At 60.3% G+C, this 57,671-nt stretch carries 32 protein-coding genes and 2 pseudogenes (1 of these 34 running past the window's edge); 18 read left to right on the top strand and 16 right to left on the bottom strand.

The genetic code is table 11. The annotated features are described in order from the left end of the window. The 3 genes and pseudogenes from CQ13_RS26895 to CQ13_RS26905 all read left to right on the top strand — a co-directional run. Positions 1 to 1,247, top strand: a pseudogene (locus CQ13_RS26895) (Ig-like domain-containing protein); the annotation flags it as partial. A 78-nt stretch (positions 1,248 to 1,325) separates the two neighbouring features. Further along, positions 1,326 to 3,278: a type I secretion system permease/ATPase gene (locus CQ13_RS26900; protein ID WP_156433933.1), complete on the top strand. Its 1,953-nt coding sequence runs from the start codon at positions 1,326 to 1,328 to the stop codon at positions 3,276 to 3,278. Next, on the top strand, positions 3,263 to 4,576 hold the full coding sequence (locus CQ13_RS26905; protein WP_057845858.1) for an HlyD family type I secretion periplasmic adaptor subunit: 1,314 nt from the start codon (positions 3,263 to 3,265) through the stop codon (positions 4,574 to 4,576). Before CQ13_RS26900 ends, CQ13_RS26905 begins: the two co-directional genes overlap by 16 nt. Here the strand turns inward: CQ13_RS26905 and CQ13_RS40220 are convergent. Then, positions 4,530 to 5,720 (bottom strand): metallophosphoesterase family protein, encoded by a 1,191-nt coding sequence (locus CQ13_RS40220; protein WP_063800154.1) that lies wholly within the window; start codon positions 5,718 to 5,720, stop codon positions 4,530 to 4,532. The two genes, CQ13_RS26905 and CQ13_RS40220, sit on opposite strands and share 47 nt — an antisense overlap. 570 nt (positions 5,721 to 6,290) lie before the next feature. On the opposite strand from CQ13_RS40220, the gene CQ13_RS26915 reads away from it, so the two are divergent. After that, positions 6,291 to 6,878: an acyltransferase gene (locus tag CQ13_RS26915; protein ID WP_057845859.1), complete on the top strand. Its 588-nt coding sequence runs from the start codon at positions 6,291 to 6,293 to the stop codon at positions 6,876 to 6,878. Positions 6,879 to 7,012: 134 nt separating this feature from the next. Here CQ13_RS26915 and CQ13_RS26920 read toward each other — a convergent pair whose 3' ends face one another. Together CQ13_RS26920 and CQ13_RS26925 are read right to left on the bottom strand one after the other, a co-directional pair. Further along, complete coding sequence (locus CQ13_RS26920; RefSeq protein ID WP_245309338.1) at positions 7,013 to 12,295, bottom strand: DUF4082 domain-containing protein; 5,283 nt, start codon at positions 12,293 to 12,295, stop codon at positions 7,013 to 7,015. A gap of 1,239 nt (positions 12,296 to 13,534) precedes the next feature. Continuing rightward, the gene (locus CQ13_RS26925; RefSeq protein ID WP_057845860.1) at positions 13,535 to 14,785 is read right to left on the bottom strand and encodes a GTP-binding protein; all 1,251 of its coding nucleotides are present in this window, start codon (positions 14,783 to 14,785) and stop codon (positions 13,535 to 13,537) included. 364 nt (positions 14,786 to 15,149) lie between these two features. Between CQ13_RS26925 and CQ13_RS43485 the strand changes: the two genes are divergently transcribed. After that, positions 15,150 to 15,359, top strand: a complete 210-nt coding sequence (locus CQ13_RS43485; RefSeq protein ID WP_156433935.1) for a hypothetical protein — start codon at positions 15,150 to 15,152, stop codon at positions 15,357 to 15,359. 616 nt (positions 15,360 to 15,975) lie between these two features. On the opposite strand, the gene CQ13_RS26940 is transcribed toward CQ13_RS43485, so the two are convergent. After that, on the bottom strand, positions 15,976 to 16,359 hold the full coding sequence (locus CQ13_RS26940; protein WP_057845862.1) for a lysophospholipid acyltransferase family protein: 384 nt from the start codon (positions 16,357 to 16,359) through the stop codon (positions 15,976 to 15,978). A gap of 218 nt (positions 16,360 to 16,577) precedes the next feature. Continuing rightward, the gene (locus CQ13_RS26945; RefSeq protein ID WP_057845863.1) at positions 16,578 to 16,997 is read right to left on the bottom strand and encodes a hypothetical protein; all 420 of its coding nucleotides are present in this window, start codon (positions 16,995 to 16,997) and stop codon (positions 16,578 to 16,580) included. 237 nt (positions 16,998 to 17,234) lie between these two features. Here CQ13_RS26945 and CQ13_RS26950 point away from each other — a divergent pair, with 237 nt between their 5' ends. After that, positions 17,235 to 31,715, top strand: a complete 14,481-nt coding sequence (locus CQ13_RS26950) for a T1SS-143 repeat domain-containing protein (RefSeq protein WP_057845864.1) — start codon at positions 17,235 to 17,237, stop codon at positions 31,713 to 31,715. Between the two features lie 84 nt (positions 31,716 to 31,799). Here the strand turns inward: CQ13_RS26950 and CQ13_RS26955 are convergent, their stop codons facing one another. From CQ13_RS26955 to CQ13_RS26975, 5 genes are all read right to left on the bottom strand, one after another. Continuing rightward, positions 31,800 to 32,813, bottom strand: coding sequence for a transglutaminase-like cysteine peptidase (locus CQ13_RS26955; protein WP_063800156.1), 1,014 nt, complete (start codon positions 32,811 to 32,813; stop codon positions 31,800 to 31,802). Between the two features lie 222 nt (positions 32,814 to 33,035). Then, positions 33,036 to 34,289: an HlyD family type I secretion periplasmic adaptor subunit gene (locus CQ13_RS26960; protein WP_057845866.1), complete on the bottom strand. Its 1,254-nt coding sequence runs from the start codon at positions 34,287 to 34,289 to the stop codon at positions 33,036 to 33,038. Beyond that, positions 34,276 to 36,492 carry a type I secretion system permease/ATPase gene (locus CQ13_RS26965; RefSeq protein WP_245309340.1) on the bottom strand — a complete coding sequence of 739 codons (2,217 nt, stop codon included), beginning with the start codon at positions 36,490 to 36,492 and terminating at the stop codon, positions 34,276 to 34,278. Before CQ13_RS26965 ends, CQ13_RS26960 begins: the two co-directional genes overlap by 14 nt. 255 nt (positions 36,493 to 36,747) lie before the next feature. Continuing rightward, entirely contained in the window at positions 36,748 to 38,442 is a 1,695-nt protein-coding gene (locus CQ13_RS26970; protein ID WP_057845867.1) for a TolC family outer membrane protein, read from the bottom strand. 480 nt (positions 38,443 to 38,922) lie between these two features. Continuing rightward, positions 38,923 to 39,129 carry a hypothetical protein gene (locus tag CQ13_RS26975; RefSeq protein WP_057845868.1) on the bottom strand — a complete coding sequence of 69 codons (207 nt, stop codon included), beginning with the start codon at positions 39,127 to 39,129 and terminating at the stop codon, positions 38,923 to 38,925. Positions 39,130 to 39,582: 453 nt separating this feature from the next. Here CQ13_RS26975 and CQ13_RS40225 point away from each other — a divergent pair. Further along, positions 39,583 to 40,325: pseudogene (locus CQ13_RS40225) on the top strand (epoxide hydrolase family protein). 115 nt (positions 40,326 to 40,440) lie between these two features. Here the strand turns inward: CQ13_RS40225 and CQ13_RS26990 are convergent. From CQ13_RS26990 to CQ13_RS27010, 5 genes are all read right to left on the bottom strand, one after another. Further along, complete coding sequence (locus CQ13_RS26990) at positions 40,441 to 41,070, bottom strand: 2-hydroxychromene-2-carboxylate isomerase (protein WP_057845871.1); 630 nt, start codon at positions 41,068 to 41,070, stop codon at positions 40,441 to 40,443. A 528-nt stretch (positions 41,071 to 41,598) separates the two neighbouring features. Next, positions 41,599 to 43,509, bottom strand: coding sequence for a flavin-containing monooxygenase (locus CQ13_RS26995; RefSeq protein ID WP_057845872.1), 1,911 nt, complete (start codon positions 43,507 to 43,509; stop codon positions 41,599 to 41,601). A 14-nt stretch (positions 43,510 to 43,523) separates the two neighbouring features. Beyond that, on the bottom strand, positions 43,524 to 44,297 hold the full coding sequence (locus tag CQ13_RS27000) for an SDR family NAD(P)-dependent oxidoreductase (RefSeq protein WP_057845873.1): 774 nt from the start codon (positions 44,295 to 44,297) through the stop codon (positions 43,524 to 43,526). Then, positions 44,287 to 44,943, bottom strand: a complete 657-nt coding sequence (locus CQ13_RS27005; protein ID WP_057845874.1) for a TetR/AcrR family transcriptional regulator — start codon at positions 44,941 to 44,943, stop codon at positions 44,287 to 44,289. The genes CQ13_RS27000 and CQ13_RS27005 overlap by 11 nt, the downstream gene beginning before the upstream one ends. Then, positions 44,940 to 46,436: an AMP-binding protein gene (locus CQ13_RS27010; protein WP_057845875.1), complete on the bottom strand. Its 1,497-nt coding sequence runs from the start codon at positions 46,434 to 46,436 to the stop codon at positions 44,940 to 44,942. The genes CQ13_RS27005 and CQ13_RS27010 overlap by 4 nt, the downstream gene beginning before the upstream one ends. A 169-nt stretch (positions 46,437 to 46,605) precedes the next feature. On the opposite strand from CQ13_RS27010, the gene CQ13_RS27015 reads away from it, so the two are divergent. From CQ13_RS27015 to CQ13_RS27060, 10 genes are all read left to right on the top strand, one after another. Next, complete coding sequence (locus CQ13_RS27015) at positions 46,606 to 47,865, top strand: ABC transporter substrate-binding protein (protein ID WP_057845876.1); 1,260 nt, start codon at positions 46,606 to 46,608, stop codon at positions 47,863 to 47,865. A 95-nt stretch (positions 47,866 to 47,960) separates the two neighbouring features. Then, positions 47,961 to 48,863 (top strand): branched-chain amino acid ABC transporter permease, encoded by a 903-nt coding sequence (locus tag CQ13_RS27020; protein ID WP_057845877.1) that lies wholly within the window; start codon positions 47,961 to 47,963, stop codon positions 48,861 to 48,863. Beyond that, positions 48,860 to 49,882 (top strand): branched-chain amino acid ABC transporter permease, encoded by a 1,023-nt coding sequence (locus CQ13_RS27025; RefSeq protein ID WP_057845878.1) that lies wholly within the window; start codon positions 48,860 to 48,862, stop codon positions 49,880 to 49,882. Before CQ13_RS27020 ends, CQ13_RS27025 begins: the two co-directional genes overlap by 4 nt. Before the next feature lie 2 nt (positions 49,883 to 49,884). Further along, entirely contained in the window at positions 49,885 to 50,643 is a 759-nt protein-coding gene (locus tag CQ13_RS27030) for an ABC transporter ATP-binding protein (RefSeq protein WP_057845879.1), read from the top strand. Continuing rightward, entirely contained in the window at positions 50,640 to 51,356 is a 717-nt protein-coding gene (locus tag CQ13_RS27035) for an ABC transporter ATP-binding protein (RefSeq protein WP_057845880.1), read from the top strand. The genes CQ13_RS27030 and CQ13_RS27035 overlap by 4 nt, the downstream gene beginning before the upstream one ends. A gap of 74 nt (positions 51,357 to 51,430) precedes the next feature. Continuing rightward, positions 51,431 to 52,207 (top strand): enoyl-CoA hydratase/isomerase family protein, encoded by a 777-nt coding sequence (locus tag CQ13_RS27040; protein ID WP_057845881.1) that lies wholly within the window; start codon positions 51,431 to 51,433, stop codon positions 52,205 to 52,207. Next, positions 52,207 to 52,662, top strand: coding sequence for a MaoC family dehydratase (locus CQ13_RS27045; protein WP_028350125.1), 456 nt, complete (start codon positions 52,207 to 52,209; stop codon positions 52,660 to 52,662). Before CQ13_RS27040 ends, CQ13_RS27045 begins: the two co-directional genes overlap by 1 nt. 4 nt (positions 52,663 to 52,666) lie before the next feature. Then, positions 52,667 to 53,524 (top strand): HpcH/HpaI aldolase/citrate lyase family protein, encoded by an 858-nt coding sequence (locus tag CQ13_RS27050; RefSeq protein WP_057845882.1) that lies wholly within the window; start codon positions 52,667 to 52,669, stop codon positions 53,522 to 53,524. A 194-nt stretch (positions 53,525 to 53,718) separates the two neighbouring features. After that, positions 53,719 to 54,663, top strand: a complete 945-nt coding sequence (locus CQ13_RS27055) for a DMT family transporter (RefSeq protein WP_057845889.1) — start codon at positions 53,719 to 53,721, stop codon at positions 54,661 to 54,663. A gap of 110 nt (positions 54,664 to 54,773) precedes the next feature. Next, positions 54,774 to 55,856 (top strand): zinc-binding dehydrogenase, encoded by a 1,083-nt coding sequence (locus CQ13_RS27060; RefSeq protein WP_057845883.1) that lies wholly within the window; start codon positions 54,774 to 54,776, stop codon positions 55,854 to 55,856. Between the two features lie 134 nt (positions 55,857 to 55,990). Here CQ13_RS27060 and CQ13_RS27065 read toward each other — a convergent pair whose 3' ends face one another. Continuing rightward, positions 55,991 to 57,139 (bottom strand): DJ-1/PfpI family protein, encoded by a 1,149-nt coding sequence (locus tag CQ13_RS27065; protein ID WP_057845884.1) that lies wholly within the window; start codon positions 57,137 to 57,139, stop codon positions 55,991 to 55,993. A 360-nt stretch (positions 57,140 to 57,499) separates the two neighbouring features. Between CQ13_RS27065 and CQ13_RS27070 the strand changes: the two genes are divergently transcribed. Next, a protein-coding gene (locus CQ13_RS27070) for an FAD-binding protein (RefSeq protein ID WP_057845890.1) crosses the window boundary here: on the top strand, positions 57,500 to 57,671 show its start. 1,268 nt of this gene lie beyond the right edge of the window; the window shows 172 of its 1,440 coding nt (coding positions 1-172); the start codon lies at positions 57,500 to 57,502; its stop codon lies off the right edge, out of view.

Consider the following 57,671-nt stretch of genomic DNA (forward strand, 5'->3'; position numbering starts at 1 on the left):
GCGGTGCGGATTTTGTGGACGGGCAAGATGGCACCTGGACGCCGATCGGTGCGGAGAAGACGGCGACGGGCTATCAGGTTGCCTGGAAGGAGGCGAGCACCGGTCAGTACACGGCCTGGAACACCGACAACAACGGCAACTACGTTTCCCATGTCAACGCCCTGACCGGCTCCATGTCGGGCGGCCAGGTGTCGGGTACGAACTCTGCGCTTAAGTTGTTCGAGACGAGCTTCCGTCAGGATCTCAACGGTGACGGGCAGATCGGCGCTTCCAGTGCACCGACGTCGCCAACGCCAACTCCGAGCAAGCAAATCGAGTCGGCTGGTGCGACAAGGCTCGTGGAGAGCGGCGACAAATATTACCTCAACAGCAGCAGCGGATCGGGCCCCTCGCTGAAGTATCGCGGTGCGGATTTTGTGGACGGGCAAGATGGCACCTGGACGCCGATCGGTGCGGAGAAGACGGCGACGGGCTATCAGGTTGCCTGGAAGGAGGCGAGCACCGGTCAGTACACGGCCTGGAACACCGACAACAACGGCAACTACGTTTCCCATGTCAGCGCCCTGACCGGTTCCGTGTCGGGCGGCTCCGTGTCGGGTACGAACTCTGCCCTTAAATTGCTCGAGACGAGCTTCCATCAGGATCTCAACGGTGACGGGCAGATCGGTGCTTCCAGTGCAGCTGCACCGACTTCGTCTGTCGCTTTGACCACCATGCACAAGGACTCGAGCGACATCGTCACCATCAAAGGCATCGCCGATGCCAACAGTCAGATCAAGCTGTACGATGGCAACACGTCGATTGGAAATGTTACCGCGGCAGCCGATGGTACCTGGTCCTTCAAGACATCCTCGGCCGTGTCCGACGCGGTTCACACCTATATCGCCAAGCAGATTGATGGTACCGGCCAAATCGTTGGTACTTCAGGCGGCGCGATTCTTGGCTCGACGGGCAACAATACGCTGAAGAGCACTTCGGGTAATGACATCCTGGTTGGCGGCGGTCAGCACGATACTTTCGTGTTTGCCGCAAACTTCGGCCGTGACGTCATCAAGGATTTCGCGGCGAGCGGAACTGCGCAAGACACGATCCAGTTCAGCAAGACAGTATTCGACAGCTTTGCGAACGTTCTCTCGCACGCGAGCCAAGTTGGTCAGGATGTCGTCATTTCCACCGGAAGCGATACGCTTACGTTGAAGAACACCAAACTGAGCGCGCTTAATAGCGGCGACTTCCACTTTGCGTGAGCTGGGGGTTTGTAAAAGGAGTTGGTAACATCTGCCTTGGGGACACTCCCAAAGGGCATGGTTCAAGGGGCGAATGCCATGACTGATTTCGGAAGACGGGGAGGGGAGATCCCCCCGCCTAAGAGGCTTGACGAGATCGAGGTCTCAAGATGGGCGGTGTTTGTCGCCGCCTTGGGGATTCTGGCGCAACGAGCTCGCTCGCGGTTGCGCATTCCTGAAGTGAGTGAGTGCGCGGAGCGTTCGGTCGAAGCCATTCGACAGCGCCTTTTCTCGCGCTGGCGCTCGGCGCGAGAGTACGATGAGCCGCGATCTGAAATATCGGCCTTCTTGGTGTCGTGCCGCCGAATATTCTGGGCTTTGGCAGCGTTCAGTGGCCTGAGCAACCTTCTTATGCTCACCGGCTCATTCTTCATGCTTCAGGTTTACGATCGGGTGCTGCCGGGCCGTAGCATACCGACACTGGTCGCGCTCTTGTTGCTCGCAACTGTGCTCTACGCATTTCAGGGCGGCCTGGATCTGATCCGAAACAGAATAAGCGCGCGGATTGGACGCTACTTCGACGAAAGGCTCGGGTTGCGCGTATTCGATTCACTGGTTCGTCTTCCGCTGAAAACACGCGGCGATGGTGACGGTATGCAGCCGCTGCGGGATCTTGATCTGGTCCGCAGCTTTCTTTCGGGAGGCGGGCCGATAGCGCTGTTTGACCTGCCGTGGATGCCAATTTATCTCGGCATTTGCTTTCTTTTTCATTTCTGGATCGGCGTGACCGCACTAATAGGCGGACTGCTGCTGGTCGCCATAACGGTTGCGACTGAGATGCGAACGCGCGGGCCGGCGAAAGCATCTTCGCGATTTGCGATTTCACGCAGCGCGCTCGCTGCGGAGGGGCGACGAAACGCCGAAGTTCTCCAGGCCATGGGCATGAGGCGGCAAGCTGCGCAACGCTGGCAGTCCATCAATACAAAATACCTTGCGGCGCACGAGAGCGCGAGTGATGTGGCGAGCGGACTCGGCGGGCTTTCCAAGATCCTTCGTTCATTTCTCCAGTCTCTGGTCCTCGCCGTTGGCGCGGTCCTTGTCATCAATCAGGAATCTACGGCCGGCATCATCATTGCTGGATCGATCCTGACGGCCAGGGCACTTGCTCCGGTAGAGACGGCGATCGCCAACTGGAAAGGATTCGTCGCCGCACGTCAGTCCGGACAACGGCTGGATCAGTTGCTTGAACTCCTGCCCAAGGAGAAGGAGCCGCTCGCGCTGCCGGCGCCGACCGAGGCGTTCGTCGTGGAGCAGCTCTATGTCGCGGCGCCGGATTCAGAGAAGCTGATCCTTAGTGATGTCTCGTTCCTATTGCGAAAGGGCGAGGCCGTTGGAATCATCGGGCCGAGCGGTGCCGGCAAGTCGACGTTGGCCCGTGCGCTTGTTGGTGTCTGGCCACGGCTTCGTGGCAGGATCAAGCTTGACAACGCTGCACTGGATCAGTGGTCCTCGGAAGCATTAGGTAGGCATATCGGCTATCTGCCGCAGGATATCGAACTGTTCGAGGGCAGCATCGCTGTCAATATTGCGCGATTTGATCTAAAGGCCACCCCGGACGCCGTCCTGGAAGCGGCACGGATCGCCGGTGTGCACGATCTCATCCTTTCATTCCCGGATGGCTATAGTACCCAGGTTGGTGAGGGCGGAATGACGTTGTCCGCTGGTCAGCGCCAACGGATTGGACTTGCGCGCGCCTTCTACGGCAACCCCTTCCTGGTGGTGCTTGACGAGCCGACCTCAAATCTCGATGCAGAGGGGGAAGCAGCTCTCACCGAGGCAATCGTTAGCGTGCGTAACCGCGGTGGCATTGTCGTAGTGGTTGCCCATCGTCCAAAAGCGCTTGAAGCCGTCGATCACGTATTAGTAGTGGGCGATGGAAGAGTGCAGTCGTTTGGCCCGAAAGAGGAGGTTCTCAGGACCGTGCTGCGGACACCCGTCCCGCTCAAGGTGGTGGCGGATAGCCAGGGAGGCGGCAGATGGACAGTGCGGTGACTCCGGCGCTGCACTCGATTCAGCGGTACATGGTCGTCGGGATCATCATGACGGCGTTCGTGACATTTGGAATCGGCGGCTGGGCGGCGACTTCGCAGTTGTCAGGCGCCGTGATCGGACAAGGCGTCGTCGTCGTCGATTCGAGCGTGAAGAAAGTTCAGCACGGCACCGGCGGTATTGTCGGCGAACTGCGGGTGCGGGACGGAGACAAAGTTAGTGCGGGTGACATACTAATTCGTCTCGATGAAACACAGACGCTGGCTAGCGCGACGATCGTCACCAAGAGCCTCGACGAACTGCTCGCTCGCCAGGCTCGCCTTGAAGCGGAACGGGACAGCGTCGACGAGATCGCATTTCCGAAGGCGCTGCTGGAAAGAATGAAAGACAGCCGTTCCGAAGCCGGGCGCGCCATCGCTGCCGAACGGGCGTTATTTGACCTTCGCGGCCAGGCCCGGAACGGGCAGAAGTCGCAGCTCAAGGAGCGACGAGCGCAGTTGCAGGATGAGATCAAGGGCTATACAGGACAAGCCGAGGCCAAGCAGAAAGAAGTCAATTTCATCCTCGGGGAACTGGAGGGAGTTCGCGGCCTCTGGCAGAAGAATCTCGTGCCGATCGCCCGCCTCAACGCGCTGGAGCGCGACAGCGCTCGTCTGGAGGGCGAGCGTAGTCAACTGGCCGGGATGATCGCGCAGGCAAAGGGAAAAATCGCCGAGGTCGAGCTTCAGATCATTCAAATCGATCAGGATTTGCGAACCGAGGTCGGCAAGGATTTGATCGAAACCCGCTCAAAGCTGTCCGAACTTGCTGAACGAAAGATCGCGGCGGTGGACCAGCTCAATCGCATCGACATTCGAGCACCCCAGTCCGGCCGAGTTCATCAGCTTGCGGTCCATACTGTCGGAGGCGTGATCGCCCCGGGCGAGCAGATCATGCTCATCGTGCCGGATGCCGACGCCCTCGCAGTTGAGGTCAAGATTGCTCCCCGAGAAATTGATCAGGTCTATGTTGGTCAATCGGCAACGCTTCGGTTTGCGGCCTTCAATCAGAAGACAACCCCCGAGATAGACGGGGAAGTCGCCGTGGTCTCCGCAGACCTCACACAGGAACAGCGGACCGGCGCGAGCTATTACACGGCTCGTGTTCTGCTCAAGCCCGAGGAATTGGCAAAGCTCGGATCGGCCAAGGTGGTGCCAGGCATGCCGGTCGAGGTCTTTATCAAGACACCGTCGAGAACCGCGCTGTCCTATCTGCTCAAGCCCTTGCAGGATCAGGCGCAGCACGCGTTGAAGGAACGCTGAACGTTCCGTCCAACTGAATCTCGTCACTGGCTAACTGGGTAACAGCAGTGTTCTCGATGACGACGCAGGTAAGCCGTCCTGTTGCGTAGGCTCCCGTGTCGATATTGATCCGGTTCAGCCGCAGATCGGGCTCGTTCACCGGTGTATGGCCGTGCACCACGAAGCGTTCGAACGGCTGCTCCCAGTTGAGAAAATCGTCACGGATCCAGAGCAGATCATCCTCGGTCTGCTCGTGGATTGGAACGCCGGGGCGAACACCAGCATGGACGAAGAGAAAGCCGCCACAGCTAAACGTCAATTCGAGCGCTTGCAGAAAATCGAGATGCTCTCTCGGAAGAGTTTCCGCGAACTCGGTCGCTAGCATGGTCTGTTCGTTCCGGTCAGGATTGATGCTCGGTTTAAGACCGTAAGACAGCAGGGTTTCGAGACCGCCGTACTGTCGCCATTCGTCCAAGCTTCGTGGATCGGTAAGGAAACGCGGCAAGAATGTTTCATGGTTTCCGCGAAGGAAGATTGCTTCGTGGGACTGCTGCCATCGTAGCAGCAGATCGAGCACATTTCGCGAGTCGGGTCCCCTGTCGATATAGTCACCGACGAAGACCGTAATTGGACGGGGGACCGGACGTTCTTTGCAATCGGCAGCGACTGCGGCCAACAGCCTCTGCAGAAGATCGGAGCGGCCGTGCACGTCGCCCACTGCATATATTCGGATACCTTCGGGGAGTGCCGCATGCGTTTGGCTGCCCTGGCCAAGCGTGCGGGTCGAGAGGTTAGCCTTCGACATGGATTGCGCGCGTCGCGAACCCCAAGCTCGATCCGTCGACGCCGAGACGTGGGCGGCTGTAAGGCGGCGAATGTAAGAGCGCCGCAACTCCCACCTCCGAATACGTGTCGGTTCGGAGCTACGGGGTAGAGGCGGTTTTGACCTCTCGTCGAGCGGAGCGGTCAGCACGTCTTTCTGTCGTGCCGTTTGCTCGCATGCGAGCTGCTCGATACCCAAATCAGGCGTCACGTGATCGCTTTGGTCGTTTGCAAAGTAGCGTCCACTAAGCACATCCATTCGCCTATGATGGAACGTCATCGCTGCGATTGAAACGAGTAGAACCACTTCCAAGCCAATAATGACAAGGAGGTCTTCGAGCATAAAATAGACTAGCTCTTTGTTTTAAATACAAGATAATATATTGAAATGTAGCTTGCCAAGAAAATGGTTGCGATACAAGATCTTACATCAAATTGGAGGTATTTAACGTGGTTCGCTGGTTGTTCGACCAGGTCACTTGGGATGGGCAAACCCTCCTGGTGCAACAACAGGGTCCGGCCAAGTAGTGTACAAGGTGCCGCGTAACACGATCCATATGCTACGTCTGTATGCCGAGGCGATCGGCCGCGAGATACATGTTGAACGCCAAAGGATCGCCGAGAAGCTCGCCCCGTTTTTGGCTGCGAAGTTGTCGCAATCCACTAACGTCGAGGCCATAGAACTATTTCCTTGGGAAGTCCGGGATTGACGAAAGGCTTCCCTGGGAAGGCTGCCGCGCGTTCGGAAAACTTTGGCCGGTTAAGGCTTCGCAGGCAGACGGATTCTTCTGACGGTCCAGGGCCATGACGCCGAGTGCAACGACCGGCAACTTCGCCATTCCCATGACATGCCAGAGCGCGTAGTGTCAGGTCGAGATCCTATTCACGCGTTGGTGGAGAGCGCAGAAGCCCAATGGACTCAAGGTTTGATCATCGAATAACCGAAGAACAGGCTGACGAATGGTTGGCGCTCTGCCGGCGCTTTTTCCAACTTCTTGCAGTTCGCAAGAAGCGACAGTTCAATCGAAGAGTGTCGATCGCGGACCTGCTTTCCGAACGCCATGACAACGCTGCTGCTTGTGGGTTCGGAGAGGGCACGACAATGTATGATAATGTGCTCGTCCTGAGTGAGGTTACCGTTGGACGAAATACTTGGATCGGCCCGGGCTGCATTCTGGATGGATCGGGTGGGAGTCTCGAGATCGGCGATTGGTGCTCCATTTCCGCCGGTGTTCAGATCTACACACACAACACCGTGAATCGCTCTACCTCGCTTGGAGCGAAGCCGGTCGACTACGCGCCGACAAAGATCGGTCACGGGGTCTACATTGGCCCAAATGCCGTCATTCAGATGGGGGTCACGGTAGGTGACAGAGCGGTGATTGGCGCAAACTCGCTCGTCAATCGGGATATCCCACCAGGAGCTAAGGCCTTCGGCTCTCCCGCGCGACTTTACGGCATTGAAGCAGCTCGGCCGAAATCCGGACGGTCCGACGAGTGATTAACTCCTCAATGCTTAGCAGCAATCAGTTGATCTGACATGCTGTTCCGCAGCGAGGCGTCCATCGGAGCCGGGCGGTTCGAGGACTTAGTCCAAGTCGCCGAAGCTCCGGTGAAGCAAGCAAATTCTCCTTGTCAGGCTGCAAGTTGCGGACGGAATAGAACGTCGACGCCATAACTCGTGGAGTTGTAGCTGTCCGTCGGAAAAAGGGCGCCTGATCCATAAGCGTAAACGCCGTTGCCTCCGCTCGTAGCAGATGATGGTGCAGTCAGCGGTCCGTTGGTAACCGCCGAGCTAAACAGGCCGGGATCGGCGGCGTAGTTTCCTGACGTGTGATAGGACGCAACATACGTTGTCCCTGCCGTGATCGTCACCGGTGTGGCGAAGTCCACCTGCTGCCAGCCGCTCGCCGTCTCGTTGGTGAAGGTGGCGGTGGCGAGCAGGGTGCCGGTACTGGTCCAGAGATGCGCAACGTGCGTACCGGTGTTCGACGGGCCCTTGTAAAAGCGCAGCCCTGTGACGTCTCCGGTAGTAGACGCCTGGAATTTGAGGCCAAGCTCCACGGAGCTTGGATCGTTGACTGACACGATGCTTGGTGTCGGATTGGAGCTGAACAGGCTTACGATGCTGGCTGATGGCGCATTAACAGTCAGAGAGGCGGATGCGCTCGCCGTTCCGCCCCGGCCGTCAGAGATGGCATAGGTGAACGACGCCGGGCCTGTATAGCCGGCGTTGGGTGTGAAGGTGACGGTGTTGGTCTGGGCGTTGAAGCTCGCGGTGCCGTTGGAGTTGGCTCCAGTACTTACGCCCGTGATCGTCAGATTATCGCCGTCCGGATCGGTGTCGTTGGCGAGCAACACTGACGCTGCGATCGTGATCGTGGAGTCTTGACTGACGCTGAAGCCGGAGTCGTTCGCTGCGACCGGCGTTTGGTTGGCACCGCTGTTCGCGGGGCTGAAGAGCACGTCAACCCAGTAGTTGGTGGCGCCGAAGGTGCTTGTCGGGAAAAGGTTGCCAGTGCCGTAGGTGTAGACGCCATTGTCGCTGGCGGGCGCCGTGAGCGGTCCATTGACGCGCGGAGTGGTGAAGTAGTTGCTTGTGTACGCGTAGCGGCCATTGCTGTGGTAGCTTGCCACGTAGGTGGTTCCGGCGGTGATTGATACCGGGTTGCTGAATGTCACCGTCTGCCAGCCGCTCGCTGTTTCGTTGGTGAAGGTCGCAGTCGCCAGCAGGGTACCGGTGCTACTCCACAATGAGCCGGTGTGGGTGCCGGTGTCATTTAATCCCTTATAGTACTTGATGCCGGTAATGCTGCCGGCGGAGGAGGATGTGAACCGCATGCCGAGATTAACCTGGGCGGTGTCGGGGTCCGAGAGAACCGCCGGCGTGTCCGAACTCGAGAACAAGCTCACCGTCGGCGTGTTCACTGTCAAATTTGCCGTTGCCGTCGCGGTGCCACCACGTCCATCCGAGATGGCATAGTTGAAGGACGCCGCGCCGGTGTAGCCGGTAGTCGGCGTGAAGGTGACGACGTTGGTCTGGGCGTCGAAGCTGACGGAGCCGTTGACGGCGGCGCTCACGCCCGTGATGATCAGTGGATCGCCATTTGGATCGGTATCGTTGGAGAGCAGGGCCGATCCGGTAATGGTCAGAGCCGTATTCTGTGTGGTGCTGTAGCCACTGTCGTTGTTTGCAACTGGCGGCTGGTTGGGTGCCGCGTCGACGGTCAGGCTGACCGTTGCAGTGGCGGTGCCGCCCTGTCCGTCGGCGATCGCGTAGCTGAAGGACGCGGCGCCGGTGTAGCCGGTAGTCGGCGTGAAGGTGACGACGTTGGTCTGGGCGTTGAAGCTGACGGTACCGTTGACGGCGCCGCTCGCGCCCGTGACCGTCAGCGTACCGCCGTCCGGATCGGTGTCGTTAGCGAGCAGCGCCGCGGCCGCAATCGCCAGCGCGGTGTTCTGCGTGGTGGTGTAACCGCTATCGTTGTTGGCAACCGGCGGCTGGTTGATACTGGTCGGCGTGAACACGACATCGACCCAATAATTTGCGGCGCCATAGGTGTTGGTCGGGAAGATGCCGGTCGTGCTGGTGCCGCCATAGGCATACACCCCGTTGCCGCCGGCGATCGTCGTGGTGGAGGGCGCGGTCAAGGGGCCGTTTGTGACGGCCGTTGTGAAGTAATTGTTGGTCGCCACATAGGCGCCGGTCGTGTGATAGGAAGCAATGTAGGTGGTGTTGGCAGCGATTGAGACCGTGGACGGCAGGGTCACCGTCTGCCAGCCGCTGGCTGCCGTATTGGTAAAAGTCGCGCTGCCGAGAAGGGTGCCCGTTGCAGTCCAGAGATTTAGGACGTCGGTGCCAGTGTCGCCGGCGCTGCGATAGAATTTGAGAGCCGTAATCTGGCCGGCCACAGAGGACGTGAACTTCATCCCGACTTCGAGCTGGGCTCCGTCATTAAGGTTGGTCTGCGCGGGTGTATCCGACGCGCTAAACAGGCTGACCGGAGCCGCTCCGGGCGGCACTACCGTCAAGCTGACGTTGGCCGTCGCCGTCCCGCCACGTCCGTCCGAGACCGTGTAGCTGAAGCTCGCCGGACCGGTATAGCCGGCGGTGGGCGTGAACGTGATGGTGTTGTTCTGCGGATTGGGCTGGGTGTTGAGGACGACGGTGCCGTTCGTCGGCGCGCTCACTCCTATGATGCTTAACGCATCGCCATCGGGATCGCTGTCATTAGCAGTCAAGGACGACGCCGCGATTGTCGAGGCCAAATTTTGGGTCAGAATTGGCCCGGTATCGTTCGTTGCCACCGGCTGGCTGTTGGCGGTGGAAGGATTGAACATGACGTCAACCCAGAAATTCGTTGACTGAAACGTGCTTGTCGGGAACGCGACGTTACTGCTGTAGGTATAGACGCCATTTCCATTGGCGAGAGCGGTCAGTGGACCGCTCGTCACATTGCTGGTGAAGTAGTTCACGCTGGAGGAGTAGTGGCCTACATTCGTGTGGTAGGAGGCAACGTAGGTGGCACCCGCCGTCAGTGTGACCGGGTTGGAAAAGGTCACGCTCTGCCAACCGGACGCCGTTTCGTTCGTGAAGGTGGCGGTTGCCAGCAAGGTACCGGTGCTCGACCAGAGCTGGCCGGTGTGTGTGCCTATATCCTGGCTGCTCTTGTAGAAGCGGATTCCGCTTACCGTGCCGGCCACCGAGGTTTGAAACCTCACACCCAAATTAACCGCGCTTGCGTCCACAGTATTGACGGTGGCGGGAGTTGACGAGCCCGAGAAGAGCGAAATGTAAGACGGAGCGGTCACGACCACAGTGCGACCTGCCGAAGGCGTTTCCAGATTAATGGAATCGTCTACCGCGCGGCTCATGATGGTGTAGGTGCCGGCAACCTGAGGCGACCAGGTATACGTCCAGTTCTCGTCGCCGGTTGCATTATACCAGTTCACGCCGCCATCTGTTGATACCTCCACGGCGCCGATCACGCCGCCACCCAAGTCCGATGCCGTGCCGGAAATCGCGACCACACTTCCCGCACTGAAGCTTGCTATCGGATTGATGGTGGAGGTTGGAGCGGTGGAGTCAGTAGAGGCGGTAGCGGCGACCAGCCCCGACTGAAGCGTTGCCGGCTGAATACCCATGTCAGCCAGAAGATTGACCATCGCCTGTTGCACGCGTGGGTCGCTGGGAGTTGGTACCAGGTCGTGGTTGTCGCTCAGGCCCCACGACCAGTAGACCGTGCCGGCCCCGAATACCAATGCGCCACTCGGCGCGCGATAGAGCGTCAGGTTATGGGTCGAGACGCCGGCCCCGGTTGTGTTACCGTAGTCAAGTAGATAGGTGTTGACTGGAAGCGTCGTCGAGGACAGCCGGACCAGTCCGGCGGGATCGAATCCGTTGTCGGGCGCTTCATCCCACTCATAGCCGAGATAGTTATCGGTCAGCGTCGCAGTCTGTCCAGGCTGAAGATTTGCAACGCTGGTGTTGCGCCAGAAGCGCAGGTTGGCGTCGTCGTAGGGAATTGTGATTGCCTGCAAGGCGTCGCCATTGCTGGCGCCGACATCATCGACCTGGAACATCTGTCCGATCAAGGCATTTTCCGGCATGCCACCGCCGACCGCCGGCGGGCTGAGGCGCGGATCACGGAACGTCCCGGTCCACTCGTTGCTTGGATCGATCGACGCTGACGGCGACCAGGTCTCCTTGTAGGAGATCAAGGTGCGGTAGGCCGTGGCGTCGCTGCTGATGCTGTTGCCCCAGCGCGTGCGCCAATACATCTCGTTGCCGCTCCAGAACGCCAGGTTCACGCCGGCATCGCGGGCCGCCTGGACATTGGCGCGTTGCTGCCCCGACCAATATTCGTCGTGACCAACGTCGAGATACATTTTGTGGTTAAGGAGCAGACTGCCGTAACGATCTGCATCCACGCCCGCCATGTAGGAGACGTCGTAGCCGTTCTGCTCCAACCAGTAGATCGCTGCGTATTCAGCTCCGAACAAGAAGTCTTGCGCGCCGGAGGCCACACCGACGCCGCCCCGGGTAGCAATTGGGCGGTTGTAACTCACCGCGTAGGCGCGTCCTGCACCTTGACCCGTCGCAGGACCGTTTCCGCCATAGAAGTTTGCTCCGCCCCACCCATTATAGGCCTGCCACGTTGTGTCCGACGTCTGGAAGATGATGTCGCTGGTGCTGCTGTCATCCCTCACGATGAATGGGATATGATTTGCGCCTTCGACTCCGTCCTGGCGCACGAGCTTCGCAATGTAAACGCCGGACACTGCATCCGCCGGAACGTCCCAGGATGCGGAAACAGACCAATTGCCGGCATCGACGAGGCCGGTGGTCGCGTCGCGCAGCGGCGCAGGCTGATTTTGTACGCCCGTGTGCTGGATGGTCGTGACCAATCGAGCACCCATGCCGCCGTAGTATCCGAGGCGATATATCTCGATCCGGTAGTTTGACGAGTCCGTATTGATCTTGAAGTCAATTCTGTTGCCATTATCGACGCTGATGTCGGTAGCAAAACCTTCGATATTCGAGCTGCCGGCGCCTTCGATATCCCACACGCTTTGTGGGGTGCCCTGCTTCTGATTCTCGAGCACGATCGGGTTTGTAGATGTCGCGGCGGCCGTGGGGAGGTTGGACGATTCCGTGGTGGCGGCTCGCGAAACCGTTGTGGTCGTAACCGAACCCGACAGAACACCGATTTCGCCGGTCTCAGTGCCGGTACCGGTCTGGGTACCTCCTACCAACGCCCAATCTTTAATTGGCGCAACATTCTGTAGAGACATCTCCGCGCTGACCGAGGCTCCCATGATCCCGGCTTTGCCCGTCAACAGGAAATCCGCTCCGCCTGAAACTCGGGTATCATTCACCTGGCCGCTCAAATGCACATGCGCTGCATTGGCCGCCATCTGGTCGAGCACCCGTGTTGGAGCAAGGAAGTAGCCGCAGCCACAAATGGCGGCAACCGCCGGAGGGGGCGCAGATGACCCAATGATCGTTGGCGCCAAGGCCACGGAAGGGGCCCTGCCTAGGAGCACAACGGGATCTGACATTACTGGCTCGGCTGCCGCAGGCGCTGGCGCTCGAACTACCGCTGTCAACCCTGCGAAACGAGCCTCGGCGATTTCAGTGAATGTCGACGCGACGGCACCTAAGCCGATCATGCCCGGACCTTCCCACCATTTCCGCGGGGCGAGAAGCGACTCGCTATCAGTGTCCAAATCGGATGCGCGGGCATTTCCTCGCAGGACAGTGCGTGGCCAAGTCCGCAGTCCGAGAGCAATACGGCCCAAACCGGAATTTTCGTAGAAGGACCTCATGATATCCTCGCGCGAGAAAGGGGAATACGTATGAGAGGCTGCAGCCGTGATGACTGGGCGGATACAGAAGCGACAGCTTCAATGGACGGCCCACCCGTGGATCGCTGGACCGCGATGCTGCGCTGGGTAGTGACCTCAAGCGAGCACGCATGCTGGTTCGACAAGTCACAGCGTTCGATCTGCCGCTCGGCCATGGTCGCGTCCCTATCCGCAATAGTTGCTAAGACCATGGCCGCACCGGCAACGTTTAATTTCCATTGAATTTAAATGAAAAATTAATCCTTTAAGGATATTTAATATCAAATTTTCTCCCGTGTCGAGCAGCAAAGTTTTGGTGATGATCAAATGTCGATCTAAACCGACCCAATCGGCAAATAGCCTTGGTTTTCCAGCAGATTGGTCCGGGGAAGGACGTCTGGCCTGTTATAACCATTCTGATTGTTTTTCATTGAGGTGATCAACCTGAGATTTAATATGGGGAGCTCACCCACATGCCTCTTTAGTGCGGAGGTTTCGACAACGCTCCGCAGACGCTTTGCCGAGGTCATTTTTGCGTCGGGTCTGCTCGCGACGGCTTCCTTCGGCAACTAAGCAAGGGCCTTTCACTGGGAAAGGGGATGATGGTTGAGCAGGACTGCGTCCTGCGAGCCAAGTTGAATACCTTGCTGAGAAAATGGTCGCAGTGTGATCCCAGGCGCCCCCTCGAGATCTAGGCGCTTGGACGGTGACAATAGAGATTGCAGCCGTCGCCATTGCGGTGGAGGTGCCAGTTAAGCCGGGCCATCCTCGCCGCAGGCGTCTCGCGCGCCAGCAAGCATTGAGCTCAAGCTAACGAAGCGACACGCCGATATTGTTGGTGTGATCAGGATAATGCCACGGTGGAAAAGGGTCGCTCAGATTACGCCAGCTCTGCGGATCGAACCCGTTCTCCGAATGGAGAAGGCAGGCATCCAGCGAGGCTCGGATTTGCGCTTCGTCCATGTCTGAACCGATGAACACGAGTTCCTGACGGCGGTCACCCCAAGCGCCATCCCATCGGCTGTTGAGTTGTTCTTGAAACTGAGGGTTGCTTGGCCAACTTGGCTTCGGGATTGTCGCCCACCAATAGCCCATGGGCTCGCAGCGACGCTGCATGCCAGCAACGGAGAGAAGACCCACCCAATCCGGACGCGTGGCGAGCCAGAAGTGCCCTTTGGCGCGTATCACACCCGGCCATGGCTTGTTGAGCAACGACAACAGCTTAACGGGATCGAAGGGACGTCTTTCCCTGTAAACGAAGCTGGATATGCCGTACTCCTCGGTCTCCGGCACGTGGGAATCGGGGCTGTATAGCTCTTTATACCAGAGTGGGTGAGTCGCAGCCTTCGCTTCGTCGAAAAGGCCGGTGTCAAGAATCGCCTTGAGAGGAATTTCTCCGAAGTCAGTCTCGAATCGGCGCGCCTGGGGATTGAGTGCGGCAATTACCTTACGAATTTCCGCACGCGTCGCGCCTGTCGCTTCTGACACTTTGTTGATTACCACCACATCAGCAAACTCGATCTGCTCAACCAAAAGATCGACAAGCGTCCGCTGGTCGTACGTATCGCGCAACTCGCCGCGATCGCGCAGCAGATCGCGACTGCTGTAGTTGGCGAGCAGGCTCAAGGCATCCACGACGGTGACCATCGTGTCGAGTCTCGCAACATCGGAAAGGGAGGCGCCGGCCTCGTCGCGAAACGAGAACGTTGCCGCAATGGGAAGGGGTTCAGCAATGCCAGTTCCTTCGATCAGAAGATAATCGAATCGCCGTTGCTCGGCCAATCGCCTGACCTCCGACAGGAGGTCGTCGCGCAATGTGCAGCATATGCAGCCATTGCTGAGCTCCACGAGCGACTCGGTCGTGTGTGAAAGGTTGGCGCCACCGTTGCGGACAAGGTCTGCGTCTATGTTCAACTGACTCATGTCATTGACGATGACTGCAACGCGCAGGCCTTCGCGATTCATCAGTACGCGATTAAGCAATGTTGTTTTGCCTGCGCCCAGAAATCCACTGAGCACCGTGACTGGCAGCCGATCTATCTCGCTCGATCTCTCCTTCATAAGTATTCCTAGCCTATGACCTTCGGACGGAACAGAACCTCGGGCGGGATGCAGTTCAAATACATTCGCAGCTCGCTCTGCGATTAAATATCGGCATTCATTTAATACGGCCCCCTGGATCGTGTAAAGTTTAGTCGTTTCTCACAAATTAAATGACGAGCCGACGTTGGGGTCAGGAGTGTCTCGCCCCGGGCCAGCGGGCGGTGGCAATTGCAAGCAAACGTCTGTGGCTATGCATGTTTCCATGCACATGAGCGTAGCGCAAAGCAGAAAGGCGACGGTTGCCTCCGTCCTCTCCAACTCTTGCCAAGATTGCTGGTCAGCAGAGCAGATCATTAGAGCGAAGGAGCATCGAGGACTGGCCGTGACCATCAAGAATATCGTGATCCCGTTGGAAGTTGAATATCTCCAGGAGGCTGCAAAGCAGCGCGGTATCTCGCGTACGCGACTTGTGCGGGCAGTGATGGAGAAAATCGTTAAGGATGAACTGGTCGCAGATATTCTGGGAGAAAACGGTGTGCCGGCCGAACCGCTGCAAACTAGGTATCGACGCTTTCGAGATCGAGCTACTTAGTAAGTCCTATCCCTTTTCATGGGCATGAATGCGTGCGCTGCCAGCAAGCTGGTTCTCTGCTATCGCGGTTGAAGTCGAGCCGCAGCGAAAGTTGCAGCACCGACGACCGATTGATCCCGCAACGCTACTGACCGCGTGTGAAATCGAAATCCTGCAGTTGGCCGAAGATGATAGGCGGGGGCGACATCAATCAGGCAGAACAAGAGTTGCGTCGGACCGGCGGCAAACCGCGGTCAAACCACTGCTTGTCGCTTGATAAGCTTGAAGCCATTTGGCACTCTTCGGCGTGTGCGCTCCAGACCGGGGTTCTTATGAAGAAAACACTCTTTGCAATTGTTGGCGCTTCCATTTCGCTCGTTATCGTTTCAAGCAGCCGCGCTTACAGCGGTCCTTATCCATTCGGGGATGAGCCTTATCGGCTGGATTGGGGATATGATTCTGCGGTGGAATCCGGATGCTTGAAGTGGAATTGGCAGTTGCAGCAGTGGAACGATCACTGTGCGCGCTATGTCCAGCCCAAAGCCTACATGCGCCCCCGCGCTTCGCACGTCGTAGTTCGCACAAAGGGGTAGCGGCTGCCCATTTGGTCCTGACTTTACGTGTGGTCAGCGTGTGATCAGGAGCGCTCGATCGTGCATGCGACCTGGCTGTGCTTTCCGAAGTTGAGCAGTGCGTTGTCGCGGAAGCCGTCCAGCCATACCCCGCGCCCGGCATATCGGTAGCCGACGCCCATCGGGACCAACCGAACGTGAATGCCCCCGCGGTGGCCGGTGTGCAGCGATGCAGTAACGACTTCACCGACGACGCTCGTTGCAATCGGGCAGAGCGGATACTGCCTGCCATTCTCGCAACTGAAAACGATTTCGGAGCAATTGCCAATTGAGCCGGGCCCCGCGGTCATCAAACCGAGGTCGGCTGCGCCAGCAGGATACGCGCTTGCCCATGCAGTGAATCCCAACGAAGCTGCGATCAAAACGAATTTGCCCAATGCGAACCGCATGGCTGCCCCCAAATCGAAAAAGAGAATGCAGTCAACAGAGCAAGAATCAGCCGTACCGTCAAACTAATAGTCCGTTGTGCACCGATAGGACCGTGTCTTTGGCGGTTGTTACGGCTGGTCAACCTGGATCGAGCCCGGCCCCTCGCGATTTCCTATTGAGGATATTCTCCCGACGAATCCGCCATCAGGGTCGGTGCTGACCAATCAAATCGCGGCGATTAGATTTTTTGCTCCCCGCCCGCCCTCATCACGTTCACAGTAATCTTCTGGATTTCCGTACGGCCGCCCACATATTTGACCTCGATCGTCAACACGTCATTACCGAGGAAATCCGCAGGCGACTTGTAGAACGCGACATAAGCCGGCACCTCCAGCGCAAGGCAGGCCTTGTAGTTGGTAGCCTTGACCTTCGCGTTCTTGACTACAACCTTGCCGGAGGCGGGCGGGCTGACCAGTCGAATCGTTGGCAGTGGCCCGGATGTGCAATCGGGTTGCACGTTGAGGTAGACGCCGATCCGGGCGTCCCTGTTCGGCACGCTTTTGACCGTTCGCTCGACCGTCCGGGACTGCTCCTGGGCCGAGGCGCAGCCTGCCAGGCCGGCGAAAAACAGGGCACCGGTGAGCAATAAAACCTTCATCTGATGTCCTCGCTCGGCCGCCAATGTTGGTCAGTTCGAGGCAAGCCGCTCATTTCAAAGCCATTTTCAAGGCGATGGCCGGCATTTCAAGTTTACCACAGCGAGGCAAAAAGCGGAGGTTAACCAATTGATTTTGTTGACCCTACAAACGGTTAACAATAGCTTAATACGTCAAAAGTTTGGAATATTTTTTGCAAACTTGAATTAAACGCATTTTTTGGCGGAGTACTTAGACTAATGAACGCGCAATTTCAGGTCGCTCAGCTTTCCGGTTCCACTCCCGCCAACAGTTCCGCACCTCCCCGAATTTTCAAGCTGACGAAGCCGATGGGCGACCAGGCGGTGGTCGTCAATCTCGGATACGACCAGAAGGTCAAGGTCGATTTTTCAGGGATCGCGAATGAGAAGATCACGCTCGTCCATGTCGGCGATAGGTTGATCATCCTGTTCGACAACAAGTCGACCGTGACAGTCGAGCCGTTTTTCGATTCAAGGCATGATGCCCTGAAGAACCTGACTATCGAAGTGGCGCCGGGGCGCGACGTTTCGGTCAGCGAATTCGCAAGCCTGTTTCCGATCACCACGGACCAGTCGATTTTGCCGGCGGCCGGCGAGGGCGGCGGCAATGCCCAAGCCAGCGGCGCGAACTTCAGCAATAGCTCCGTCGATCCGCTGGCAACGCGCAGTCCGCTCGACCTGCTCGGACAGGAGTCGCTCGGCACTGTTGCCCTTACTCCCGAGACTTTCAACGGCACCCCGAACGTCGCGCCCTCGGGTAGCTTCACGCTCGCGGGCGTCTTGACGGTTCATGACGAGACGCTCGGTGTACAACTCACCGCAGATGATCAAGCCAATCCACTCTTGCCGGCCGTCTTCCAGCAGGCCGGACTGATTGGGTGGGCGCAGAGCGCCGTGTCCGAAATCGGCGCGGCGAACGTCAACTTCGGCACCAATGGTCCCGGTACGGTGGCCTATGTGCTGACCACGTCGACCGGCGCCGCATTTGCCGGAGTCGATACCGGATTGAAAGCGACCGCAACCGGGAATGGGGTCTTCCTGTTCTCGGAAGGAAATCTCATTGTTGCGCGTGAAGGGAACGGCACGACCCCCAACGCCGGCGGCGCAATCGCGTTTGCGCTCTATCTGGATCCCGTCTCCCTCAAGCTGAGCGTCGCACAATATGAGGCCGTTCAGCACAGCAACACGCTCGATCCGAATGATCGGATCGAACTCGCGGACGTTGTTTTCGTTCAGCAAGTCGTCACCGATGCGCTCGGCGTGGTCGTTACGCACGTATCGACAGATTCCATCGGTGTCGCATTCGACGATGACGGTCCGGCCATTTCCGTGTCGGTGGTCGAGCCGGTCGAAGGCTCTGCGCAGCTTGCGACTTTATCGCTCGATGAATCGATCGGCTTTGATCCCAATCCCAACGGCTTCCCCGGACCGCTTGACGATACCGGCTCGACGACGGCGGATCCGACCGGCACCGTCCCGATCGGCGAAGTGAAGACGGCCGCGGGCGGCGAAGAGCAGGGTCAGGGCGCGCTGCAGGCGCTGTTCAGCGTGGTCAAGGACCCCGGAACGGACGGCGAGAAAACGGTCACCTATCAATACAGCTTCTCGCTAACAGGAGGCTCCGGTCCGTCTGGCAGCGTCGCCAGCACACTGAAGGTGACCGATCCCAGCGGCCTGTACGGTGACGACACCATCTATCTGTTCAAAGTCAGTGACACAGAGATCGTGGGTCGTGTCGGCAACGATCCCAATGGTCCGATCGCGACCCGCATCACGCTCGTCAACGCAGGCAGCCTGTCGGGCAGTCAACTCGTGATCGCCCAATACATGGCAATCGACCATGGCCAGGACGGCAACAATTTCGATTCCAGCAAGGCGCTCACGCTGCTCAGTTCCAACCAGGATGAGGGCGAGGTTGTATTTGCAAGCCTTGGCATTACGCTGACGGCGACTATCACCGACGTCGACAACGACACCGCGACATCTTCCGCGACGATCCAGATCGCCGGCGGTGAAACGTCCAGCATCGTCTTCCAGGACGATGGTCCGGTGCTAATCGGCGAAGGTAGCGTGATCGGCACCGTCGACGAAGACGGACTGGCAGTTCACAACGCCGACGCCGGACGCACGGGAGAGCTGGCGGGAACGGGTTCGGCGGTTGCTACCGGTTCGCTGGCCTCGCTGGTCGATTTCGGCACCGATGGACCTGCGGCGACAGGATTCAAGGTGGCTGTTCAGAACACGCCGGTCGATTCCGGCCTGACGTCGCAGGGCGCTCATGTGCTGATCGTGTCCGATGGCACGACGCTGCATGGCTATGTCGAAACCGGCGTTGCCGGATCTGGCTTCTCGGGCGGCGATCGCGAAGTCTTTACGCTAACGGTCGGAGCGGATGGCTTCTACACCTTCACGCTGAAGGACCAGATCGATCACCCGACGCTGAATAATGCTGAGGGCGACAACGGCGAAAACATCCTCACCACATCGCTTGATCTTTCGGCCTTTATCGTTGCCACCGACGGTGACGGTGACCACATCAATCTGGGCGAAGGAACGTTCAAGATCGAGATTCAGGACGATATCCCCGTCCTGACCGGCGCCTCGATTTCCCGCACGGTCGATGAGGACGATATCCTCACGCCGTGGTCGCAGGGTACCAGTCCGAACGACGGAAGTGCCGACGGCTCCACCACGGAGAATTTCACTGGCGCTGCGATCGTGTCGGGCACGCTGGCCGGCCTGGTTTCGGTGGGCGCCGATGAGACCGGGACATTCGGATTCTCGTCCGACGCCATTGCGAAGCTGACCGCGCTTGGACTCTATTCTAAGCAGAGCGCCCAAGGCGATGGCGAGAACGGCAAGCTTCTGATTTACACGATTTCAGACGGCCCAGTTGGCTCCCACGAAATCGTCATCACGGCCAACGAACCAAGTCCGAATGGCAACCCGGTCTTCTCGCTGACGCTGAACACCGAGACCGGCGCGTACGAATTCCGCTTGTATGACGAACTGATTCATACGGAGGGCAGCGGCCAGAACAGTGATCTGCGCTCCGGTCCGCTCGACAATGGCGTCCAGCACTCCATTCCCAATATCGACCTCGGCTCCATCATCACCTTCACCGACAAGGATGGCGATACCGTATCCTTGACCGGCAAGTTCACGATCAGCGTGACTGATGACGTTCCGCATGCCGACGTCGATCTTGGTTGGGGCTCGGTCACCGTCGACGAAACTCCAGGCAACCAGGCGGACGACACGACTTCAAGCAGCGTCCGGAATCTGTTTGCCAAGCTCGAGGCGACGGGCCTCGTCGGCGATGATCCCGACGTATCGGGCGACAACAATGGGGGCAATCCGGGCAACGGCGCAATTGCCTACGCGCGTTCGGATTTCTCCGTCGTTATCGACGATTCCGTCATCGGCGCCGATTATCCGCCTTATCCGCACACGTTCTCATTGAGCGTGGCAGGCGGCAACGGAACGGACTCCGGCCTGTTCGTGACCGACGGCGGCAAGATCGTCCTCTCGGTCAACGCCGATGGCCTGATCCTCGGCACAGTTTCGGACGCCAATAGCGCCTTCAACGGCAAGGTTGCGTTCGCGATTGCGATCGATTCCGACGGCAAGGTCAGCGTCGCCCAATATCTCTCGATCAAGCATGACGACCGCGGCGATTCCAACGAGACCAATGATAACGGCACTAACTTCAATGACGCGTCGCCCGACGACCCGCTTACGGTCCAGCAGAATCTCGACGGCAAGATCATTGCTACGCTTACCGTCACCGATTCCGACGGCGACAAGTCGTCCGACTCAGTCAATATCGGCAAGCTGATCACCTTCCTCGATGATGGTCCGTCGGTCGACGTTCATGCCGCGAGCGGCTTCTCCGTTGTTCATGACGAGACGCCGGATGTTCAATCGTCGGACGACGATACGACGGTGCAGGCGGTCAGGGATTTGTTCGCCAACGTTCACGACAAGGGCTCGGATCCGCATCTTGCGAGTGCCCAAAAGATCGATGGCGCGGTCGGGTTTGCGCAAAGCGAGGGCGCGGCGCTGACGGTTTCGGCCAATTTCGGCTCCGACGGTGCGGCGACCTCCAGTTCCAAGGTGTTCTCGCTCACCCTGAATGGCGGAAACGGCACCAATTCCGGCCTCGAAACGACCGATGGTAGAGACATCTACCTGTTCAAGGAAGGCGATCTGATCGTCGGCCGCTATGACGGTCCGGACTCGGGCTCGGGCACGACAAATACCGGAAACGATCCGGCGGCCTTTGCGATCGCCATCGATCCGGTCACCGGCAAGGTTTCGGTGGTGCAGTACGTCTCGCTGGAGCACAACAATGCGGGCGGTGCGGACGACTATGTTGCGATCGCAAGCAATAAGGTTTTTGCCACCGTTACGGTCACCGATGGTGACGGCGACTCCGCGAGGGATTCGGCGGATATTTCCGGCAAGATCCGTTTTGAGGATGACGGCCCGACAATCACCGGCGCCACGATCTCGGTTGCCGTGGATGAAGACGGATTGCCCACCGGCAATCTCGACGCAAATCGTGCTGGCGAGACCACCGGCACGGGTTCGGCCGTTGCCACGGGCGCCGCAGGCGCTCTCAATGCGCTGGTCAATTTCGGTGCGGATGGTCCGTCTTCAACGGCATTCGATCTCGTCGTTCAGAGCAGCCCGGTCAATACCGGCCTGGAGTCCAAGGGCGGCGACATATTGATCGTATCCGACGGCAATACGCTGCGCGGCTTCGTCAATCAGGGCGGGAATTTTGGGTACCAGGCCGGCACCGATCGCGAGGTCTTCACGCTCACGGTTGGGTCCAACGGTTCCTATGTCTTCACGCTCAAGGACCAGATCGATCATCCGTCGCTGAACGGCCAAAACGGAGACAACTCCGAGAACCTGCTGACGACGGCGCTTGATCTGTCCAAATACATTGTCGCTACCGACGGCGATGGCGACACGGTCAAGCTGGCGGCCGGTGCGTTTACCATTCAGATCCGGGACGATATTCCGATCCAGGTCAGCGGCGCGTCCATTACTGCGACCGTTGAAGAAGACGATCTAACCAACGCCAACAGCGGCAATAATTCTGTCGGCAATAACGAAGACGGCTCGAGCGGCAAGACAGTTGCGAACGGCTCGCTGACCTCGCTCTTCAAAGTGGGCGCGGACGAAAACGGAACGTTCGTTCTCGATATCAGCGGCATCTCCGCTCTGCAGAACCAAAACTTGACGTCTCACAACACCGCACTGAGCTACAGCATCTCGGGTGACACGCTGACTGCCAAGGCGGGCAGCATCACCGTGTTCACGCTGCAGATCCAGTCCAACGGCAACTACACGTTCACGTTGGAGGACCAACTCGACCATGCCGCCGGCAATGGCGAGAACACCCTCAGCATCAATCTCTCGTCGGTGGTGCGCTTCGTCGATTACGACAGTGACGGCGTGACGCCTTCCGGCGGCTTCACCATCACCGTCCAGGACGATATCCCGGTTCAGACCCAGAATTCGGTTTCCGGTGCGGTTCAGGAAGATGCGCTGACCGACGCCAACTCGAATCATCAGTCGATCGGCAATACCGAAGGTGGCCAGACCACCGTCGCGACGGGATCGCTGGCGACGCTCGTTTCGGTTGGCGCCGACGAGCAGGGAACGTTCTCGCTGCTCGCCAATCCGGCCGGCCTGACAGCGGTGACGTCCAAGGGTGCTGCGGTGCTCTACAGCGTCTCGGGAACGGTGCTGACCGGTTATGTCGACAGCGATGGTACGGCCGGATTCTCCGGTGGCGACCGCGTGGTGTTCACGCTCGACGTCCAGCCGAACGGCAACTACACGTTCACGCTGGAGGACCAGATCGACCATCTGCCGAACGCGCCGGCGAATGACGATAACCAGAAGCTGATCCTCGATTTTACGGGCGCGATTCAGTTCACCGATCAGGACGGTGATAAAATCCAGCTCCAGGGGTCGACCACCACGACCACGGTGACCACCCCGCTAACCCTGCAGCCCGGGCACTACGACACCTATACCGTGGGCGGTGTGACGTTTGACGGCCTGACGTTCACCGGCACGGCTGCAAACAGCTTCGTCAATACGGCTGGTGACAATGCAGCCTCGTTCAACGTTTCGGGGCAGGGCGTTGGGATCGGCAATAACCTGATCCAGGACAACCAGGGCTTCATTGTTGAGCGAGCCGGCACCGACTCGTTCAGCTTCACCATCAATGGGAGCGGCACTGGAACGATTTCCTGGGTCGCCTATCACGGCGGTGTGCCGGTATCCGGTAGCGCGGGTTATGACAGCGGTACGCTGACGCTGCCCAGCGATGGAAGCGCGGTGACGATCGACCCGTCCGGGACGTTCGACCATCTCGTCATTCGCTTCGATCTTGCGGATGGCGACAAGATCCGCGTCAACAATTTCTCCTATGCCTCGACCACGACCACCAGTGGCGGCGTGTTCACGATCGGAATCGAGGACGATATTCCGGTCACCGGACCGAACGCGACGGTAACGGTCGACGAGGACGATCTGGCGTCGGGCAACCACGACACCGCGTCTGCGGGCGACGATGCCGCATCGGTATCGCCGACGACCGGCACGCTGAATTTCTTGGTCGGCGCGGACGAGGCAGGCACGATCAGCTTCGCGCCGCTGGACGGATTTGCGGTTGTCGATGCCGGCAATCACGCGCTCACGGCTGGCAACCAGGCGCTTCACTACTTCTGGGATGCCGGGACCAATACCCTCTATGCCTCCACGCTGACGGATACGCCGTCGCATGCGTTCGCGACGGCTGCCTTCAAGATTCAGGTCGATCCGTCGACTGGCGCGTATAGCTTCTCGCTGGTTGGTCAAATCGATCATCCCATCCATGATGATCCGAACGTCGGTGGCACTCAGACCGCTTACGAAGATAATATAAGTATCAATCTCAGCTACACGATCACGGATCGCGATGGCGACACGGGCAACGGCACGCTGGCGATCTCGATCGACGACGATATGCCGATCGTCGGGTCGACGGTCGCGGCAAACAACCTTGTCGTGAACGGCAGCTTCGAACAGGGTCACGCTCTGGGGAACAACCAATGGTCGATCTACCACGGCCTCGCTGGCTGGACCACGGCGGATATCGGAGCGGCCGGCCCACACGGTGATGTGCCGTTCGAAGTGCAGACCGGCAATGTCGGCGGCGTGTTCGCACAGGACGGCAACGCGCTGATCGAGCTCGATTCCGATCTCAGCAGCGGGAATCTGTCCGGCAGCGACCACTACAACGACTCCGGCCACACCAACACGATCATTCAGCAGGTGATCGCCGGTACGCATGCCGGCGAGGCCTATGAACTGACGTTCTACTATTCGCCTCGTTCCAACGAGGGTAACGCCGACAGCGGTAGCCTGAACGTGTTGTGGAACGGGCAGGTGGTGAAATCCATCGACTCGACGGGCATGACGGCGGGTGTCTGGCAACTGATCACCGTCAGCGTGATCGGGACCGACGCGGGCGATGTGCTCGGCTTCCAAGGGGCCGGGCAGGAGAATTCGCTCGGCGCCTATATCGACAATGTCAGCCTCGTTCCCGTGGCCTTCGTCGACGAGGACGGTCTGACAGGACCGCTCGCGTTCGGTAGCCACGACACTCAAGCGGGCGATAATTACGTTGCCAACACGGATGGCGACGCCAATGAGACGACGTCGACAGGCTACCTCAACATCAAGTGGGGTGCCGATGACCTCGATAGCGGCGTGGACATCAATTCGGGTTCGTTCGGCACGCTGACCCAGGATCATCCGGATGGTGTCGGTGATCGCAGCCTGACGTTCGCCAATGCGAGCGTCGGCGTGTCGGGCGCGTCCGCGCTCACCTCGATGGGCGAGGCGGTGGTCTTCTCGACCAATGCCGATGGCACAATCCTGACTGGCGTCGCCGGCGGACGCACCGTCATTGAAGTATCGTTGTCCGATGAAGGCGCCGGTGCATTCCGCGTCGTGCTGAAGGATCAACTCGACCACGCTACGGGCAACAACGAGAACGACATCCGCCTGACGTTCAACTATACCGCCACCGATTCCGACGGTGACGCGGTGAACGGCAGCTTCACGATCGGCGTCGATGACGACATGCCGTCGGCGAACGCGGACGCCGATTCCGTTTCAACTGCCGTGCAGACCCTGAATTTCGATGACGTCGTGCTTGGCGAAAATGGCGAGACGCCGATTGCGTCGCCCTATCACGGGTTCAATTTTATCCAGACGGGTATTCACAATCCGCCGGGCTCGGGTCCGTTTGCGACCTATGTTCCTCACTCGGGCAGCAACCTTGCTTTCGTCGGTGAAAAGAACGGCGTGGAGCAGCCGGGCTATACCGGAACTGCGGGCGACCCGATCACCATCGCCCACGCCGATGGCAGCAGGTTCACGGCGCTTGGAGCCTGGTTCTCGTCGCACGGCTCCGAGCCGATGACGATTACCATTTCCGGCTATGTGAATGGCGTTCTGGTCAGCAGCTTTACCCAGGACATCCATGAGGGCACAGCGGGCGGGCCCACCTATGTGAATCTCTCTGCTCTGGGCAGCGTCGATAAGATTGTAGTCGACGGTCCCGGTTACTTCGGTTTCGATGATTTTTCATACGCCGACAATGCGACGGCTACTGGCAACGTCGTCACCGGGGTAGGTACGACCAATTTCGGCGCAGACGTGCTTGGCGCAGACGGCGCGAAAGTTACGGGCGTCGTCGGCGTCACCACGGACACGACGCCGGACGGCTCGCACAATTTCCAGGTCACCGGCCAGTACGGCACGCTCGTTCTCAACGAGAACGGCGGCTACACCTATACCCGTTTCGACGGGTCGCCGGTTGTTGCGAACGACGTCTTTACCTATGCGCTGACCGACGGTGACGGGGATGTCTCGACCGCGACGTTGACAATCGGCATTTCCGATCACGGCGTCACGATTTCGGGGATCAACGGCGAAGACGGCGATATCACCGTCTATGAAAACGATCTGCTGGCGAGCCGTGGCGTAGACGAGTCGGCCGGATCGAGCCCGGACTCCGGAAACCTCTTGCAGAACGGAACATTTACTATTGCGGCGGCCGACGGGCTCAACAGCCTGATGATTGACGGTCACGCCTTCGTCACGAACGGAGTTTTTACCGCCAGTTCGTTTACGACGGCAACCGGGAATACGTTTGCAGTAACCGCGTTCAACGGCACCACCGTAAGCTACAGCTACACGCTTGTTGACAACGAGCAGCATGCTTCGCTGCAGGGTAACAACGGCCTGCCCGAAAGCCTGAGCGTCGTAGCTACGGACAGCGACGGCGAAACTGCTACGTCGACGATCAAAATCAATATCGTCGACGACGTTCCGACGGCGGTGAACGACACCTGGGCAACGACCATCACCGGTGCGACGCTCTTGACCGGCCTGTTGGCCAACGACAAGTTCGGCGCCGATGGGGTCGATACGGATAATTCGCCGCTTATCGGCCAGGTTACCGTCACCAACAGCGCGCACGGCACCGTCGTGTACAACAACAACGGCACCTTCACCTATACGCCGGAGGCTGGCTACACGGGTGCCGACAGCTTTACCTACACGATCAAGGACGGCGACGGCGATACCTCAACGGCAACCGTCACGCTTAGCAGCGTCCAGACGAACTCGTTGCCGACCGCAGGAAACAGCTCGGCTTCGGTGGACGACGAAGGTCTTCCGAATGGCATTGCCGGAAGTACCTTCGCTGACGACCTGTCCGGGCAGGCCATCACCGCCAGCGGCACCTTGCCGCACAACTACAACACGGACGGCAAGGCGGCCTCGGATCCGATCAACTTCGCGCCGATGGACGGCACGACGGGTCTGGTTGGTTCTGAGAGCGTTACGTATAGCTGGAACGCTACCAACAATACCCTGACCGCTTCGTCCGCCGCGCGCGGCGCGATCTTCATCGTCGTCGTGGATGGCGGGTCGGACAATGGCAACGGCAACTACGTGTTCACGCTGCTGAAGCCGGTTCTCCATGATGCGGGCGACAACGAGAACGACGCGACCGTCAACCTGACCTACCAGGTCAAGGATGCCACGCTGCCTATCGCCGACAAGGCTACCGGCACGCTGGCCATCACCATCGATGACGACATCCCGGTCGCTGCGCCGATCGTCAAGACCGTGACCGAGGGAACCTCGGACACCAACATCCTGCTGATCCTCGATCGTTCCGGAAGTATGGACTTCAGTTCAGGCGTATCCGGTTACGCAACGCGCCTCGACCTGCTCAAGGCCGCCGCCAAGGAACTGTTGGACCAGTACGACGCTGCCGGCGACGTCAAGGTCCAGATCATCAAGTTCAACGACTCCGCGCAAAAGCAGGGCAGCGTGTGGCTGTCGGTCGCGGATGCAAAGACCTACATCGATGGTCTGACGGCGAATGATGGCACCGACTACGACGATGCCACGGCGCTTGCGCCTGACGCCTTCGATGATGCGGGCAAGCTGACGACGGCCGGTGTGCGCAATGTTTCCTACTTCATTTCGGACGGGCAACCAGATCCGACCAGCGAACAAGTGTCCGGCGACGAACTGACGGATTGGGTCAACTTCGTCAACGCCAACGACATCGTATCTTTCGCGATCGGACTGGGTTCCTCGGCGCCCAGCATGTACCTCGATCCGCTAGCCTATGACGGGCGCGGCACAGGCACCGATACGGATGCCCTGATCGTCACCAACCTCAATCAGCTCCAGTCGAGCCTGGCTGGGACGGTAAGTCCGTCGATTTCGGGCTCGGTGATCGACGGCAGCATTCCGACTTCGTTCGGTGCTGACGGCGGATATGTGAAGTCGATCGAAATCGGCGGCAAGACCTACACTTACAACCCTGCGACTGACGCGATCACCACGTCGGGTTCGGGGTCGAACACCGCCACTTTCAATGCCACCACCAACCAGTTGACGATCACGTTCACCGGCAGCGCCGGCGAGAGTTTCGTCATTGATCTGGATGACGGCACCTATGCCTACACGCCGCCATCCACGATCACGTCCAATTTCGGCCGTCCCTTCACCTACACTTTGACGGACAATGACGGCGATACCGCCAGCTCGACGCTGACGATCAACGTCAACAATGTGAACGGAGCGCCGATTCTCGACGCCACGGATTCACCGGTCAATGCGGCCGTCAATGAAGATGCGCCTGCGCCGTCCGGCGCCGTAGGGACGCTCGTGTCCGCACTGCTCGATACGGCCGCCGGCGGCGGCTTCGACAACGTGACGGATGCAGATGGTCCCGGCCTCGGCATCGCCATTACCGCTACCAACAGCGCGAACGGCACCTGGTACTACTCGACCAACAATGGCGCTACATGGACTGCGGTGGGCGCGGTCAGCAACGCCAATGCGCTGCTGCTTGCAGCAGATGTCGGTACCCGGCTGTATTTCAAGCCGTCAGCCGATTACAACGGCACGGTGACGGACGGCATCACGTTCCGCGCTTGGGATGAGAGCACCGGCACCGCCGGCACGAAGGCGGACACGACGAGCAACGGCGGCAGCTCGGCGTTCTCGAGCGCGACCGATACGGCATCGGTCACTGTCAATTCGGTGAACGACGCGCCGACGCTGGGACCGATTACGGCCACTGCCGGGATCACCGAGGCCGCAAATGCTGCGTCTCAAAACATCGCGGCAGTTTCCGGAACATTCGCGGTGTCCGATGTGGATGTCGGCAATACGCTGACGGCATCGATCAACGGCACCCCGACTCTCGTGTGGAGCGGTGGTGACCTGAGCACGGTGTTAACGAGCGCGCAGATCAACACGTTGACCGGAGCGCTGGTGGCTGGAGAACTCGCGATTAGCAGTAGTATTACAGCAAATGGCGGCGCGCAGACGATTAGCTACACTTGGGATCCCGAAGCCGCGGCTCTCGATTTCCTCGCTGCCGGCCAGACGCTAACCGTTACCTATCAGATCCAGGTTTCGGACGGGACGGCGACCACACCGACACAGCCGCTGAGCTTCGTGATTACCGGCACGAACGATGCACCGGTCATTACCGGAGACCGTGCAGCTATCGTTGCTGAAGGCGGCACCTACACGATCACAACCACCGATCTGAATTTCACAGATGTGGATGACGCGGCGGCGGGCGTGACATTCACAGCCTCGTCGCTGACAAACGGTATCATTCAGGTCAACGGCGTTACCCAAAATACGTTCTCCGGCACGCAGTTGGCAGCCGGTCAGGTGAAGTTCATTCACAACGGTTCGGAAACGAGCACTGCTTCCTTCCAGGTCAACGTCGAGGATGGAAACGAAGACGTTTCGTCGCCTGTCAATCAGTCGTTCAACCTGACCGTCACGGCAGTGAACGACCTGCCGGTGCTCAATTCCACCGGCCTGACAGTGGTGAGCAACACGGGATCGGGTGCCGTCACTTTCGCCGAGGCGGCGCTATCTTCGTACTTCATCGATGCGGACAACACTACCCTCGGTATTGCTTCAGTCGCGCCGGCAGGTACCCTTCAGTCCGCGAATGGAACCGGTCTTGGCGCCGGCAACGTCGGAACCGTCGGTACGATCACCATTGATGACGACGCTGCGCTGGGCGGCTCGTTCACGACTATCGCCACCGACGGGACGGGAAGCAGCGCGCCTGCGACAACTGTCAACTTCGTCAACAGTGCCACAGCTACGACTTCGTTGAATGCTGCCGCCAGCGGCGATTCGATTATCGTCAACGCTCAGACTACAGGGGCCACGCTGACAGGCGGAGTGGGCAAGGACTACATAATCGGCAATACGGGCAACGACACGATTATCGGTGGTGCGAATGACGACGTTCTCGCTGGTGGCGCCGGCAATGATACCTACGCCTTCGGCCTGAGTGACGGTGACGATACGATCATTGAAGTTGGAGCGGCCAGTGCGGGCGATGCAGTTCTGATCGACGCGAACGGCGCAGCGCTGACGTCACTGAGCGGTCTCGACAATGATGATGACGGCAGTGATGGTGACCTGATTATTGGCGTCAATGGACAGCAGATCCGTATCGTCGACCACTACAACAGTGGCAACAACGCGGTGGAAACCATCTCGTTTGATGGTGCGACCTTCAAGGGCTACAGTCTTGGCAGCGGTGCCTACACCATCAGCACCGATGACAACGGCACCCGGAGCGGTACATCGGGCAATGACCTGATCGCTGCTGAAGCTGACGGCGACAACCTAAGCGGGGGTGCGGGTAATGACATTCTCCTAGGCAATGCATCGAGCGACGGACTGACTGGTGGTACCGGTTCCGACCTGCTGGTTGGCGGTGCCGGGACTGACGACTTTAATTTCGCTGCGGGTGATAGCCAGTTGTCAATCACTGGCTCTGGAACGAATGGCGTCATTTCCGGCTACGATGTGATTGCTGATTTCGCGCCAGGTGCGACGGCGGCGGCTAGCGAGAGGATTATTTTCAGCGGTGCAACCGTTGCTGGCAATGCGACGCCTACCGGCAGCACGACGACAAATTCAGCGCTGCTGTTGAACACCGGGTTTGCTGTTGCCTCCCACAGGATTTCCAGTGGCATCATAACGTTCGATGATACGTCTGGTGGTGCCAACGCAAACTTCAGCACCGCGGTTAGCTTGACGACGCAGGCTGATGTTGCGGCAGTTGTTCAATACCTCCAAGCAAACGATATCGGCGCGACTGGTACAACGGTTGCGTTCGAGGCAACAATCGGTGGGGTGAACCATACATACGTCTACATTCAGGGCACGGACAACGGATCGAACAACAATAGTGACGCGCTGATCGACCTCGTTGGGGTGAACGCCACGAGCATCTCGGAACCGAACAACAATGAGATCGCTGTGGTTGGCACTTCTGTCGCCGACCCCATCGTCCTCGATCTAGGTAACAACGGCGTCGCGTTCAGCTCTCTCGAAAACGGTGTCTCCTTCGACATCAACGGCGACGGTGCACAAGACCAGATCGCCTGGACCGGCGATGGCCAGGACGGCATTCTTGCGCTGGATCTCGACGGCTCCGGCAAGATCGAAAGCGGCAACGAGCTGTTCACGCCGAACTTCAATGGCGGGCACTTCGCCGACGGTATCGCCGCGCTGGCGAGCCTCGACGGCAACCATGACGGCGTGATCGACACCAGGGATCAGGCGTTTGGCGATCTCGTGGTCTGGCGGGATGCCAACCACAACGGCGTCAGTGAGGACGGCGAACTGATCAAGCTCGGCGAGCTCGACATTAAGAGCATCGATCTTGCAACGACGGCTGGTGCTCCCATCGACGGACAGACGGTTGCGGGGGTCGGCTCGTTTACTTACGCGGACGGCACCACAGGTACCTTCGTCGAGGTCGATCTCGATGCGTCGCTCGGGGCATCTGTTCCGGCCGATACGGCCCACCACGAGCTGCCGCAGGGGTTGGATCAGATCCTCAGCTTCGGGCCGGGTCATGGCGAACTGACCTTCCCGGCGTCTGGTTCGGCGGGTGAGGGCGAGTTGACGCATTTCACTACCGTCGACCAGCCGCTCACGCACGACGCCTTCGGCGACACCTCGGCAGCGGCTGCGAAGATGGCTCTTGCCGTCATTCAGGCCGGCGGGACGGTGGATACGGCTCATCTGCAGCCGGGTCTCTGAGCTGACGCTCCGAATTGAAGAAGCCCGCCGGATCGGTCCGGCGGGCTTTTTTCTTGCCGCTCCGATGGGCGCGGAGCGTATGCGCTACATCAGCAGGGGCAGGGTGTTCAGCCCGGATGCGCTATCGGCCGGCGCACCGGCGCCGATAGTTTTGCCGCTGACGGCCGCGGCCGGTGCCGCCTGGAGTTCGCTGCCTACAAGCGGTCGCTTCGCATAGGGGGTGGCGAAGAGGTGAACGCCCTGATGATCGATCGCAAACAGCGGCGTGAAGCGCGTGGCTTCGGAATCCGCCATCAACGTCGAGAACCGGTTGTCCAGCAATAGCCAGTGGCCATCTACACGTGCCGCCAATACCGCATGGTCCTGACGAACCATGCGGTCACGGACCAGCACGATCTGCAGGTCGTTGCGGGGGAAGCCAGCGGCGCTCAGCGCGACATATTTGGCGATCGCATAATCTTCGCAGTCACCTTTCGTCGAGGCGAACGTCGCAAGCGGCGTGCTCCATCGATCGGGCTCGCCGTGCTGGGAGAGGTCGCTGACGTAGCGGACGGCGGCGTTGACGCCCCGGTTGGCCTCATCAAGCTTGTCGCGTCCCAACTTCGCCCCGACCGCGTTGACGAGCCGAAGGAATTGGACGGCGTGGGCGGGACAATTGCCGGCGTCCGCCCGGCAATGATCGAGGATAGCCTGCTCCCTCACCATGTCGGCTTCGACGCCGCGCCATTTGCGCCAGAGGAGGCCGTCGGGCGCGCGGAACGTGAACAGTCCAAACGGCTCGGAGCCTACCGCAGGCGCTTCCCTCACCGCGGGCGGCGCATCCGTTGCCGTGTTCGAAGGGGTGAGGGCGGCGAGGCGGACCGAGTCCGTGGTGCTGCGACCGCCCCCAAGATCATGCTTGGCGAGAACGGCATTGATGCTGAAGAATTTCGCCGGCGACGCCTGGTCGCCGCCCGGCGCGAGATCTGCTCCGACCTCTTCCAGCGACGTATCCTCGGCGGCCAATGCTTCGGATGTGGCGCCAACGCCGAGCGCGAGAATGAGCCCCATGGCCAACGCATGCGAGCGTGGGCTCCGCAGTTTTACGCGCGGCGTCATGACGTCCCCTTTGTCAGGAGCGTCAGTCAACGTCTTTGCGTCGATCGGCCGCCCCAATCTGTTATCGGGACGGAAACTGCGGCCTTCGCCGCTTATGGTGAGTTAAGGCGAGGCAAGGATAGAAGGAATGTCGGAGAAGGCGGTCAATCGCCGGTTTTCCGGATGCTTCAAAATCACCTCAAAGTTGAACGGGTGACCGTAACGTTCCGTTAAGCAACATGCTCACCGCTCGCGCATGGCCTCATCCCGCAGGGTACGGGCCGGCTTGAGAAGGTAGTCGAGCACGGATTTCTCGCCTGTCAGGATCTCGACCGTGGCGACCATGCCGGGAATGATCGGCAAAGAGTTTTTGGTCGTGCCCAGATGGTTTTTATCGGTACGAACCATCACGCGATAAAAGGTTTCCTGGCGCTCCGACCGGTCGGCTGCCTTGTCATCGACGATAGTATCGGCGCTTATCCGCTCCACCTTGCCCTTTAGCGAGCCGTACACCGACGAGTCATAGGCCGAGAGCTTTACCACCGCGTCCTGATTGGGGCGGATGAAGGCGATATCCTGGGGCCGTATGCGGCCTTCCACCAGCAGCGTGTCATCCAGTGGGATGATATCCATCACATTGGCGCCGGGCTGAACCACCGCACCGATCGTCGTCACATTCAATTTATTAACGATGCCATGCACCGGGGCCTTCAGGTCAGTGCGTCGCACACGATCTTGCGCGGATTTGATGTTTTCATCGAGCACCGCAAGATCTCCCTTTGATTTGGCCAGATCTTCGTCTGCCTGCGATCGAAAGGACGCAAGGGTATTGGCGATCTTCGATTGTGCTTCGGCGAGCTGCCCGCGCATTTCGGTGGCCTGGCGGTCGAGCCGCAGCATCTCGATCTCGGGTACGACCTTCTGCTCATAGAGCTTGCGGGTGAGTTCGAGTTCGCGTTCCAGAAGCTTGAGCGTGCCCGTCAGTCTGGTTACCTGTTGCTTTAGGACGTCCACATCCTGCGCCAACTTTTGTCCACGCATCCTGAAGACGCTGGTCTCGGTAGCGACTGCCGCCGGAACCACTTGGTCGATTTGTTCGGGGAACGTAATCTCGCTTCGTCCGCGTGCCTCTGCCTCTAGTCGTGCAACGCGCGCCGCCATCGCACCGCGTCGTTCCCTGATCTCACCAAACTCGGACGCAAATTTGGTGTCGTCGATTCGCATCAGCGACTGGCCCTGATTAACGATGGCGCCTTCCTGAACGAGGATGTCACCGACAATACCGCCTTCAAGGGTCTGGACGACCTGGGTCTGGCGGGAAGGCACGACGCGGCCATCGCCCCGTTTGACTTCATCGAGGACCGCGAAATGCGCCCAGACCAGAAACGTCACGAGCAGGGCGAGGAAAGCCTGCAAGAGCATGCGCGAGGTTCGCGGTGTACGCATTGCTGCTGCCGCACGGATGTCATTGGCGAAGGCAAAATCAGATGCGGGCATTGGGATTTTGCACCAGGGCTGCGCGAGGCGCGACAGTGGGTTGCGCCACGGGTTCGGGCGGAGCTGCCGCAGGCTTGCCTTGCAGCAGAGCGAGGACCTTGTCCCGTGGTCCGTCTGCAACCAGCCGACCATTGTCAAACAGCAGCAGACGATCGACCATTCCGAGAAGCGAAAGGCGATGGGTGGAGATGATGATGGTCATCTGTTCTCCGCGCATGCCCTTGAGCCGTTCCAGGAATTCAGTTTCGCTGCGCACGTCAAAATGCGCGGTGGGTTCGTCCAGGAACAGCACGCGAGGCTTCCTGATGAGCACGCGCGCCAGCCCGATCGCCTGTTTCTGCCCGCCCGAAAGACTGCGGCCACCTTCGGCGATGGGCATGTCGTATCCCATGGGATGGCTGGCGGTAAAGCTCTCGACGCCGGACAAACGTGCCGCAGCAAGCACCTCTTCATCCGTCGCCTCGGGCTTGCCCAGCGCGATGTTGTCGCGCAGCTTCCCGAAGAAGAGGTCGGTGTCCTGCATCGCAAATCCGATGCCGGCGCGCAGGTCCGACGGGTCATATTGCCGGGAGTCGACGCCGTCGACGAGGATGCGTCCTTCTTCCGGCTCGTAGAAACCGAGCAGGAGACGTCCGACCGTTGTCTTGCCGGAGCCGACACGGCCGATAATTCCAATTCGCTCGCCGGCCTCGATCCTGAAGGAAACCTTGTCGAGCGCTTTGCCGGGCGCGTTCGGATACGAGAAGCTGACGTTTTCGAAGCTAATGCGGCCCTGCTCAATCTTGCGGGCGACATAGGCGCGCTGCGGAGACCGCTCGCGTTCCAGCGACATGATACGGTCGATCGACTTGAGCGCAGACAATGTCTGGGTGCCGCGTGTGATCACGGACGCGATCCCGGCAATCGGCGCCAAAACCCTGCCCGCCAGCATATTGGCAGCAACGAGGGCGCCAACGCTGAGCTTGCCTTCGAGAATGAGAAACACGCCGACGATGAGCAGAAGGAGGCTGGTAAGTTGTTGCGCCGCATTCGCGCTCGTCAATGTCAGCGACGACCAGAAATGGACGTCTTCTCCCGACCGCGCGGTTGCTGCGACCGACCGTTCCCAGGCCGTTTGCATCCGGGCCTCGGCGCCTGTTGCACGGACCGTTTCCATCCCCGCGAGGGACTCCACCAGCACGCCATGGCGTGCCGCTGACTCGGCCTGCATTCGTTTTATGGCGCGGTCGAGCGGACGCTGCATCGTAAATCCGAGCGCGATCATGATCGGCAGCATCACGAGCGGAATCCACGCCAGCGGACCGGCAATCGTGAACAGGATGGCGATGAAGAGCACGGCGAAAATGAGGTCCGTCGCAGAGACCACGCTGCCGGACGTGAAGAACTCGCGAACCGAATCGAAGTCACGAAGCTGATTGGCGATGATGCCGACTGAGGTTGGACGCTGCGCCATCTTCACCGCCATCACGTGTTCGAAGATGTTGGCGGCGAGAACGACGTCTGCGGTCTTTCCGGTCATGTCGATGATGCGGCTCCGCACGGTGCGCAACACGAAGTCGAAAACGATGGCTATACCCATTCCGATCGCCAGCGCGACCAGAGAAGGAAGCGCGCCGTTCGGAATGACTCGATCGTACACGCTCATGGTGAACAGCGGCGTCGCCAGCGCGAGCATGTTGATCAGAAAGGCTGCGAGAGCGACGTGCCCGTAGCTGCGCCAATGCACCTTGACGACCGACCAGAACCAATGGCTCCGGGGAATATCTCCTGCGGCAACCGCTCGCGCATTGGCTTCGGCCGCGGCTCTCACCAGAAAGGTGTAGCCTGTGTAATCCGCATAAAGCGCTTTGATGCTCTGAACCTGCGGCGCGGCAGGCAGGTTCGTCGGGTCTAGGATCTTCACGCTTTGGCTAGCCTGATCGATTCCCAGAAGGATCAGCGCCTTGCCGGTCTTCATGATCAGGACCGCAGGGAGAACGATGGCGGGGATATCGAGGATGTCCCGCTTGATCGCCTCCGTTTCCAGTCCGGCGCGCCTCGCGGCACGGTCATAGAGGGCGACCGACAGCCGTCCATCAAGGATGGGCAGCCCGCCCAGCAACGCCTCGCGACTTACCGCACGGCCATGATGGGCAGCCAGATAGGTCAGAGACGCGGCGAGCGGGTCATGACGTGGCGGATGGACGTCGGCGGCGCTAACGATCCCGTCCGCCTCGTCTTCAGCCGGCCGGGCTTGCGCCTGTTTGGAGGTCCGGGAGAACAACCTAGTGCCTCTGATCATCAGTAAAGTAAATAAGACCCGCGCAACCGACGCGGCTAATAAGCCGTCAGAATATAATAAATCGCCGTCCGAAGCATGGGCTGGATTCGGCTATTCTTTCAGACAGTTAATTAGCAGACACTTCCGGCGCCATTAACCGCGCCTTATATTAACTGCTCACCTCAGATAAACTGTCGTTTACTTCTTCTCGGAGGGGAACGCCGACAGCAGCCAATACGGCTCGCCCTCATACGCCGAAGCATACGACATCGATAGCTGCGCCGTCGGATCGACGTGAGCGACGACCGCTTGGCTTGGGCTACGGCCATACTTCTGGGCGAACCATTCCGGCGCTCCGAGCATCCTTGCTGCGACTGCCCCACGCGGCCAGCGATCGGTAAAGCCTTCCCGCGGTTCCGCGGCGGCAAAGGCCAAGGGAGCTGCGGAAGCGTCGATGGCCGCATCTGCGACGCGCAGCGGCTCCGATCCGGATTGCGGCAAGGTCACGCGTGGCGTCGAAAACTTGTAGACGGGCAGGCCAAGCGGCGCCAGATCAACCGGTGCTGCATCTACGGGGGGAGGAGCCTTGAGATATTCAAGTAGAGTCCCCATCGCCGCCAGCATCTGATAGTCGGCGAAGACAATGACGCCACGCGAAGAGGTCAGCGAGACGGCGGCATTGAAGTACTGGTTTTGCGCATTCAGCAAATCGATCAGCGAGCGTTGACCGAGTTCGTATTCCTTGTCGAACGCTGCGATCGTCTTGCGGTCCGCCTGCAATTGACGGGTCAGGGCCGCGACACGTGTCGCTGTAACCGTTCGCGCAGCCCAAGCCTTGTCGATGGATTCCAGCGCATCTCGCTGCAACCGCGCGTGACGCATGGTCGCTTCGGTGTGACGCTCGGCCATCTCGGTACGGCGCCAAGAATCCTGGCCGCCGCGGAAGACGTCCCAGGACATCACGACCTTGCCGCTGTAGTCGTCATGGGTGACGCCCAGATACGGATAGGTATTGTCGCTGTGGGTCGCGCGGCCCTCGAGCGAGAGGTTCGGCACGAAAGCGCCGTCCGTGACCCGGAAAGCGTGTTTGGCCGCGTCCACATCTGCCTGCGCGGCCCTGATGGTCGGATTGAAGCGAACCGCGATCGCCAGCGCTTCATCCCTGGTTGCCGGCAACCCCGCCAGCGGGGCCGGGAAGCGCAGATTATACGCCTCCAGTCCCACGACCTTGCGGTACTTGGCCCGGGCCTCCTCCAGATTCCTTCGAAACTCTGCGAGCGTCGCCCGCGCGTTTTCCACCCGCTCCCGCGCCTGTTCCAAGTCGCCTTCGCCGGCCCGGCCGCCCGAGAAGCGGGATTGCACGTTGGAGAATATCCGCTCGTGGTTGGCAATGTTTTGCTGCCCGAGATCAACCAGCCTCATATACCGAACGACATCGACATAGGCCTCCGCTGCATCCAGCGCGATGAGTTCTGTCCGCTCCCGGACCCGGAAGGCGGCCGCGTTAACCCTGGCCGTTTGCCGCCAGATGTCGTGAATGGAAGCAAATCCGTCGAACAGTACCTGTCGTACAATAACCGACCCCTGGGTTCCATTTCGCCAAGTGCCAGTTCCGGGCGCGGGAATCGGCAACGCCGAACCGCTCACGACTGCAGCGCTCTGGTCGAATTTTTCAGGACCGTACCGGGCCTCCACGCGGACCTGTGGCAGCAATGTGCTCTGTGTCTGGCGGAGTTCTGACTCTGTTGCGCGCCGATTTGCAGATGCCTCGCCGACGCCTGGGTTGGTTAGGGTAGCCTGCTTCAACGCATCGTTGATGGAAAAGGGTTCCGCCGAAACAGGCGCGGTCGTCGCCAAAAGCACACTGGCGACCGCACAAAACCACGATTTCATTGCCCCCGTCCCCACCAACTAAAAAAACTTGCCGTCAAAATGACGCTTCAATTGCTCTAATTAGTCACAAGCTAGCAAACGGAACCGGATTCCCCTATGACATTTCAGCCACAGGTTAAGGCATCATTATTAACTGTGAGTTGCGTTAAATAGTAATTTAATACCGACGGGCCGGCGGGATCGGCGGGATTTAAACCCTTGCTTGCGGCTCTCCTACTGACGTTCATGTCCATATTCCTTCCGCTGATCGGAACGAAAGCAAAATGGAACGGCCTCGGCCGCGGGCTGTTTGTGCAGGACGGTGTGGACGTTTGAACCTTGGTTGCCCCCACGCAACGGCTCGCAGGCATCTAGCGAAACGGCCCCAGTTTCTGGAAAGAAACTGGGGCCGCCTTCTTCCGGGTTGGGCTTGGGGCTGGTCCCCGGAAGCCGCGCTGGCTCAAAAGCGGCTAATAGGCGCTCGATGACCGCGCAGCTTCGTTAGCGGTATTGGTCATCCTTGCCATTCGGGCTGCCGTCGCGGCCGCCATTGCCATAGCCGTTGTTGCCCGAACTTGCGATTGCGTCGGATGTCAAAGAAGTGGACAGCAACAAGGTAATCGCTGGGGGAGTTACGGCTGCAAACCTGCCTGCCGAAATGAGAAATTTCCGGCGGTCATTGAGCTCTTCTTGCGCTCGGGTATCCATGACGGCCTCCGACCGGTTATTTTGACAAGGATTATATCATTTAAACTCCGCGGAGTACCGATATTTAATTGGTTAATCACCCTCTGTTGATACGACCCTGCGTCTGCCCGGCAGGCCACGCATGTGGAGGTAAATTGGGGACGTCCCTGAGCCCCCCGACTCGAATGGCGGCCTGACAGCGGCGCAGCGCTGCGAGTAAACTTCGGGCCCAGATCGGACGGCTCGCCCCAATGGTGGGCAGTCAAGACGACAGAGTGGCGCATCTGTAGTTGCCAAAACGTGCGGGCGAGGGGGGACTGCCATATTTCCCCGAGAATGATCTTCTGCCCTACGGAATCATGATTGCGGACGGGACGCAAAAGGCAATCGCTCACGACCTCGCTTATTTCGGGTAGCATCAGCTTAGAGAGCGTGACACCGTGATCCATCTGAAAAGGCCTTCATGAGCGCCGAATCAGGCCCTATCGCATCTCGATCGGCGACGACGTCCTCAATGACGTCAAATCGCGGCTGCGCAACACCCGCTGGCCGGAGGCCGAACTGGTCGACGACTGGAGCCAGGGCACGCCGCTGAAATGGATCAAGAACATCTGCCGTTACTGGGCTGAAGAGTACGATTGGCGTGAGCGCGCGGCGCGGCTCAATCGCTTTGCGCAGTTCACCACCGAGATCGAAGGGCTCGACATTCATTTCCTGCATGTGCGTTCGCCGCAGCCGGACGCAATGCCGCTGCTCATCACGCATGGCCGGGCTCGGTGGTCGAGTTTCACAAGGTGGTCGAACCGTTGACCGATCCGGCCGCGCATGGCGGCAACGCTGCCGATGCGTTTCACGTCGTTTGCCCGTCGCTGCCCGGCGGGGCATCCCGAAAATATCCTCGGCCGCGACGAGTTGCTCGACAATGTCATGCTCTATTGGGTGACCGCTACCGCCGCTTCTTCGGCCGCTTGTACTGGGAAAGCTTTGGCGCGAAGCGCCACGCGGCTTACAGGGTAACCGTGCAGACCGGTATTGCCGTCTTTCCCAAGGAGATCGTCACGCCGGTGCGAAAGTGGATGGAAGCGAGCTACACGAATATCCAGCACTGGAGCGAAATGCCGAAGGGCGGTCACTTCGCGGCTTTTGAGCAGCCGGAGCTGTTCGTACGGGAGATGCGCGATTTCTTCCGAACGTTGCGGGAGCCGTCGGCTTCCTGATCGGTTGGGCTCCCATTCGATTGAAACGGCCTCGCAACCCAGTTCCGATAAGACGGGTCGGTGCCATCGGCGGATTCAGGATGATGGATAAGCACCGTTCGCTGTGTCGGCGATCTCACGTCCGGTGACGACTGCCGAGCGCTGTCGCGATCGATTCCGGATTCCGGATGCGCTCGATCAGCATGTCGATGCGATCGCCGCCCCAGAACAGTTCGCCATTGAAGACCATGGTCGGAACGCCGAACACACCGAGCGCTTCCGCCTCGTCGATGATGCGGTCGTGTTCTGCCCGCGCGGGGCCGTGGACATAAGCTTCGAATTCTTCTGCCGAACCGCCGAGCGAGGCGATCACGCCGGAAATATCGGAGAGCTCGTCGATCTCGAGATCATGACTCCAGAACCGGCGGAATACCGTGTCATGATAAGGGCGGAACAGGCCGTGGCGCTGGGCGAACAGCATGCCGGCGCTGGCATAGAAGGCATCATAGATGCGCCGCGGCCCCTTCATGACGAGGCCCTGTGCATTGGCGTAGCGGCGCGCGTCCATATAGGCGTAGCGCACCTTGCGCCAGAAATGCGGCGTACGCTCCTCCACCGTGCCCATGAATTCCGGGATGCGCAGCGTGTAGGGCAGCCATTCGAGTTCGACGCCGTAAGTCTCCTCGAGCTCGAACAGCCGCTTGTTGGCGACGAACGCGTAGGGGCTTTTGTAGTCGGTGTAGATGCGGACGCGCGGTCTATCCATGGCGTTTCCCTGTCTCATCGGATCAGTATCTTCGATCCGAGTAGAGCACGGAACCATGCGACGCATTCCAAAACGATTGGGCCGCGCAAAACGAATGGGCCCCGGTGCATAAGAGCATCGCGGGGCCCTACATCTTCGTTATAGGCGAAGGATTTCTGGTAGACACCAGTATGTTCTCAGGATCCGGCTTGCGCGTGGCCTTTGCGCTCCAGTCCCGCGGATAGGTTTGGATTGTCGAAGGCGCGATGAGGCTTGCAGCTGCTTATGACCTCAACCGTACCTGGACCTTGCGCTGAGCAAGGTCACCGGTCTGATCCGGTGGCGTCATGCTCCTCTCCAAGAGTTGGCCCACGGACGATACGTCCGCTTCCGCTGCGTGTCGTCTCGATCATCTAACCGAACCGCCAATGCCTGCGGAGCGGGGAGCCCAATGCTCCGGGACTCCAACAGGTGCAGCGTGCTAAATGCTGCGGCAGATGAAGGCAGGTGTCAAGTAACACATCCGCCGGTTCCCGCGGGCACTGGATGTCAGGCCTTGGTATGGCGGTAATCGTGTAAATCAGGCTCGTGGGTCATCGCCCAGTAGTCCACGAACCGCCATGGCATCGCCGAGAAAACCCGACCTTGCTTGTTGCGGTAATAGGTCGTCATCCCGGGATGCGTCCAGATCAACTGCTCGTGCTCGGCATCCACTTTCTCGATGTATCGATCATGCGCTTCCGGACGAACGTCGATCGCAGCAATGCCTTGCTCGATCATCTCGACGAGGCAGGCCGAGATGTAGCGGCTCTGGCACTCCGACTGGAAGATCACGCTGCCGCCATGTGCGGGACCTGAATTGGGGCCGAGCATCACGAAAAGATTTGGAAAGTCCGACACGGTGAGCCCAAGATAAGCGGTCGGATTGTCGTTGGCCCAGGCTGCCCTCAGATTTTTTCCATCGCGCCCCGTGATGTTGAGGCGAGCCGCCATTTCGGTGACCTTGAATCCGGTCGAGATGACGATGATGTCTGCGGGACGCAATTTGCCGTCGGCGGCGACGATGCCGTCGCGCGCGAAATGGTCGATCATGTCGGTGACCAGTTCGACATTCGGCTTCGTCAGCGTCTTGAACCAGTTGTTGTCAAGCAGGATACGCTTGCCATAGGGCGGATAGGTCGGCACGCATTTCTCGATCAGATCGGGGCGATCCTTCAACTCCGAGAGGATGAAATTGGTTAGCTCTTCGCGATGCCGGTCATTGCCTTTGTTGACGGCGCGCTCGGGATGCGGCCAGTCGGGGTCCTTGCGCAGGAACGGCAGCAGGCCGTCGCCGTATCGCCAGAACATGTTGAAGCGGTACCACTGCACATAAAACGGCAGATGCGCGAGCAGCCATTGCGCGCCCTCGGTGATGGGATCGGAATAGCCCGCGACCGGGCGCGCCCATTGCGCGGTACGCTGATAAACGGTGACCGACGCCACACGGTCGGCGATCGACGGCACCAGTTGCATGGCGGTAGCGCCGGTGCCGATGACGGCGACGCGCTTGCCGTCGAGCTTGATGTCGTCGGACCACAGGGCGGAGTGCAGCATCACGCCCTTGAAATCTTCCTCGCCCCTGAAGTGCGCCGGGTGGGGGTCGTTGAGTTGACCGATCGCACTGACCAGCGTGGTCGATTCACATATCTCTTCGCCATTGGCGGTCTTCAACGTCGAAATCCAGCGTCGCTTGCGCTCGTCCCAGCGCGACGATGTCAGCTCCGTGTTGAGGCGGAGATGCTTTCGGATGTCGTATTCCAGCGCCACCTTCTTGAGGTAGTCGAGCAATTCCTGGCGCTGGGCGAAATAGCGCGTCCACGGATTACGCGGGCCGAATGAGAACGAGTACGAGTGGTTGGGCGTATCGACGCCGCAGCCGGGATAGCGATTGACATACCAGGTGCCGCCGAGTTCGTCGTTCTTCTCGACGATGGTGTAGGGGATGCCGAGCCGGCCAAGGGCGACGCCGAGCGCAATGGCGCAGACACCGGCGCCGACGATCAGCACGTGCTGCTGCGCCAGCTTGTCCTTGGATGGCGGTTTGGTCCAGCGCGCCTCCCGGGGGATGAAGCCCATTTCCTCGCGCATCAGCGGCGCATATTCAGGTGCCACGTCTTCGCCCAGCGTCGCCCGCATCATCTTCAGCATCAATCCATTGCCGGGATCGGTGATGACGGGCTTCGGTTCACCGTTTGCGAACAGCTTCAAGACGGCCGCGCGGATCTCGTCCTGGATTTCCGGAGGCAGACCGGCTTGCGGATCCGGAATCAAGCGGACGTCGCGCTTGGGCCTGTAAGGCGGTTCCAGCCAGCGCGCATCGCCGGTCATGTGCACCAGCACCATCAGCAGGACGCGGATATCGCCCTCGGCGATGGCCGATGACAGATCGAGTTTCTTGCGCGGCAGCTCAATATTCATGCTGGTGTCCTCGTTTACGCGCCTGGTGCTTCCGGCAAGCCGCCATAGGCGGCCCAAGTGGTGCCGGCGATATAGCCGGCATCGACGGGAAGGTTGATTCCGGTGACGCCGCTGCTCAGCGGCGACAGCAGCCAAGCGATGGCCTGTGCGACTTCGATCGGCTCGACCAGCCGGTTCATCGCGGTCGGACTTTCGAGCAAGTTTTTGTTCAGCGCGCCCGAAGCGATGCCGGCTTCCAGCGCCGCGGTGCGCGTGAAGCCGGGCGAGACCGCGTTGACGCGGACGCCACTGCGTCCCCATTCGGCCGCCAGCGTCTGCGTGATCTGGATGACACCGGCCTTCGCCGCGGTATAGGCGTGGATCGGGCCTGAGGTCATGCCGGCAACGGAGGCGACATTGACGATCGCGCCGCGCCGGCGCTCGGCCATCTTCACGCCGACGCTTCGGGCCACCAGAAACGTGCCGCGCATATCGATATTGACCTCGCGGTCCCATTGCTCCATCCGCACGCGTTCGATTTTGTGCATCTTGCCGAACACGCCGGCGGCGTTGACGAGACCTGTGATCGGGCCATGGGCGGTCTCGATATCGGCGATGCCGCTGACAACGGCGCTTTCGCTCGCGACATCGAAGGGCGCGGGCCACAGGATGGTTTGTGTGTCCGCGAGCGGTTCGGGCGCAATATCGACAATAACGACCTTTTGGCCCTCTCCGGCGAGAAGCGTTGCGGTCGCGGCGCCGATGCCGCGGCAGCCGCCGGTGACGAGAACGATGCCGTCAGCGGTCATGGCTGTTGCCTTTATCCGGTGTGAACAGCCCGCGCGTGACCAGCTTTCGGTAGGCGGAGATGACATGGTCGGGCGCGGCCGTTACCGCGCCGCCGGTGTATGAGTATCGCCGGCTCAGGTAGCCGCGTGCGCCCATGAACATGTGAACGATGGCTTCGAACTCCTCGTCGCTGAAATCAACGATGGTGCCGGCCGTGCGGGCGCGCTTGAGGATGCGCACATAGGCGGTCGCGATATTATCGAGATGTTTCTGGTAGCCGACCGGTGCGAAATACTCGGCCTCGTTGAGGATGCGCAAAAATTCCGGTACCTCGCGGATGAAATCGAAGAAGGCGCTGAAGCGCTCGATCTCCTGCCTTGCGGCATCTGCGGTCCCCGTGCGGTCGCGGATGAAGTGGACCATGTCGATGCCGATCTTCGGCAGCAATTGATCGAGCAGTTCCTGGCGGTTTTCGAAATGATTGTAGAACGTGCCTTGGGCCACGCCGGCTGCCTCGGTGATGCGGGCGACGGAAGCCTCGGCGTAACCGTACTTGCCGACGATCTTGGTGGCGGCATCAAATAATCTGCGTTTGGTCCAAGCGTTGCGCTCGACGCGGTTCAACTTCGTGACCTTACCGGATGCGGCTTGCGATGATTGCGTCATGCGTGAGTTTCCAGTTCGGCGCGCAGTACCCGCTTAAGAACTTTGCCCGAAGGATTGCGTGGCAGATGATCGCGGATGATGAGTTGCTTCGGTACCTTGAAGCTGGCGAGGCTCGTGCGGCAATGTTCGATGAGATCAGGCAAATCCAGCGTGGCGCCATCCGAAAGCACCACGACCGCAACCGGCTTCTCGCCCCAGCGCTCGTCCGGCATGCCGACCACGGCGACCTCGCGCACCTGCGGCAGCTCGTAGATGACGCGCTCCACTTCGGAGGAGGCGATGTTCTCGCCGCCGGAGATGATGATGTCCTTCTTGCGGTCGGTCAGATAGAGAAAGCCGTCTTCGTCGAGATAGCCTATGTCGCCGGTGCGAAACCAGTCTCCGAAGAACGCGGCCGCGGTTTTCTCGGGATCGTTCCAATAGCCCTGCGTGACCTTGGGGCCGCGGAGGCAGATCTCGCCGTTCTGGCCCGATGGCAGCCGGTTGCCGGCGTCATCGCGAATTTCGATTTCGACATGGGCAATGGCGCGCCCCGTCGAGCCGATCTTCTCGATCTCGCGGCCGGCTTCCATGAAAGTGTCGCCGCCGCAGGTCTCCGTCAGCCCATAGGCGTCGATGTAGCGGGCGTTTTTGAAGTAGCCGGAGAAGGCTCGGATGCGTGCTTCCGGAGTTTTCTCGCCGCCGCCGATCGCCCATCGCAGGCTGGAGACATCGTAGCGGTCGCGGGTCGGGCAGGTAAGGATCGCGGTCGTCATGACCGGCGCAAACCAGGCGGCGTTGAGCTTCTCGGCTTCGATCGCGGCGAGCGCCTGCTCGGGCTCGAAGTTGCGGTGGATGGAAAGCAGGCCGCCCTGCCAGAGCACCGCAATACCCGGCAGGTCGAGCGCGCCGACATGATAGAGCGGACCGACCACCAGCAATCGCGTTTCTGCATTCAGCCCCAAAGCCAGCGTCTGATCGGCCGATTTCCAATACAGGTTCTCGTAAGTGAGCATCACGCCTTTGGGGCGGTCGGTAGTGCCTGACGTGTACATCAGCCGCATCAGGTCGCGCGGCTGCCGGACCTGGATTGGGGCGGGCGCGATGTCGAGTGCAAGCCGCGTGACCGTGGATTGCGCTGACGCATCGAGCAGCACGACCGGTGCGCCGCCGGCCGCAAGCCTTGCGAGTTCTTCGTCCGCAATCAGGATGCGCGCACCGGAATTGGCGATGATGTAACCGACTTCGTCTGCGGACAGGCGATAGTTGATCGGCAGAAACACCGCGCCGATCTGGCTGGTCGCAAATGCCAGTTCGAGAAAGGCCGTGCTGTTCTGCATCAGCACCGCGACGATGTCGCCGGGGCCGATCCCGCGCGCAGCGAGCCAGCCGCCAACCCGCCGGACGCGGTCATCGAACGCGGCGTAGGAGATGTCCTCGCCGCGGTATTTCAGCGCACAGCGATCGGGCGTCCGCCTGGCGTGAAAACCGATGAAGCTCGAAAGGTTGATCATTTGCTGCTCGAAACGCCGCTTTCGGTCTGGCTTTCCCGATATATGAATTCTGACTCGTAATTCATATTTGGCTTGACGTCACCCCCCTCGCTCTGAAATCCTGTGGTCATACGGAGGCGTCACGATCTCCGGCCACGGATTGGGAACGCCAATCCACAGGGAGGAAGCAATGACGAGAACCCGCAAACCGGGCGTAAGCCGACGTGCGACGTTGGCGATGATGGGCGCCGGTGCCGTATCATTCGCGACACCCTGGGTGGCGCGCGCGCAAGCCAAGACCATCAAGGTCGGCATGCCGACCATTCTCTCCGGCCGCGTGGCGCAGCTTGGCACCTCATCGCGCAATGGCGTGATGCTGGAAGTCGAGAAGGTCAATGCTGCCGGCGGTCTCGCTGGACGCCAGATCGAGATGGTGATCCGCGATTCAAAGGGGCAGCCGCAGGAAGCCGCCCGCGTCGCTCGCGAACTCGTCAACACCGACGGATGCGAAATCCTGATCGACGCGGAAGCGTCGTCGGGCGCGTTCGCCGTGCACGAGGTGGCGCGCGATCTCGGCGTGCTCTGTCTTCACACCAATTCGGAAACTTCCGCGCTGACCGCCGATCCCAAGCAGCACATTCCGAACGCCTTCCGTACCGCGCGCCAGGGTGTGCACGATTCGATCGTCGGCGGCAGCTACGCTGCGACGATCGCCAAGGCCAAGGGGCTGAAGAAATGGGCGACCTGCTCGCCCGATTACGCCTATGGCCGCGATACCACGGCCGAGTACGTCACTTATCTGAAGCGCTTCGCGCCCGACATCGAGATCATCAGCGAATCCTGGCCAAAGCTGTTCCAGCCCGATTACACCGAGGTCGTGACAAAGATCCTGCAGGCCAAGCCGCAGGCGCTGTATTCCTGCCTGTGGGGCGGCGACCTCACGTCCTACATCGACCAGGCCAACATCTACGCGCTGTTCAGCCAGATGGAAGTATTCGCAGTCAACATGGCCGACTACACCGCGCTGACTGTGGTGAAGAACCTGCCGAAGGGCATTCACTCCGGTAACCGTTACATCAAGACATATCCTGCAACCCCGGAGAACGCCGCGTGGGGCGACGCCTATAAGGCAAAATACAACGAATATCCTACTAACTGGTCCTGGGAGAATGCGACCGCGATCATGCTGCTCGCGGAAGCGTCCAAGAAGGCGAATTCGGCCGACGGCAAGAAGATTGCGGAGGCGCTCCGCGGCCTGAAGATCAAGTCGCCGTTCGGCGCCGACGGCACCGTTACCATGCGCGCCGAGGACCAGACGCTGGTAGGCTATGCGATCGGCTGGGGAACCACGATCCCACAGGAGCCCTACGTGCCGCAAGTTCAGGCGGGCGACTGGAAGACAATCTTCGAACTCGAAGCCGAGTGGAAGAAGAGCAAGGGCTACACCTGATTGACCGCGACGGCTGAGGCGGCGCAAGCTGCCGCCCGTTCGCCGCCGAATGATCTTCGCGTGCTGTACCGGCGCGCTGGAATGGATGTGTTCCCTTGGACCTCGACGCGCTTACCGGCTGTCTCGCCAGCTCCGCCTGTCTGGTGACGCAAACCACCAGCGGCTTCATCATCGGCATGTTGCTGTTTCTCGTCGCCGTCGGACTGACGCTGATCTTCGGCGTACTGAAGGTCGTCAACTTCAGCCACGGTGCCTTCTATATGTTCGGCGCCTATTTCGCGATGACGGCCTATCAGTTCTCCGGCAGTTTTGCGCTGGCGATGCTGTGTGGTGCGGCGGGTACCGCCATCCTCGGTCTGATCTTCGAACGCATCTTCATGAGCCGGGTCTACGGCGCTGACGTGTTGATGCAGCTTCTCGTCTGCTACGCCTTCGTGCTGATCTTTGATGACGTGGTGCGGATGATCTGGGGGCCCGAGTTCAAATCGATGGGTATGCCGGCGGCGTTCCAGGTGGCGCCGCTGTTCATCGCCGGCGGGGTGGTGCCACCATATTATCTGCTCTTGATCGGCGTTGCGCTCGCGGCCGCCATGATCCTCGGGCTCGGCCTTGCCCGCACCAGGATCGGCAAGGTAATCCGGGCGGCCGCCCATAACCCTGGCATGGTATCCGCGCTCGGCATCAACACCGGCCTGATCTACGGCGGCGTGTTCGCGCTTGGCGGCATGCTGGCGGGACTTGCCGGCGCACTTGCGGCGCCGGTGCGTTCGCTGACGCCCGGCATGGGATTTTCGGTGCTGATCGAATCCTTCATCGTCACCGTGATCGGCGGCATGGGCTCGATCCTCGGCGCGTTGATCGGGGCGCTCTTGATCGGCCTGATCCGCTCGTTCGGCTCGCTCGGCTTTCCGCTGTTTACCGAAGGGCTGATGTACCTGTTCATGGTAATCGTGCTGGTGTCGCGGCCGACCGGCCTGTTCGGCAAGGAGGTCGCATGACCGAATTGCAGGCCGAGCAAGGCGTGCAGGCACTCGAGGTGCCCCATGAAGCAAAGACGCGGCGCAATCGGGATGCCCTGATCGCGCTTGCGGTCTTTGTCGTGCTGGCGCTGTTGCCGACGGTCTTCAGCAGCAAATTGCTGCTCGACTTCGTGATCCGCTGCGCCGCCTACGGGCTGTTCGCGACGTCGCTCAACCTTCTGGTCGGTTACACCGGCCTGATTTCGTTTGGCCACGGCATGTTCTTCGGCCTTGGCGCCTACGGCTTCGGGTTGATGATGCAGAAGACCGGCGTTCCCGTCCCGGTGGCTTTCGTTGCAACGCTGGGGATCACGTTTGCCGTGGCCCTTGTCATTGGTGCCATCTGCGTGCGGTTGAAGGAAATCTATTTCGCCTTCGTTACACTGGCGTTCCAGATGCTGATCCACTCGACGATTCTGTCCTGGGTATCGCTGACCGGCGGCGATCAGGGATTGCGCGGTGGCATTCCGCGACCGCCATTTTTGGGCATTGATCTGTCGAACCAATTGCATCTCTATGTCGCGAGTTGCGCGTTGCTGGTGATCGGGCTGTTCTTGATGCATCAGATCGCGCAGTCGCCGTTCGGCTACACACTGCGCATGATCCGCGACAACGCAACTCGTGCGAGCTTTATCGGCATCGACGTCTGGCGTGCCAAACTGACGATCTTTGTGCTCGCGGCGCTGTTCGCCTCGACCGGCGGGATCATCATGGCGCTCTTCGTCTCCGGGGCCTATCCGGAATTCGCCTATTGGACCATTTCGGGCGAGGGCATTTTCATCAACATGCTCGGTGGCGTGACCACATTCCTCGGGCCGATGGTCGGCACCGTGCTGCTCCTGATCCTCAACGACACCGTCACCCGCCTGACCGATTATCACGGCCTCGTGCTGGGGATCGTGATCCTGTTCTTTGCGATCGGCCTGCGGAAGGGCCTGATGGATTTCGTCGTCGAATGGTACGCGCAACGCCGTAGCGGCGGCGGGGAGCGCGGCTAGCGATGCTGGAGATACGCTCCCTTTCCAAGTCATTTGGCGGCGTCAAGGCGACGGACAATGTCACGCTGGATTTCACAGATGGTTCGCTCACCGCCGTGATCGGCCCCAACGGAGCCGGCAAGAGCACGTTCTTCAACCTGATCACCGGCGCGTTGAAGCCCGACGCTGGCCAGATATTGCTCAACGGCCTCGACTTGGCCGGGCGCACGCCGCCTGAGATCGTTCGCCACGGCATCGGCCGCGCGTTCCAGGTCGCGAGCATCTTTCCGTCGCTGACGGTGCAAGAGACGATGCTGGCAGCCGTGTGCGCCGATCAGCGCAAAGCCAGCGTCCTGCACCGTCGCTTCCCGCTGGCGGAGACCCGCGACCGCGCCGAGCATGCGATGGAATTGCTGGGACTGGCCAGCAAGCGAAACCGCACCGCGGCGACGCTGTCGCATGGCGACCAGAAGCTGCTCGATATCGCACTCGCGCTGGTACTCGATCCGAAGGTGCTGCTGCTCGACGAGCCAACCGCCGGCATGGGCACCGAAGAACGCTGGCGGATGATCGAGAAGGTGAGGGAGCTCTGGGAGACGCAGAAGATCACGGTGGTGTTCATCGAGCACGACATGGATATCGTGTTCAAGATCGCGCCGGAGATCGTCGTGCTCTGCTACGGCCGCATTCTTGCAACCGGCAAACCGGATGCGATCCGCCGGAATGAGGCGGTGATCGAGGCCTATCTCGGCACCGAACATCATGCGGGGATCACTGTATGAGTGCGCAGCCGGTCGTGCAGGTCCAAGACCTCGACGTCTATTACGGCACCAGCCAGATATTGTTCGGCGTCGGCCTGTCGGTGCGGCAGGGCGAGACGATGGCGCTGCTCGGCCGCAACGGCGCCGGCAAGTCGACCACCATGAAGGCGATCATGGGGCTCGCGCCGGCCCGCCGCGGCACGGTCACCTTGCAAGGCAGGGTTGTCTCCGGGCTGAAGCCGCATCACATCGCGCGCGCCGGCCTCGGCTTCGTGCCGGAGGATCGCCAGATCTTTCCCGAACACACGGTCGAGGACAATCTGGTCATCGGGACCAAGAAGGGGCCGAACGGCGAGGACGAATGGCCGATCCGGCGCATCTATGACGTGTTTCCGCTGCTGGAGCCGTTGCGGCACCGGATCGCGGGAAGGCTGTCGGGTGGCGAGCAGCAGATGCTGGCGATCGCGCGCACGCTGATGGGCAATCCCGCATTGCTGCTGCTGGACGAGCCGAGCGAGGGGCTGGCGCCGATCATCGTGCAGCGGATCGGTGAACTCTTGCGGCAGCTCCGCGGTACCGGAGCCACCGTGCTGATCGCCGAGCAGAACATGCATTTTTGCCTTGGCCTTGCGAGCCACGCGACGGTTATCGACAAGGGCCAGATCGTCTACACATCCGGGATCGAAGAGCTGAAAGCCAACGAAAACATTCGGCAGCGCTATCTCGCGCTGTAGCTTTCCGCCCGCCCGAGGGATGAGATGACATCGAACGCAAGACATCGCCGACATCAGGCCAAAGGAGGCACGGCATGAGTGCCGATCTGGTTCGTTATTCTGTCTCGGGCAATATTGCCGAGATCATGCTGGATCGCCCACCGGTCAATGCGCTCAGCATGGACCTGATCGATGCGCTGCTGGCCGCGCTTTCGAAGGCGAGCGACGACGAAGCGGTACGCGCCATCATCATCGGCAGTGCGCACAAGGTGTTTTGCGCCGGGCTCGATCTGGATATTGTTCGCGGCAAGCCTGGAATCGAGACCAAGAAGTTTCTCGAACGGCTGTATTTTGCGCTCAACGACATCCAGTATCGCATGGGTAAGCCGACGATTGCTGCAGTCGATGGCGCGGTTCGCGCCGGCGGCATGACGATTGCGATCTCCTGCGACATGATCATTGCGGGCGAAGGCTGTACCTTCGGCTATCCCGAGATCGATGTCGGGCTGATCCCGGCCATTCACTTCGTGCAACTGCCGCGGCTGGTCGGCAAGCACCAGGCTTTTGGGCCGCTGTTCCTCGGCGAGCCTTTCGATGCCGCAACTGCCTTTCGCATGGGGTTGCTGAGTGAGGTCGTTCCGAAGGGAACCGCGCTGGATCGGGCGCGGGAGATCGGGCGCAAGCTTGCTGCCAAATCACCCATCGTCATGAAGATCGGGCGCGATGCTTTCATGCGGGCGGTCGACGCCGATTTCCGCCGCTCGGTCGAAAATGCCGCCGAGAGCTTTGCACTCGTTGCAACGACGGAGGACTGTCAGGAAGGCTTGAATGCGTTCGTCGAGAAGCGAACGCCAAACTACAGGGGGCGCTGATGGCTGGATTGTATTTCGAGGAGTTCGAGGTCGGCCGCGAATTCCATCATGAGTTCAGCCGCACGGTGACCGAGATGGACAACACGCTGTTCAGTCTCCTAACCATGAACCCGCAGCCGCTACACATCGATGCGCATTTCGCCGAGAATACCGAATTCGGCCAGCGGCTGTTCAACAGCCTCTATACGCTCGGCATCATGATCGGCATGAGCGTCTACGACACGACGCTCGGCACCACGATCGGCAATCTCGGGATGACCGATGTGAAATTTCCAAAACCGGTATTCCACGGCGATACGCTCAGGGCGCACACCAAGATCATTTCCAAGCGTGAGAGCAAGTCGCGGCCGAACCAGGGCATTGTCGAGTTTGAGCACACCATGACCAATCAGCGCGGCGAGGTGGTGGCGAGCTGCCGCCGGACCGGCCTGATGCATTGCAAACCGAAGGCGTAAACCGATGCGATCGTTCCTGTTCGTTCCCGGCGACAGCCTGCGCAAGTTCGGGAGCGCCAAGAAGACCGCGGCCGACGCGCTGATCCTCGACCTCGAGGACTCGATTGCGCCGGATGAGAAAGTCGGAGCGCGGCGGATCGTGCGCGAGATGCTCGACGCCCGGAATCCGAACCAGAAGATGTATGTCCGAGTCAACGCGCTCGATACCGACTTGACGCTTGGCGACCTCGCCGCGGTCATGCCGGGCCGGCCTGACGGCATCGTGCTGCCGAAATGCGCCGGCGCCGCCAACGTGAACCGTCTGTCGCTGTATCTCGATGCCTTCGAGGCCGCCGCCGGGATTGAACAGGGATCGACGAGGATCGTCACCGTAGCGACGGAGACCGCAAGGGCGGTGCTCAAGCTGCTCGACTTCGAGAACATGAGCCCGCGGCTGTGGGGCATGATGTGGGGCGCCGAGGATCTCGCCGCGTCGCTCGGCGCGTCGCGTAACCGGACCGCCGGCCGCTTTCATGGTCCGTTCCTGCTGGCGCGCGATCTCTGCCTGATCAGTGCGGCCGCAGCCGGCGTCGTCGCCATCGATACCATCGCCACCGACATCAACGATCTCGACGCGCTCAGGGAGGAATCCATTGCCGCCCGACAGGATGGGTTCCTTGCCAAGGCGGTGATCCATCCCAAGCACGTCGATGTCGTCAATGCCGCCTTCATGCCGACGGATGAGGAAGTCGCCTGGTCGGAGAAGATCGTCAAAGCGTTCAACGACAATCCGACGTCAGGTGTCGTGAAGATCGACGGCAAGATGATCGACAAGCCGCATCTGCGCGCCGCGGAGAAGATTTTGGCGTTGCGAGTACGGTAGCGCGCTCATCTGCACCATCCTTAACAAAGTATTGCAATCGCGCCCTCAGCGCATATCGGCATCCTGTTTTCGGACCTAGTCGCATTGGGCGAATTGGTGTTTTTTACAACTTCGCCCGATTCGAAAAATTACTGCCTATCGAGATTGCCGTGACACCGCCCCCCGCCGCAGCCGCTAGGCTGGACAGCGCTCATCTGCCTTTGCCCGAAAAGAAGTCGACGATCCGCAAGGCGCCCGCGCGCGCCGATCGGCCGTTCAAGGGCATCGCGCTGGTGCTGGCCTCGACGGTGTTTCTCGGCGCCTCCGACGTGACGGCGAAATATCTGTCCGCGACCCTGCCTTCGATCGAGATCGCCTGGATCCGCTTCCTGGTGTTCGCGATGATTATGACGCCGGCGATGCTGCCGGGTTCCCCGCTCTATGCGCTGCAGACCAAACGCCGCGGCCTGCATCTGTTGCGCGGCGCGGCGCTGTTGGGCTCGTCGCTGTTCTTCATCTCCGGCCTGCGGTTTCTTCCCATTGCGGAGGCCTCCGCCACCGGTTTCGTCGCGCCGCTGTTCGTCACCGCGCTCTCGATCATCTTTCTTGGCGAGAAGGTCGGCCTGCGCCGCTGGATCGCAACCGGCGTTGGCCTCGTCGGCGTGCTGATCATCCTGCGTCCCGGCACCGGCGCGTTTCACCCCGCGGCGTTCTTTCCGCTGGTCTCGGCGCTGGCCTGGGCCTGCACGCTGATCATGACGCGAATGATGAGCGGCACTGAGCGCGCCATCACTACCATGACCTATTCGTCGATCGCGGGCTTGTTCATTCTCTCCGCGCTGGTGCCGTTCGTCTGGGTGACGCCCACTTGGCACGATATCGCCTTCGGCATCCTGATCGGTGTCGCATCGACCGCGGGGCAGTGGATCGTGGTGCTGGCGTTCCGCTACGCCGACGCCTCCGTGCTGGCGCCGTTTTCCTACACGCAATTGCTGTGGGTCAGCGTGCTCGGTTTCCTGATCTTCGGCGAAGTCCCGGATGCCTATACGATCACCGGCGCCGCCTTCATCGTCGCCTCAGGCCTCTACACCGCTCATCGCGAGCGGGTCCGCCGGTCGCAGCTTCTGACGGTCTCGGCCGAGTCGTCACCGAACGCCTGATACGGGTCACCCACAAGAAGGCACCTGTTCCTACGCCGGTAAGGGCGTTGCACGCTATTCGTGGTGATCCTCCGTGCTAAGGTGAGCAAAAATCACCAGGAGGATCTTTCGTGCGCGCAGCCGTTTTCCGCAATGGGGAAATTGTCGTCGACGAGATGCCGGAGCCGAAACCCGGTGCCGGGCAGGTGTTGGTGAAGTCGCTGGCCTGCGGCATCTGCGGCTCCGACCTGCATGCGCGCAAGCACGCGCACCGCATGGTGGAGCTCGCCAAGCATTTTCCGGGCCGCAAGCCGATGGACCTTTCGCGCGACGTCGTGTTCGGCCATGAATTCTGCTGCGAGGTGCTGGACTATGGTCCTGGCACCACGGGAAAGTTAAAGGCGGGCACCAAGGTTTGCTCGCTGCCGGCGCTACTGACCCCGGAAGGCCCGAAGGGCATCGGCTATTCCAACGACAATGTCGGCGCCTATGCCGAGCGCCTGCTGCTTAGCGAAACCTTGCTGCTCGAAGTTCCGAACGGCCTCGCCGCCGAGCACGCCGCGCTTACCGAACCGCTCGCGGTCGGCGTTCATGCCGTGGCAAAAGCCAACATCAGGGGAGGCGAGGTGCCTTTGGTGATCGGCTGCGGCCCGGTCGGGCTCGCCGTCATCGCAGCGCTGAAGATCAGGGGATTGCACCCGATCGTGGCCGCCGATTACTCGCCGGCCCGCCGCGCGCTCGCCGAAAAGCTCGGCGCCGACGTCGTCGTCGATCCTGCACGCTCACAGCCTTACGCGACCTGGGCCGAACACGCCCAGATGTCGCCGGAGGAAAAGGCCGCGCGCCCGCCGCTGCAGGCGCTGTTGCCGGCGCTGAAACCCGCGCTGATCTTCGAATGCGTCGGCGTGCCTGGCCTGATCCAGCAGGTGTTCGAGGGCGCGCCGCGCGATGCCCGCATAGTCGTGGTCGGCGTCTGCATGGAGACCGACCGCTCCGAGCCGATGCTCGGCATCATGAAGGAGCTTAACGTTCAATACGTGCTCGGCTACACGCCGGAGGAATTCGCCTATTCGCTGCGCCTGATTGCGGAAGGGCAGGTGGACGCCGCCTCGATGGTGACCTCCACCGTCGGCATCGGCGGCGTCGCCAAGGCCTTTGCCGATCTCGCCAACCCGGAAGTGCACACCAAGATCATCGTCGAGCCGTGGCGGTGAGGGCCGTGTAGGGTGGGCAAAGGCGCGCAAGCGCCGTGCCCACCATTCATCCACAATCTCGTTTGATGGTGGGCAATGCTTCCGCCTTCGCTCTTCGAGCTACGGCGGACAAGTCGCTGTGCCCACCTATGGCACTACGGCGTCGGATGCTTCGGATATTCAAGCTGCATCGCGACGAAGTCGGCGGTATCCGTTCCGTAGCGCGCAGCAATGCCCGCAAGCGCGTGGTCCAGCGCTTCCGCCGGTTTCACATTCTCGTTCGCCGGCAGCAATCGCGCGGTGGGCCAGTCCGCCGCGACCTGGTCGGGAAGTATCCGTAAGCCGCCGCGACTGTGCTGCGCGTCGGCAGTGCTGGCGAACGTCACCGCCCGTGAGCGATAGGTCCGCGACCAGGCATCGGTGACGAGCGCCAGCGATACCTCGTCGACACCGCCCTTGAGTTCGATGCCAAGCTGCTCGTGCGCCCAGACCGCGGCCGTGTTACGGATAGCCGTCAGCGCAAACGGGCGCGTGAACTTGAACGCGTCGCTCTCGTGGCGCGCATCCCACTCGGCGAGGCCGATCTCGCGGCCGACGGCGCGCGCCTTGTCAGGTCCGGCAATCGCCTCGATCAAGGTGAGCGACATCGGCATCGACGCCGTGATCCCGGTGGTTGTCGCCACGCCCTTGTCGACCACCAGCCGCCGGTCTCTGACATAGCGCATGGTGGGATGCTTGCCGCGCAGCTCCTTGACGGAATACCAGTGCGTGGTGGCCTGCCTGTCGTGCAGCAGCCCGGCATCGCCGACCACCTTGGCGCCGGCGCAGACGCCGATCACGATTGCACCCTTGGCCGACTGGCTTCGGATCCATTGCAACGCATCTGGATCGTCGTCGCGGCTCATGGCGGGGACGATGACGTAGTCGGCGCCGTCAGAATGCTGCGCATCGAACTCCGCTGTTGTCGCCTGCGGTTCGACCTTGAGCGTCGGAAAGAGTGTTACCGGACCCGGTTTCGTCGCCAGCGTAACGACATCGGCGACGTCGGCGCGCTTGAGGATGCCATAGGGCATGAGATAGTCGGTGGTTTCGGTTGCGTCGTTGATCCCGATGATGGCGATCAGCGGGCGCTGCCGCTTCGGCGGCTTCAGCGCCGCGACCGTCGCATCGCGCTCGTCTTGCGTGATCGCCGGCGGGGCCGCGGCCGAGGACGCCGGCGGCAATGAGAAAATCCAGGCTCCGCCGATCACGGCGACAAGCGCGACTGCGCCGAGCGCGCTCCACAATACACGTCGCGAATTCATTGGTTTGCCGGCACGCGCCTCACTCATATCGACCAATCGCAGTCTACAGCCGCAGTGATCCGCCTGAAATGACGTAAATCCGGCGAAAACGGCCATGCGTCGAGAGATGCGAACCGACAATTTCGTGTCCCGAAGCGGTGAGCGTGTCGCGCTGCGCCGAGTCGGGGAACGCAAGCTGGGGGATCGCGGCCGCCGTTCCACAGTTGTTAGCCTTTCACGCTGAGCATTAACGGCGACCGCTGCCGACCTGATCCTCCCGGTTTGCGGGAGTATGCATCCGGCGTGGCAGTCATTGTCTCATGCCGTGTAGCGCCACAGCTTTTGCAGGCGAGCGTCACGGCCTCTGGACAAGGAGGCTTCATGCCATCGGACAGACGTATGTTCTTGGGCGCAGGCCTCGGCGTCACCGCCGCGCTCGCTTCGCGCGCCAGCGCCTTGGCAGCATCGGCGCAGGCGGTGTCGTCAGACGGCCCGCCTCCGCCTGCCAATGTCCGCCTTGAGCCGGAGATTCGCGCCGCCGCAGCCCATGATT

The sequence above is a fragment of the Bradyrhizobium retamae genome (assembly GCF_001440415.1).
In the GTDB taxonomy this organism is placed as follows: domain Bacteria; phylum Pseudomonadota; class Alphaproteobacteria; order Rhizobiales; family Xanthobacteraceae; genus Bradyrhizobium; species Bradyrhizobium retamae.

What these genes read in the sequence shown, in the direction of transcription:
- CQ13_RS26900 (WP_156433933.1), top strand. Translation starts at nt 1,326, where the DNA reads ATGACTGATTTCGGAAGACGGGGAGGGGAGATCCCCCCGCCTAAGAGG.
- CQ13_RS26905 (WP_057845858.1), top strand. Translation starts at nt 3,263, where the DNA reads ATGGACAGTGCGGTGACTCCGGCGCTGCACTCGATTCAGCGGTACATG.
- CQ13_RS40220 (WP_063800154.1), bottom strand. Translation starts at nt 5,720, where the DNA reads ATGCTCGAAGACCTCCTTGTCATTATTGGCTTGGAAGTGGTTCTACTC.
- CQ13_RS26915 (WP_057845859.1), top strand. Translation starts at nt 6,291, where the DNA reads ATGGACTCAAGGTTTGATCATCGAATAACCGAAGAACAGGCTGACGAA.
- CQ13_RS26920 (WP_245309338.1), bottom strand. Translation starts at nt 12,295, where the DNA reads ATGGCGGCCAATGCAGCGCATGTGCATTTGAGCGGCCAGGTGAATGAT.
- CQ13_RS26925 (WP_057845860.1), bottom strand. Translation starts at nt 14,785, where the DNA reads ATGAAGGAGAGATCGAGCGAGATAGATCGGCTGCCAGTCACGGTGCTC.
- CQ13_RS26940 (WP_057845862.1), bottom strand. Translation starts at nt 16,359, where the DNA reads ATGCGGTTCGCATTGGGCAAATTCGTTTTGATCGCAGCTTCGTTGGGA.
- CQ13_RS26945 (WP_057845863.1), bottom strand. Translation starts at nt 16,997, where the DNA reads ATGAAGGTTTTATTGCTCACCGGTGCCCTGTTTTTCGCCGGCCTGGCA.
- CQ13_RS26950 (WP_057845864.1), top strand. Translation starts at nt 17,235, where the DNA reads ATGAACGCGCAATTTCAGGTCGCTCAGCTTTCCGGTTCCACTCCCGCC.
- CQ13_RS26955 (WP_063800156.1), bottom strand. Translation starts at nt 32,813, where the DNA reads ATGACGCCGCGCGTAAAACTGCGGAGCCCACGCTCGCATGCGTTGGCC.
- CQ13_RS26960 (WP_057845866.1), bottom strand. Translation starts at nt 34,289, where the DNA reads ATGCCCGCATCTGATTTTGCCTTCGCCAATGACATCCGTGCGGCAGCA.
- CQ13_RS26970 (WP_057845867.1), bottom strand. Translation starts at nt 38,442, where the DNA reads ATGAAATCGTGGTTTTGTGCGGTCGCCAGTGTGCTTTTGGCGACGACC.
- CQ13_RS26975 (WP_057845868.1), bottom strand. Translation starts at nt 39,129, where the DNA reads ATGGATACCCGAGCGCAAGAAGAGCTCAATGACCGCCGGAAATTTCTC.
- CQ13_RS26990 (WP_057845871.1), bottom strand. Translation starts at nt 41,070, where the DNA reads ATGGATAGACCGCGCGTCCGCATCTACACCGACTACAAAAGCCCCTAC.
- CQ13_RS26995 (WP_057845872.1), bottom strand. Translation starts at nt 43,509, where the DNA reads ATGAATATTGAGCTGCCGCGCAAGAAACTCGATCTGTCATCGGCCATC.
- CQ13_RS27000 (WP_057845873.1), bottom strand. Translation starts at nt 44,297, where the DNA reads ATGACCGCTGACGGCATCGTTCTCGTCACCGGCGGCTGCCGCGGCATC.
- CQ13_RS27005 (WP_057845874.1), bottom strand. Translation starts at nt 44,943, where the DNA reads ATGACGCAATCATCGCAAGCCGCATCCGGTAAGGTCACGAAGTTGAAC.
- CQ13_RS27010 (WP_057845875.1), bottom strand. Translation starts at nt 46,436, where the DNA reads ATGATCAACCTTTCGAGCTTCATCGGTTTTCACGCCAGGCGGACGCCC.
- CQ13_RS27015 (WP_057845876.1), top strand. Translation starts at nt 46,606, where the DNA reads ATGACGAGAACCCGCAAACCGGGCGTAAGCCGACGTGCGACGTTGGCG.
- CQ13_RS27025 (WP_057845878.1), top strand. Translation starts at nt 48,860, where the DNA reads ATGACCGAATTGCAGGCCGAGCAAGGCGTGCAGGCACTCGAGGTGCCC.
- CQ13_RS27030 (WP_057845879.1), top strand. Translation starts at nt 49,885, where the DNA reads ATGCTGGAGATACGCTCCCTTTCCAAGTCATTTGGCGGCGTCAAGGCG.
- CQ13_RS27035 (WP_057845880.1), top strand. Translation starts at nt 50,640, where the DNA reads ATGAGTGCGCAGCCGGTCGTGCAGGTCCAAGACCTCGACGTCTATTAC.
- CQ13_RS27040 (WP_057845881.1), top strand. Translation starts at nt 51,431, where the DNA reads ATGAGTGCCGATCTGGTTCGTTATTCTGTCTCGGGCAATATTGCCGAG.
- CQ13_RS27045 (WP_028350125.1), top strand. Translation starts at nt 52,207, where the DNA reads ATGGCTGGATTGTATTTCGAGGAGTTCGAGGTCGGCCGCGAATTCCAT.
- CQ13_RS27050 (WP_057845882.1), top strand. Translation starts at nt 52,667, where the DNA reads ATGCGATCGTTCCTGTTCGTTCCCGGCGACAGCCTGCGCAAGTTCGGG.
- CQ13_RS27065 (WP_057845884.1), bottom strand. Translation starts at nt 57,139, where the DNA reads ATGAATTCGCGACGTGTATTGTGGAGCGCGCTCGGCGCAGTCGCGCTT.